Here is a 57,671-nt window from a genome sequence, read left to right on the forward strand (position 1 = left end):
TTTGCTAGTAGTGTTTCTGATTGGTCAATACCAAATATGGCATCAACAGATTTTTTTAATTCATGCAGTGATAAAGTGGGAATTAAAAATTATAATGGATATCAAAAACCTAAATCTGGTAATGCTTATGCAGGCATGTATTTTTATACAGATAAAAACTACAGAGAATATGTTCAAGGTCATTTATCAGAAACTTTAATAAAGGGCAAGAAGTACATCGTTCAGTTTTATTTGAGTCTAGCGGATAAATCCTCTTATGCCTTAAAAGATATTCAAGTTTTAATTACTGAAGAACGTTTAAAGCCGTGTTATAAATCTAATAATTGTGAGAAAGCGATAAAACCTTCTAAAACAACTAAAGAGAGGTTTGAAATGTATTCAAATTCTAATGAAATTTATTTTTCTAATAAGGAATCTTGGATGGAGTATTCTTTTGAATTTATAGCTGAAGGCTACGAAAATTATTTTTCAATTGGAAATTTTTATAGAAACCCAAAAACTAAAAAGGAAAAAACAATTTCTGATAGTCCATATTTCTTTTCATACTATTACATAGATGATGTTTCAATAGAGCCTTTAGAAAAAGAAGACGTTGAAACTATAGAAGAACTGGTTGAAAAATCAGAGATAAAAATTAATAAAGTATACACCTTTAAAAATGTATTATTCGATTTTGATAAGTCTGAATTATTAGATGTTTCAATAGAAGAATTAAATCAACTTTATAATCATCTTACTGAGAGTCTAAAGTTAAATATTGAAATCTATGGACATACAGACAATGTAGGATTAGACAAACGAAATAAAGAATTATCCAAACAACGCGCTAAAGCCGTTGCAGATTATTTAATTTCGCAAGGTCTAGATGCGTCAAGAATTCAATTTATTGGGTTTGGGAGCTCTAAGCCTCTTTCAGGTAATGATACTGAAGAAGGACGACAATTAAACAGACGTGTAGAGTTTAAATTAACAGACAGCTAATTTTGGTAAAAAACGATCCATACGCAGCACTCCGAATTAGAGAATTCAATATTTTTTTATTGTTGCGTTTTGCTTTAGTTTTAGGATGGTCCATGCAATTTGTGGTTATAGAATGGCAAGTCTATGCTTTAACTAAAGATCCGCTGTCACTAGGAATTATTGGCCTTTGTGAATTTTTACCTGCTTTTTTGCTTGCACCTTTTGCAGGACATATTGTAGATAAAAAGGAGAAACGAAATCTGTTTACAATTTGTATTGCCTTATTCTCATTAATAAGCTTTGGATTATTCTGGTTAACGTCAGATACAATAGAATCCTCATGGGAAACAAATACAATTTTATACGGAATTTATAGTTTGGTGTTTTTTGGTGGAGTTTTGAGAGCTTTTTTTGGACCAACTATTTTTTCACTTATAGCTTTACTTGTACCTAAAAAAATATATCCTAATGCAGCAACATGGAGTAGTAGTACTTGGAAAGGAGCCAATGTTTTTGGAGCGCTGTGCGGTGGTTTTCTAATCGCATGGATAGGTGTGCATTATACACTTGGCATCATATTTTTATTGGTAATGTTAGCATTAGTGTTAGTTTTTCAAATTGCTAAAAAGCCAATTTTAAATAAAAGAACTAATGAAACCGTAAAAGAAAGCCTTAAAGCTGGGCTAAGTTTTGTGTTTAATGATAAAGTTATTTTAGGTGCGCTAACCTTAGATATGATTGCTGTTTTATTTGGTGGTGCAGTTGCCATTTTTGCTGTATTTGCTAAAGATATTTTAGATGCTGGCCCTAAAGGGTTTGGCATTTTAAATGCAGCACTCTCTTCAGGAAGTATAATCACTATGTTGGCTACAACATATATTCCAATAACTAAAAATACAGGAAAGAAATTACTCATTTCAGTTTTTGGCTTTGGTTTTTGTATGATTATTTTTGGAGCTTCTAAATTATTGTGGCTAAGTGTTATCGCATTATTCTTTTCGGGTGTTTTTGATGGCATTTCAATGGTGGTACGTCAAACCATACTTCAATTAAAAACACCAGACCATATGAGAGGTCGTGTAGGTGCGGTTAACTCTATGTTTGTTGGGTCTTCTAACGAATTAGGTGCCGTAGAGAGTGGTGTGGCAGCTCGTCTTTTTGGCGCACCTTTAGCGGTTATGCTTGGCGGCACTACAACATTAATTATTGTGGCTATTATTGGCGTTAAAAATAAACCACTTCGAGAACTCGATTTACAACAAGATATTGAAGAACACGAAAAAGATGAAGAGGTTTAGTTTCTAATACTATTCAGTTCAGCTATGAGTTCGTCTTTCATTGCGATATCGGCTGCACTTAACGGCAATTGATTTGCGTTCAATAGGTTTGTGGTTTCAAGTGGATCAACACTTAAATTAAATAAACGTTCATTACCATTATCGAAATACATGTATTTGTGAGTCGCATTTCTAATGGTGTAATCCTGTGCTCCAACAGCACCTCTTTCAGCATAAACATAATTTCTTGTGTTAGCATTAGAGCTTGTAAGTAAGTCTTTAAAACTTTTACTATCATTTATTGTTGAAGTTGAATTTCCTACTAATTCAGAAATGGTAGCAAATAAATCCGTCGTATTAATTAGAGCATCTTCAATGGCATTAATTCTAGATACATTTTTGCCTGAAATAACCATTGGTACATTTACACCTCCTTGAAACAATGAACCTTTAACTCGTGTACTCAAATATTCTTGAGCCACTTGATTTGGAGTGCCATTGTCTCCAATAAAAATAATAATGGTGTTATTTCGTTCAGCGTCAGACATAGAACTAATTAATCTCCCCATTTCAGTATCCATAGCCTCGAGCATTGCTAAATAATAAGGTAATGGATTTGCATCTATACTCGCTTGGCCTGAAGGTAAGTTACCTTGAAAATGTAAGTCGTTTGGCGGTAAGTGAAAAGGTGTATGTGCAGCATTATAAGCTACCCACAAAAACCAAGGTTGCGTTTGTTCATCAATCCAATCAATGGCTAAATTAGTATATTTTGTTGTCGCATATTCTGTAGATGTATTTGTTTGTGCATTTTCAGTTAAATTCCAATTGGTATAAGATGGTATTCCACCACCTAAATTACCTGCGTAATAATCAACACCCATATTTGTAGGATGATTAGCATCATTGTTCGCCAAGTGCCACTTGCCTATAACAGCATGGTTATAACCAGAATTTGTATTATCTAAATGCGTTTGTAATGATACTTCTGAAGTTGACATGACATCACCTACCTGTGTAACATTCGTCCTAAACCCGTATTTACCAGTAATTATTGTACCTCGAGTTGGAGTGCATGTTGGATTAGACCACAAATTATTGAACTTAATACCTGAAGTCATCATGCTTTGTAATGTTGGCATATTGGGTTTTAAATTGCCAATGCTATAGCCTGGTGCTGCATCTAATCCCATATCGTCAGCGATTACAAGTAATATGTTTGGTTTGTTACTTTCAGGATTATCTTGAGGGTCGTTAGGATCATCAGTATTATTACAAGAAAAAAACAATGCAAAAGCTATTAACGCGAAGCTAAATGGGTGGAATTTCATAAAGTTGATTTTATGTAAGACTAAGAATATATGCAATGGTTTAATATTAAACCAAAGCGTTTAGTCCTTTTGAAATTTTTTCAACTCAAAACTTTCTCCATCATAAACACCGTAGGTATAATACTGAATCCAATCACCTAAATTGATGTATTTTGAAGATTCATTAAGTTGAATTTCTAAAGGTAAATGCCTGTGACCAAACACAAAATAATCACGATGTTTCTCTTCTAATTTACGCTTGCTATAAACGGCCAACCACTCGTTATCTTCTCCTAAAAACTTAGCGTCGTCGTCACCAGAAATCAATTTGTTTTTAACGGACAAGTATTGTGCAATCTTTACACCAATATCTGGATGTACCCATTTAAAAAGCCACTTAAAAAAAGGATTGGTAAATACTTTTTTCATGCGCTTGTAGCCTTTGTCTCCTGGACCTAAACCATCACCATGACCAATAAATATAGTCGTAGAGTTGAATGTAAATTCTTTAGGTTTATGATATACAGCAATACCGAGTTCTTCTTCAAAATACCCATTCATCCATAAATCGTGATTACCAACAAAATAATGAATAGGAATACCAGAATCACTTATTTCAGCCAACTTACCTAGTGTTCTAGTAAATCCTTTTGGAACCACAGTTTTATATTCAAACCAAAAATCGAACAAATCGCCAATTAGAAAAATTGCTGCAGCATCTTGTTTTATGTCATCTAACCAAGCCACAAATTTCTTTTCGCGAGGTAAAGAATCTTCACGAGTAGGTGCACCTAAGTGATTGTCCGATGCGAAGTAGATTTTTTTTCCTTCAGAAATTGTTATGTGATTAGTTTTAGTCATTATCTGAAGCGAACCACTCAGCGAAGCTTGTTGCCGTTTCTTGAAGTTTTAAGGAATGCAATTTTATGTTTTCTGGTAGGCGTCGTTTTATTTTTTCAGCAAAGTCGATGACCATCATTTCGCTTGTGGGTTGATAATTCACCAACAATACATTATGGCCTCTATCCTCCAATTCTTTAGCCAATTCTACATGAGGTGTGTTTTTATTAAATACAGTCGCATGGTCGAATACATTGACAATATCTTCTTTTACGATTTTTTTTAAATCGCTAAAATCAATCACCATCCCAAATTTTACGTTAGTATTATCAGAAATTGGTGTGCCAATGACAGTAACATCTAAACGATAACTATGTCCATGTACATTTTTACATTTGCCATCGTAGCCATATAGCGCATGACCAGTTTCAAAAGAAAATTGTTTTGTAATACGTATGTTGCTCATTAACGTCTTTTATTTCGGTTATAAAAGTACACAACGACCAGCACGATACCAAGGATGAGGAACAATCTATTACCACCTAAAAAATTAAGAAAATCCATTCTATTTGTCTTTAAATCTATTCTTATTATATCTGTAAATAGCATAGGCTATAATCACTAAGATAACAAAAGGTAAAATAGTACCAATAAAAACACCAATACTATAACTATTGTCTGGTGCTTCCTTTAGCTTTTCGTCAATATTGACTTCTTGTAACAGTGTTATGATTAGATTCATTTACAGATTGTAATCAGTTTTGAGTTAGCTTTATAATTAAATATCGATTTATTGATCAAATTTAAGGGTTTTGAGTAAGCGGTTTAAATGTTTTTCTAAATTTTATGATTAATGGCAAGCCACGAGCAATTATCCAAAGCGTAAAAGCTATAAAAACACCATAAAGTTTATAGTCTAAAGCATCAGTCCAAAAAACAACAGGAATAAATACTAAAAGTGTAGAAAACAATAACACATTCCTTAGATACTTCATTCTCCCCAGACCTTTAAAGACACCATCAAATATAAACGCCAAGGCACATAAAGGCTGCATGACTAACACAATCCAGAAGACCTTATAGAATTCTTTTAAAACGGCTTCATCATTACTAAATAGGTTACCTAATGGGTAATAAAATATAGCGCCAATTACACCTATGACTAGACCTGCGATAATGCCATACTTAATAAGTCTATCACTCAAAGCAATAAGATTTCTATAATCTTTTGCGCCTAAAAGTTTACCAGACAAAATATTACCAGCACTTGCATAACCGTCAATTAAAAAAGCGCCCAAAAACCAAAGATTAATTGCTATGGTATATGCTGCGATATAGCTTGTTCCATATTTAGTAGCAAAGCTTGTTCCGAAATATAAAGCTACATTTAAAGCTATGGTTCTAATGAATAAATTGAGGATCATTAATGCAAAGCGCTTTATTTCTGGATTAAAAGGAAATCTAACTAATAACGGAATATCTGTTTTCTTCAATAAGTAATAAGCCGAAAGACCAGCCATTATAACTTGAGCAATAACACTAGCATAAGCAGCTCCATTAATATGCATTGCGGGAATTAAACCTTCCACACCATAAACAAAAATAATATCTAGAATAATATTAGCTACGGCTCCAGCAATGGCAATTAACATTGGGTAGTACGTGTTTTGGAGTCCTCTAAACGTGCCGAAAACAGCAATTGTAAATAATGTGAAAGGAAAACCAAACACTCTGATTTGATAGTAATCTACACTATAATTTAGAATGGTATCTGAGGCATTATAAAACCTAAAAATTTGCGAAGCAAATGGATAGGTTACTGCAATAATTAAGATACTTAAAGATGTAATTAAAAAGATGGTCTGTGCAGGTAGATTTTTGATGGCGTTGAGGTTATCTGCACCTACATATTGAGACACAATAGATGAAATAGAACTGCGTGTTTGCCCTAAAACCCAAATAAGCATAGAAAGGAACGTGCCAACAATACCTACAGCAGCCAAAGACTCTGTAGCATTAAAATTCATATTACCAATGATTGCAGAATCCGTTAAGGACAAAATAGGCTCGGACACACCAGAAATTAATGCTGGTATAGCGAGTTTATTAATTTGTTTTAATGTGATTGACGTGCTCAAAGGACTAATTCATAACAATGAAAAGGGTATTCGCTTTGTTTTGGAAAATAAATATCACCTAATCTTTTATAGCCGCGAAGTTCGTAAAATTTTTGATTTCTTTTGTTCTGTGAGAAGGTGTCTAAACGAATAGAGCTATAGTTGTTTTCAATAGCAAACTGCTCAGCAAAGTTCATTAATCGTTGGGCATAGCCCTTTCCTTGTAGTTCTGGGTGAATTGCTAAACGATGAATATAAATATTGTTGCCGTTTTTAGTGAGCCATTTAATAGGCATATATTCTTCATCCATAAATGTAGAAATAACGATAGTGCCTTTTACTTGTCCATCAATTTCTAAGGCATAAAGTTCTTCGCGTTCTATATCATTTTCAAATGCAGAAGGATTTGGGTAGTGTTCATTCCATTGATAAATACCATTGGCAATCATGACTTTAGCACAATCTTTTGCCATTGTTATTATAGGTTCAATATCTACTATTTGAGCTTTACGAATCATTTATAATGTGTACTTTTGTTTCAAATTTTAATGCAATGAAAACGATACTAGTTCCTGTTGGGTCCTCAAAAAACGCGCAATCGCATTTACAATATGCTGTAGATTTTGCAAAAGCATTTGGCGCTAAATTATATGTGGTTCAAATATATAATGTTTATACCAAAGCAGGAACCATGATAAGCGTAGATCATATTATAGAGAGAGAATCTAAGGACTTTTTAGATAGTCATATAGCTTCAATAGACACAAAAGACGTTGAGGTTTATACTAGAACTTTTAAAGGAAAACTAGTAGATACTTTAGAAAAAGTTTGTGATGCTTTAGATGTAGATTTAATCATTTTAGAACCTCGTACTAATTCTATTAAGGATGAAGTATATTTAGGTAAAACTTCAGGAAAAATTGTAAAACGAACTCAGATCCCAGCTTTAATTGTACCCGAGGGCTATGTATACAGACCAATTGTTAAGATTTTATTGGCATTAAAATCTGCAATTGTAAGGAAAGAAGACGCTCTATACCCTTTGTCGGTAGTTAAGAACCAATATAAAGCCATTGTAAATATGCTTTTAGTTAAAACAGCACATCATAATGAAAAAGATTTTGAGCTTAATGATGAGTTAAAGACAATGGTAACAAATACTACGATTGCCGAGAGACCGACAACATTCCAAGCTGTATTAGAGCATTATAAATCTAATTACCCAGATTTGTTATGTGTTGTAAGGCGTAAGCGTGGATTTTTCTCTAAACTTTGGGAGGATAATGTCATTTTAAAGAAAGACTTTCACAGCAATAAACTACCTGTTTTAGTATTGAGCGGTCTTAAGTAAGCTTAAAAATAAAATTAGTTCAGTTGGCTTGAGTTTTACGCTGATAGCGTAGAAGTCATAGATTCGAATCCGTTATGCTTACTTTTTTATTTTGAAATAAAACCTTTAATAAAATTACTAGCTTTTTCTAACTCAGGAGATAAATTATCGGAATTCCATGGGTGTCTAGAATTAAACACATGGTCTGCACCTTCAATGATTTTAAGTTGACTATTTAGATTCCATTCATGTAATTCATTGGCTTCATTTATTGAAACTGACGTGTCGTTATCACCATGAATAATAAGCATAGGAATCTGTAGTCGTTTTGTAGAAGATTTAATATGGAGTCGTTCTTCATTAGCTTTAAAATCTTCATAGAACTGATAGAAATGTGGCATTTGTTGTTTTGTTCTACCGTTTAAAACATATTTTACGCCTTCTTCTTTCCATTCTTTTAAATCGCCAACGGTTGCTGTTCGTCTTCCAAAATCGCTAACGCTTGCTAAAGTGATGAGTTTTTTAACTCTATTGTCTTCTGAAGCTTTTAATATTGCTATGCCTCCTCCACGACTATGGCCAATTAAACAGATTTGATTTGTGTTTACATGTGAATTGTTCTCAAAATGTTTTTCAATCCAGTTTATAACATCATGTAAATCATCTAACTCTTTTGTGTAGTTGTTATTCCCAAAAGTTTCTAAATCTGGAAAATCAATAGGGTTTTTCATTGTGCCTCCATTATGAGAAAAATTGAATTTAATAAAGCAAATAGTTCCTTTGGCTATTGATTCTGCCATAATATTCCAAGCTCCCCAATCTTTAAAACCTTTGTAACCATGACAGAAAATAACAATAGGCTGATTGGTCTTTTCTTTAGAATAAAATGTATCTATTAGAATTGATTTTTTATCTGTTCTATTTAATATGATGTTATTTTCTATTGTCATTGGTCGAGTTCTTTTTCAATGAAATCATAATTCGGATTACAAATTTCTAATATTAGCTTTTTTAATTCAATCTCGAAATTGTTAAGTGTTTCTTGGGTAATCAGTTGATCTTTAGTTCTGCTATGTGTTGATGCTTTTTTTCCGAATTTTAAAAATCCTGAATTGAGGTTTTTAAAGGAAATTATACCAGCTTCAATGGGTAGTGCTATGAGGTTTTTTTTGTTCATCATATAAGCATAGCATAATACCTGAAATGATTTACTGTATTTGTCATAATCTGTAGTTAAATCTTCCCAATCTACAATTTCAACCTTATTTTGTTCAACCTTACCAGATTTATAATCCACAACTCGTGTTACACCATTAAACTCATCAATTCTATCCACTTTTCCACCAAGTCTAATTGTAAAATCTAAATCCTCAATCGTAATCTCTATTTTTTCATCCGCTTCAATGGCTAGAATTTTTATTTGATTACCAGCCTTTATATTTTCAATTTCAGAATTGATAAAATTTAAAATATAACGTTGTGCAATTTCAAAAATGATTAGGTTTTTACCTTTTGTAAAATCTCCATCTTTATAAAGGTCTTTGAAATGCTTTGTAACTGTTTTACTAATTAGAGTTTTAAATGTTTTGAGGTGATCTAGAGTTAAAAAATCACCTTCTAAAGGTTTGTAAAAATCCTCAAGTGTATTATGAATAACAGAACCTAAAGTGTTTGCGGCTATGTTTTCCTCAACATCTTCAAACTGCTTAATCCCAAGGATTTTTTCATAATAAAAATCCATAGGGTTTCTTATATAATTGGTTAATGATGATGGAGAAAACCCTTTAAGTGATAATGCTTTTAGTTTTTCAATAACCAAAGACGTTTTAGAAATTTGCTTTAATTGCTTTTCGATTATAGGCACTTCTGGTGAGACAATTGTGTGCTTGACCTTGTGGATTCCTTCAATTTCTAATTGTGTAATAAATCTACTTTTTTCACCGCCTTTTACTGCATCTATCTCAGTATTATATAGAATATATACGTTTTTTGCTCGTTGTAGAAGCCTGTAAAAGTGATAGGTGTAAACAGCATCTTTTTCTTTATAGGTTGGTAAATTGTTTTCGACTTTTACATCGAAAGGAATAAAGGAGTTGTTAGTCTTTCCTGAAGGAAGAATACCCTCATTAACCGAACTTATAATTACAGTTTCAAAATCTAATACACGAGACTCTAACATTCCCATAATCTGCAAACCCTCTAGAGGTTCACCTTTAAAGTCTAAGGTTTCTAAACTTAATAACTCTTTATATATAGAATGTAATGTGGTTATTGAATCAATGTGTTGGTAACTACTGTTTAGTTCCGAAAGTTGGTTAAATAAGGTGTTGAAACGATATAAATATTCTAATTCTAGGCGATTGCTTTGTTTATTATTTTCAAAATTTGTCTTCATTTTAAAGATAAGATTAGAGCAATTAATTAGGGCTGTTTCGGATTTATTTTCCCAGGGTTTAAATAATAAATCAATAAGTTCTGTATGCGAAGTTGTATGCTTTCTGAGTTCTTCAGCTGTAATATAGACCAGGTTGTTTTTTTGAATGTATTCTACTAAAGTACTAGATGTATTACTCGATTTGATTTCAAATAAAGGATATAGAGAAGGGTGAGTTAGGACACTTATAATATCCTTATAGTAAAAGCATGTCGTGTTGTTTTTGTGTATTAAAAACAGGTGTTCAAAAAATGAAGCTAATGGCACGTAACTCAGAGATAAACCCATGGTAACATTGAGTTTAGTAATGGCTCTTGGTATAGAATTAAGAACAGGCATTAATAGATTTTCTTCTCCTAAAACTACAGCAACACTTGATAAATTCTTATTGTTTTGATTGATGTCTTCAAGTAATTGACCAATATATTTGGCTTGCCCTATGAGTTTAGGAATTCCAGTAATTTGGATGCTCTTTTGCTCAGTGTAATAAGAAGTCACCCAATTAAAAGGTTGCTTTTTAAAGTAATTCCAATTTTTTTTATGTGCTCTTGTAAATAGGCCAGCATCATGGATAGTATCTTCGATAAATGTCTCATCAATATCCCAATATATGTTTGCTATATCATTTTGGAGTAAACCTTGTATAATATGTGATTCGGATTCATTAAGAGCATTGAAACCAAGAAAAACATGTTTCTTATCACTGTTGTTTTCTATATAAATCTCGAGGTTTTCTGATGCTTCTCTGTAGATTAAACCTTGATAGCCTTGTTTTGATTGAAGTAGATTCTCAGTGAACACTAAGTAGTATTCTTTAAGTCGTTTCCAAAATTTGAGGTGGTTCTTTATTAGATCAGTCTGCTCAGCTTCAAGAGACCAATGATTCAGCTCTTTTATAGCGTTTAAGTAATCAAATATCTGTTCTTGTGGTATAAGATAACGATCTATCTCATTAAAGTCTTGTAATAAGATTTGTGCCCATCTAGAAAAAGAGTCAAAAGATTCCTGGTCAGAGGATTTAGTAAGGTTCTTATATGTTTCATATAGTCTAAAAAGAAGCTCTGTATTTGGCACACTCTGTATCCCAGATAACTCTTCAACAAACTCTTCAATACTAAAAATTTGAGGTGAGAATATAGGCTGTTCTAATAAAGTAGCAAGTTGATGCTTAAGAAATACACCAGCACGCTTACTTGGAAGTATAAATAAGAGATCTTCAAGGTTTAAACCTTTTTTTTTGAGGTCGATTAATACAGTTTTTATAAAACTTACCATTTTATAAAAATAAAAAACGCTCCGAATTTCGGAGCGTTTTTTTAATATATTTTAAAACTGTGTTATTAGTTTTTCAACTTTACTTCAACACGTCTGTTTTCTTTTCTACCAGCTCTAGTTTTGTTGTTAGCAATAGGATTAGCTTCACCATAACCAGCAGCAGTTAATCTATCAGCGCTAATTCCGTTAGCGATTAAGTAATCTCTAACTGCATTAGCTCTTCTATCAGATAAAGCTTGGTTAGTAGATTTAGAACCTACACTATCAGTATGACCTTCAATTGCGAAATCTGCTTTTGGGTATTCTTTAAAGATTGCAACCATAGCTTGTAATACTTGATCAGTTTCTTTCTTGAAAGAAGCTTTACCAGTATCAAATAAGATAGATCTTGCGTAAGTATTTAAAGTATTTACAACAGCCTCTGTTGGCTTAACTTCTGGACATCCATTGTTTGCAGCTGTACCAACTTCAGTTGGACATTTATCATCTTTATCTAAGATGCCATCACCATCAGTATCTGGCCAAGGACAACCGTTATTAGCAGCAGGACCAGCTTCGTTAGGACAGTTATCAGAACCGTCAGCAACACCGTCACCATCAGCATCTGGACAACCCATTAATGCTTTTAAACCAGCAACAGTTGTACACTTATCATCTTTATCCATTACACCATCACCATCACCATCAGGACAACCATTAAATTCAGCTAAACCTGCAGTATTAGGACAATCGTCTTTAGAATCTTGGATACCATCATTATCAGAATCTGGGCAACCATTAAAAATTTCTAAGCCAGCTTCTTCTGGACAAGCATCATCTTTATCGTAGATACCATCACCATCAGTATCAGTACCACCAAATTTAAAAGTAACACCAACTGAATGTTGGAAATGCTTAGGTAAATAATCTTCAAATGAATGCTTGTATGTAGAATTAACGTTAATTCCAACTTTTTCAGACACCCAGTAATTTAATCCTAAAGTTCCGTTTAAAGTACCTGCACCGATTTGATCCACCCATGTGTAACCACCACCAACACCTAAGTAAGGGTCAATAGTTTTTGATTTTACTATATCCATAAAGCTATATGAAACTCTACCATCAATACCAAAGTACGATAAGTCATCAACTTCTGCTGTACCTGTTTGTATACCAGTAACTGGGTCAACATTTGTTCCAACTTTGCTAATTCTGTTTATAGATCCAGTAGCAGTAAAAGTAAAACCATCACTCAAATATCTTGAAACAGAAACTGTAGACAGAGATGGTAGGATATTCCAGTGATCTTCTGCGTTAAAGTATTCGTCAAAATAATCTCCTCGAGGTGCATCTTCTCCTACAGGGTAAAAGTCAACAGCATTCACGCCAAAAGCAACAGCCCATGGATTGTTTTGGTCTTGAGCATTTGAAGTGCTAAAACTTACAAGAAGCACTGCTACAAAAAATAATCTGCTAAGATTTTTCATATTCTAATTAATTTTAATTTTTTTAAGTGTTAATTTGTTGGCAAAAGTAAGTTGTTAAATGTTATTAACAAAGACAAATATATAAAAATATTGATATATCGCCCTAAAATAGCGAGTTTGTAATCATTTTAAATAATTTCAAGTCTTTTGCCAACTTTAACAAAAGCAGATATTGCCTTATATAATTGGTCTTTATCGTGTGCGGCTGATAGCTGTACTCTAATTCTAGCTTTATCTTTTGGCACTACTGGATAAAAGAAACCAATGACATAAACACCCTCTTCTAATAGCATATTTGCCATAGTTTGAGATAGCTTAGCATCGTAGAGCATAACTGGTACAATAGCCGAATCCCCATCAACAATATCAAAGCCAGCTTCTTTCATACCTTTTTTAAAATACGTTGTATTCCAATCGACTTTATCTCTTAAGGATGTATCGTTTTTGAGCATATCAAAAACTTTAATAGAAGCTCCAACGATCGCTGGTGCTAAAGAATTTGAAAATAAGTAAGGCCTAGAGCGTTGGCGTAAAATTTCTATGATTTCTTTCTTGGCTGTAGTATAACCTCCCATAGCGCCTCCCATAGCTTTACCTAATGTGCCTGTAATAATATCTATTCTTCCTAAAACACCTTTTTCTTCGAGTGTACCAATACCAGTTTCTCCTATAAATCCAGTAGCATGGCATTCGTCTATCATAACCATGGCATCGTATTTATCTGCTAAATCACAGATTTTATCTAATGGAGCAACTAAACCATCCATTGAAAACACACCATCAGTCACAATAATTTTAAATCGCGCACCATTTTCATTAGCAGCAATTAGCTGTTTTTCTAAGTCTGTCATATCATTGTTTTGGTAGCGATATCTGGCAGCTTTACATAGTCGCACACCATCTATAATAGAAGCATGATTTAAAGAATCTGATATAATTGCGTCATCTTTAGTTAATAAGGGTTCAAAGACACCTCCATTAGCATCAAATGCTGCTGCATATAATATGGTGTCTTCAGTTCCATAGAAATCCGCTATCTTTTGCTCGAGTTCTTTATGTATATCTTGCGTGCCACAGATAAATCTTACTGAGGACATTCCAAAACCATGTGTGTCCATTGTATCTTTAGCAGCTTGTATAACATCTGGATGAGATGATAAGCCTAAATAATTGTTAGCACAAAAGTTCAAAACTCTTTGCCCAGTGTTAAGTGTTATTTCTGCACCTTGAGGTGAAGTGATAATGCGCTCTTCTTTAAAAAGACCAGCATCTTTAATAGATTCAATTTCGTTTTGTAAGTGCGACTTTATATCTCCGTACATAGATTATGATGTTAATTTTCAACAAAGATACTATCAATACATCAGACTTCAATGACATCAATAGTGTCATTTATATAAACAAGTATTTTGTGAGTAACTTTTAACTTCATTCGATTTAAAACAGACTCATAATCATTAAGTTGCGAATTGTGATACGTTTTTTTGTCTCCTGTTTTATAATCTATAATAGTGACTTCGTTTTTAAAGTTTATATTTAAACGATCTGGCCTTAAAAGCTGACCGGATTTTGTGATAATATCTCGCTCATTATAAATTTTGAAATCATCTTGAAAATAGAGTTTCAGTTTTGAGTGTTCAATTACACTTAAAACTAACGATTTTAAAGCTTCATAATTTTCTTTTGTAATGTCACCCGAAACCAGCAAATCACTAAAAGAAAAGTCAATATCTTGTTTAGTTTTAATCTTAGACAACACTAAGTGAACTAAATTACCGCGCTCAATGGCTTGCTCTTGTGTTGTATCCCATAACAATCCCGCTTTTGTGATGATGCTTAAGTTGTGATCTTCCTTTGGCGTAGAAATAAATTTGAGAGGATTAGGAGTTTCCTCTTTTTTGTCAGCTTTTTTATTTTGAGTTAGCTCACCAAAATTATAACTCAATTGATTATCGGACCATTTACTGATATTCTGCAAATAAGAAATAAGCATACCAGCATAAGTATTTTTATTGACAATGCCTTTAGAGCTAAGGTCTTTCTTGGAAATAACAAATAATTGGTCAACAGCTCTAGTTAATGCCACATATAATAGATTAATATTATCGAGTTCTAATTGTGATTGATGTGTATTATAAATTGAGTTTCCTATATCACCAAAGTATTCGACATCTTTATTATAATTAAGAAGTAAGGTTTCAAAACTTGAATACTCACTGTCATTAACAGGAAACCAAACTTTTGGCTCTAATTCTCTATAAATATTTAGATCTGCAAACGGAAATATAACTATTGGAAATTCTAAGCCTTTAGATTTATGAATAGTCATAATTTTAACGGCATTCATGTTTTCAGGTGTGACAACGCTTAAGTTATCTTGTTTCTTTTCAAAATAACTGATAAAAGTTGTTAGATCTGAATTTTGTTTTTGAGTGAATTCTAATACAATATCTAAATAAAATTGAAGGTAGGCATCTGAGTTTTCATTAAGCTTAAATACTCTAACGATATGCTCAACAAGTTCATAAAGTGGTAGTTGTAGAAGTTCGTTTTTATTAATGTAAATTTCTAATTCCTTTAAACTATCAAACATATCATCAAGACTAGCCTTAAGATATGTTACAAAAAATAGATGCTTATCATCAATATGATGTTGTTTTGCTAAATAAGATAACATGTCAACCTTAAGACTATCATTATTAGGTTGCAATAGCAACTTTAAAAATGTATTAATTAAACTAACTTTATTCGAGTTCTTTAAAAGAAGGGTTTCTGAAGATGTGATTTTAATCCCATTTTTGCTAAGGCAATTTGCAATGGTAACACCATCTTTTCGTTTTCGTACTAAAATACAGATATCGTTTAAAGAAAAACCATTAGCTTGAGATTGATTTATAGTTTCTAAAACCTGTGAAGCGTATAATTCATTAGCATCATCCTCTTTTTTAATATCCAAAAAATTGAGATTTACATAACCATCTTCTTCATTAAAGGCATTCTGCTTTGCATTTTTAAATAAGTCTGCATAATCACTATTGCTAAAATTGTTGTCTCCTAAATATTCGAAAAAAGAATTATTAAAATTGACAATTTCTTTAGCACTTCTGTAATTGGTGTCTAATGTTAAAATCTCTGCTTCAACCTGAAATGGATTTTCTACTTTATTATAAAGGTTAATAAACTGTTCCGCTTCACCACCACGCCATCTATATATTGCTTGTTTAGCGTCACCAACCAACATCGCAGAACCGTTGGAGGCAGAAAGTGCGTTTTCTAATAAAGGAATTAAGTTCTCCCATTGCATCTTAGAAGTATCTTGAAACTCATCAATGAAGTAATGCTTAAACTTTTCACCTAAACGTTCATAAATAAAAGGAGTAGGTTGGTCTTTAATGTCTTTACTTATAATTTTATTGAATTCTGAAATAAGCATTTTATTCTGCTCATCTTTTAAAGTGTAGAGTTCCTTTTGTATGGCATTTAAAACTGAAAGCGGTGTGATGTTTTTGTAAACCCCTTTTTTTAGTTTCAATTCAAAAATGAAAGTTTTTGTTTTAATAAAAGCTTCAGATAAATTAGATTGAATACTTTCAATGGTTGAAGCAATGGTTTCACTAACACGTTTTGGATATAAGTTGTTGCCTTCAACCAAGTCATTTTGCCAAGCAGCATCAAATTTTATATCGATTTTTTTAATCTTTAAATTTTCAAAATGTTTTGGAAGCGAACTTCTATTAAAATCATCATATTGTAATCCGCTTTCCTCTATTAAAGTTAGAATTGTTTCAGCTGTTATTACAATCTCATTTTCGAGTTGTAAAATTTGCTTTGCTAAATGCTCTTTTAATGTTTTAAAATCATTAAACGTTTTATCTTGTAAGGTTGTGATTGCAATGAAATCATTTTCATTCACTAATAGTTTCGAAATTTTATTAAAGTCATAACTTATATCCCAACTTTTATCGTCATCCGCTTTTTCTATAGCAAAGTCTATTAATACGTTAGTGAGTGCTTTATCATTTCCTGCTTTGGCAATGAGACTATCTACAGCTTCATTTAGAAGGCGTTCTTGGTCTAATTCTACTTCAAAATTTACAGGTAAGTTTAAGTCGTGTGCAAAAGTTCTAATAACGCGATGTGTAAATCCGTCTATAGTAGAAATATCAAAGGCTCCATAATTATGAATAATGTGTTTTAAAACCTGTTTAGACTTATTATGAAGATCGTTTGGTAAGATTGATAGCTCTTCACAAATAGCTATGAACATAGGATGTGGATTCGTCTTCGCTTCTTCAGAAGAAAAAACTTTAAGCATATCGATAATACGCTCCTTCATTTCGCCAACCGCTTTATTAGTGAAAGTGATGGCCAAAATAGATTTAAACTGATCATAGCTTTTAGATTGTATCAAGATTTTTAGATACGATTTTGCTAACGTAAATGTTTTTCCGCTACCAGCAGATGCATTGTAGATTTTAAAAGCTGAATTTTGCAAAAGAAAAATTTTATACCAAAATAGGGAATCTTAATAATTAATTTAGACTTTCTTGTTTTCAATATTGTAAATTTGTTAAAATCGAAACATTAACATAAAAACTTTAGACTATGGCTTTTGAATTACCAAAATTAAAATACGCTTATGATGCTTTAGAACCAAATATAGATACTCGCACAATGGAGATTCATCATTCTAAACACCATAATGGATATACAACAAAACTTAATGCAGCAATAGAAGGCACAGATTTAGAAGGTAAGTCTATTGAAGATATCCTTACAAATTTAGATATGAGTAATGGTGGAGTAAGAAATAATGGAGGAGGGTTTTACAATCACTCTTTATTTTGGGAGGTAATGAATCCTGAAGACAGAGGTTACCTATCTGGAGACTTAAAAGATGCTATTGAAGTAGAATTCGGTTCTAAAGATGCATTTATTGAAGCATTTAGTAAAGCAGCAGCAACACAATTTGGTTCTGGTTGGGCATGGTTATGTGTGCATAAAGGAGGAAAAGTTGAAGTTTGCTCTACACCAAACCAAGACAATCCATTAATGCCAGGAGTTACTTGTGGAGGAACACCTATATTAGGATTAGATGTTTGGGAACATGCTTACTATTTAAATTACCAAAACAGAAGACCAGATTATATTAGCGCATTTTTTAATGTAATTAACTGGAATGAAGTTGAACGTCGTTATGCTGAAGCAAAATAGATATTCACAAAACACACTATAAAGAAAAATCCAAGTCTTTAATGACTTGGATTTTTTATGTTTAACATTCTGATTTTATTAATAAAAACTCTCAATTATTTGAGAATTGAAAATGAAAAAGCATGAACAGATGTTCATGCTTTTTGCCCCAAATCTACCATAAACTTAACCTACTTATGTTATGGTGAGTCAAATATAGGTGTACATTATTTTAACCATTCAATTTTTTGGACAAACGACCTATAAATTAGTCTAAGCGTGGAAAGTGTTATGTTTCTGACGTAATAAGTTTAAATGTAAGGTTCGAATTGAAGTTATGACTTAAAGTGTTACTTTAATAAAGGGTATAAAAAAAGGTGAACATTGTTCACCTTTTTTTGCCCCAAATCTACCATGAACTTAACCTACTTATGTTATGGTGATACCAATGTAGATGTAATTTGTTAAAGCAAATGCATATATTGGATGAAATGCAATATTCTTCGATAAAATACATATTTTATCGGATTAAATGCTATTTTGTAATGTTGTTTAGTAGGCGCGCTTCTTATTTCCTTCGTAAAAATTAATGAAAGCTCTGTTGACAACTCTATTACCTCCAGCTGTTGGGTAGTTACCAGTAAAGTACCAATCACCTAAATTTTTAGGACATGCTTTGTGTAAATTCTCAACCGGTTGAAATATTATTTTCACTTCTGCATTAACATCTTCATCACTTAATAATTCTGAAATCTTATCCGAAATCTGTTCATCTGTAAAGTTCTCATAGATGTCTTTTACATAGTTAACAACCTTTTTATCCTTAAGGTTAATCTGAGTTAAACATTTATTATAGACATCTTCAACTATATGATATAAATTATTATCTTTTAATAAAGCTAATGCAGCTCTAAAAGCCACCAAACTTTCTAAGTTCGCCATATCAATACCATAACAATCGGGATAACGAATCTGTGGAGCAGAAGACACCACAACTATTTTCTTTGGATCTAATCTGTCCATCATTTTAATGATACTCTTCTTAAGCGTTGTGCCTCTTACAATACTATCATCAATAATAACTAAGTTGTCCGTTGGTTTAATAACACCATAAGTGACATCGTAAACATGAGCTACTAAATCATCTCTACTACTGTCTTCTGTGATAAAGGTCCTTAGCTTTACATCTTTAATAGCTATTTTTTCAATACGTGGACGTTCAGATAAAATTTCTGTCACTTTTGCTGCAGAAAGTTTGCCATTACCATCTAAAATTGATTTTGTTTTCTTTTTATTGAGGTGTTCTTCAACAGTATCAATCATACCAAAAAATGAAGTTTCAGCTGTATTGGGTATAAATGAAAATACGGTATTTTCTGTGTCATTATCAATAGCTTCAAGTACTCTAGGCATTAATAAACGACCTAATTCTTTTCGTTCTTCATAGATTTCGGCATCACTACCACGAGAAAAGTAAATACGCTCAAAAGAACACGCCTTTCTTTCTAAAGGTTGAAGTATTTTCTTGATTTTTGTTTCACCAGATTTTTTTGTGATAATAGCATGACCAGGATCTAGTTCCTTAACAGCATCAAAAGGCACGTTAAAAACTGTTTGTATTACTGGACGCTCGGAAGCAACAACAACAACTTCATCATCTTTATAGTAATATGTAGGCCTAATACCTGCAGGATCTCTTAAAACAAAAGAATCTCCATGTCCTAATAAGCCAGCCATTGCATAACCACCATCCCAGTTTTTGGCAGCTCTCTTTAAAATCTTAGCAACGTTTAAACGGTCAGCGATAAGAGGAGAGCATTCACTCTTATTATAACCTTCTTTTTTAAGATCTTTATATATTTTAGCAACAGCATCATCTAAAAAATGACCAATCTTTTCCATTACAGTAATGGTATCTGCTTTTTCTTTTGGATGTTGGCCAATTTCAATAAGGTTATCGAAGAGTTCATTAACATTAGTCATGTTAAAGTTACCTGCAACAATAAGATTTCTATGTTGCCAGTTATTCTGTCTTAAAAAAGGGTGAACACTTTCTACACTATTTTTTCCAAATGTACCATAACGTACATGACCTAAAAACAACTCACCTATATAAGGAATGTTTTTTTTCTGTAGGTCAACGTCTTCTTGATATTGAGGATTTTTAGTTAGCTCGTCATTAATACGTTCATTAATTTGAGCAAAAATATCCTGAATAGGTTGTTGAGCAATAGAACGCACACGGCTTATATAACGTTCTCCAGGTTGGGTATTTAATTTAATACTTGCAAAACCAGCTCCGTCTTGTCCACGGTTGTGCTGTTTTTCCATCATTAAATACATTTTGTTGACACCATAAAATGCACTGCCGTATTTTTCTTTGTAGTACTCTAATGGTTTTAAAAGTCTAATAAGTGCAATACCGCACTCATGTTTTAAAGCATCACTCATGTTGTGTTATCAGCTATTAATTGTGTAATAAAAAACGCGCTCAATTTTGAGCGCGTCGGTTTAAGTTAATTCTATGTCAAATTGCGTTAGACTCTTAAATTGGTCTAGGCGTTTATAAATTTCTTTATCTGTTAGGCTTTGCATGCGTTCTGTGCCAAATTTTTCCACGCAGAAGGACGCAAGTGTTGAACCATAAATAACAGCTTTTTTCATATTCTCAAAAGAGAAATCACCTGTCTTTGCTAAATAACCTGCAAAGCCACCAGCGAAAGTGTCTCCTGCACCAGTTGGATCAAATACTTCTTCTAATGGTAAAGCAGGAGCGTAGAATACATTATCATCATGAAACAATAAAGCTCCATGTTCTCCTTTTTTAATTACTACGTATTTAGGTCCCATTTCATGAATCTTCCTTGCAGCAACTACTAATGAATATTCACTAGTTAATTGTCTAGCCTCTTCATCATTAATGGTAATAACGTCTACGTTTTTAATTACAGAAAGTAAATCGTCTAGAGCGATATCCATCCAAAAATTCATAGTGTCTAAAATGGCTAATTTAGGTTTTTTAGTCATTTGGTTTAACACACCTTGTTGTACTAGTGGATGCAAATTACCTAGCATTACAACTTCTGCATCTTTATAGCTTTCTGGAACAATTGGATTAAAATACTCTAATACATTTAGCTCTGTAACTAAAGTATCACGAGAATTCATGTCGTTATGATATTTTCCACTCCAAAAGAAGGTTTTACCATCCTCTACAATTTCTATACCTTCAATATTAATGTTTTTATTTTTTAAAAGATCTAAATATTCTTGCGGAAAGTCACCACCAACAACAGAAACTGCAGCAGCGTCTACATTAAAGTTTGAAGCTGACAAACCTATATATGTTGCTGCTCCACCAAGAATTTTGTCGGTTTTACCAAAAGGGGTTTCAATAGCATCAAAAGCTACAGTTCCGACAATTACTAATTTACTCATTACCTAAGTTTGAATTAAGGTGCAAAAGTACATGAATTTTTTGATTTGAAATTTTCAAAAAACCAAATTAAATTTTTTATTTACTAACATAGTGGCTCCAGAAGTAAAACAAAATTTCATACCTTTTCTGAAGCGAAACTTGTTCTTATTGAAGAAATTTATATAAAATGTATTCCTTATGAAATAGGCTTATTATCCTTTGAGTAGATATTATTTTCTGCCAAAATCTGCTGGAATTTCTCCCCAAGCTTTTGTTTCCCATTTTACAATAGTTGTAGAATATTCATTTGTTTTTAACCATTGTACAGCACGATCTACCAAATCATACACTGGTTTATTTTTCTTGTTACGCTCTAACTTAGAATTACAAATCTTTTTTCTAACCCAACTCATTGCGGTTCTAGAGTCTGTGTACATTATACGTTCACTTTTATGTTGTTTTAAAAACGCTAAGCCATGTACTAAAGCTAAAAATTCACCAATATTGTTGGTGCCTTGTTCAAAAGGTCCTTGGATAAATAATTGCTTTTTTGTTTTTGTGTCAACTCCTCTATATTCCATTATACCAGGATTTCCACTTGAAGCAGCATCAACAGAAATGGAGTTGTAATTTGGTTGACCTATTTTTTTGAGTTGAGCTGTCGAAAGTTCACTTTTAAAGGATTTAGATTTACCAATGTAGTCTTTGTAATTACCTTTTAATGCTTTTTTAGCAGCCTCAAATGTTAAAAATGATTTGTATTGCGCTCCTTGAAAATCTTTTATTTGCGCCTTGCAATCGTCCCATTTTTCAAAAACACCAGTTTTGTGACCTTTCCAAACGGTGTAATATTTTTTTCTCTTTTTACTCATTTATTAATTGATCAACAATCTTTGGGAAATGCTCCATCTCTAACAAATGAATTTTCTCAGCGATATCCTCAGCGGAATTCGTAGGTAAAACATTACATTTTGCTTGAAAAATTATTGCACCTTCGTCATAATTTTCATTCACATAATGAATAGTGATACCAGTTTCAGTTTCTTTATTCTCTACTACAGCTCTATGAACATTCATGCCATACATCCCTTTTCCACCATAGTTTGGTAATAATGCAGGATGAATATTAACTACTTTATTAGGAAAATGTTTTAAGATGAATTCTGGAAACTTCCAAAGAAAACCAGCCAATACAATAATATCTGGCTGTGTCGCTTTCAATATATTAAGGACATCTTTAGATTTAGAAAATGCCATTCTATTGAATGATAAGGCGCTAACATTCAATTTTTTACAACGATCCAAAACTTTGGCATGAGGATTGTTAGTTAGTACCTGAATAACAGACGCATTTTCTCTGTTGTGAAAAAACTTAATTAGATTTTCAGCATTACTTCCAGATCCGGACGCAAAAATTACAATACGTTTCATTTACAGACAATCAATGTTATATTATTTAAACAAAAAAAAGAATAATAATTAACAATTAGGGCAAAACGGAAATACTTCTATCGATTTTATTAAATTAAAAGCACATTTTATCGGTAAAGGTGATTATTAAAATAAAGTTTTTTATTTTTGCCATCTAATTAAAACTTAAAATTAAAAGATTATGTCAGACATTGCATCAAGAGTAAAAGCGATTATCGTAGATAAATTAGGCGTTGATGAAAACGAAGTTGTAACTGAAGCTAGCTTCACTAACGATTTAGGAGCGGATTCATTAGATACTGTTGAATTAATAATGGAATTCGAAAAAGAATTTGATATTCAAATACCAGACGATCAAGCTGAGAACATTGCAACAGTTGGTCAAGCTATTTCTTATATAGAAGAAGCAAAATAAGAACTCTATTTTTATGGAATTAAAGCGAGTCGTAGTTACCGGTTTAGGTGCACTTACACCAATAGGCAATACCAAAGATGAATATTGGGATGCACTAATTAGTGGAAAAAGTGGTGCAGCACCTGTGACGCATTTTGATGCTGAAAAGTTCAAAACGCAATTCGCTTGTGAAGTAAAAAACTTTGAAGTTACTGACTTTATTGATAGAAAGTTAGCACGTCAGATGGACAAGTTTTCGCAGTATGCAATGGTGGCTTCGGATGAAGCAATTGCTGACTCAAAACTAGATCTAGATGCAATAAACAAATTAAGAGTCGGAGTTATTTGGGGAGCTGGTATTGGAGGTTTAGAAACATTTCAAGAAGAAGTGTTAAACTTTGCCAAAGGTGACGGAACTCCTAGATTTAACCCGCGTTTCATTCCAAAAATGATTGCTGATATAGCACCAGGAAACATATCTATAAAATATGGTTTCATGGGACCCAACTACACAACAGTTTCTGCTTGTGCATCCTCTGCAAATTCAATGATTGATGCCTTAAACACAATTCGTTTAGGACATTGTGATGTGATAATTACTGGAGGAAGTGAAGCTGCAGTTACTATTGCTGGTATGGGAGGTTTTAATGCTATGCATGCGATGAGTACTCGTAACGATGATCCAAAAACAGCATCGAGACCTTTTGATGCAAACCGAGATGGTTTTGTATTAGGTGAAGGAGCAGGATCTATTGTTTTAGAAGAGTATGAACACGCTAAAGCAAGAGGAGCTAAAATCTACGCGGAAGTTGTAGGTGGAGGTTTATCTTCTGATGCGTATCATATGACAGCGCCACATCCTGAAGGAATTGGTGTTATCGCGGTAATGAGAAATTGTTTAGAAAACGCTGGTTTAAAGCCGGAAGATGTAGATCATATTAATACACACGGAACATCAACACCATTAGGTGATGTTGCCGAATTAAAAGCTATATCTGAAGTCTTTGGAAGTCATGCTAAAAACATAAATATTAATTCTACAAAATCTATGACAGGTCACTTGTTGGGTGCTGCTGGAGCCGTTGAAGCAATTGCTTCTATTATGGCGATGGAGCATGGTATTGTACCACCAACAATTAACCACGAAACGGTTGACGAAAACATAGATCCAGAGTTAAATTTAACACTCAATAAACCTCAGAAACGAGATATTAAAGTAGCAATGAGTAATACCTTTGGATTTGGCGGTCATAACGCTTGTGTATTATTCAAAAAATTAGATTAAATCCCGAATGAGCTTCATTCGTAACATACTAAATTCCCGTTCTGAAGAAGACGGGAATTTTTTTTTACAACTTAAAGACATCTTAGGCTTTAAGCCAAAATCAAAATCACTTTATGTAAAAGCATTTACTCATCGCTCCATGAATATTAAGGACAAGAAAGGTAATGCGATGAATTACGAACGCTTAGAATTTGTTGGAGATGCTATGCTCAGTTCTGTTATTGCCGCTTATTTGTTTGAACAAGTACCACATGGTGATGAAGGATATCTAACCAAAATGCGTTCTAAAGTAGTTAGTAGAGAACACCTTAATGAACTTGGTAAGGATTTGGGACTTATTGAATTAGTACAAAGTAGAATCCCAAAATCTAACTTCGGTAACAACATTCATGGTAACCTTTTTGAAGCTTTAGTTGGAGCTATTTATCTCGATAGAGGTTATAAGTTTTGCGAACAGTTTATTTATAAACGTGTTATTAACCCATACGTAGATATCGAAACTTTAGAAGGTAAGGTCATTAGTTATAAAAGCTTACTCATAGAATGGTGTCAGAAAGAGAAAAACACTTTCGATTATAATGTATATGAAGATACAGGTAATGATGAATTAAAACACTTCTCGGTAAAGCTTAGTATTAATGATAAAGTAGTGTCTAAAGCAAGAGCTACTTCTAAGAAAAAGGCAGAAGAAAAAGCATCTAAACGCGCTTTTTTTGCTTTTCAAAAACAAATTACCAAGCTTATTTAGTTAAGTTTCTTCAATTCTATTCTACTATAACGTTTTCGTAAGATTTATGGGTTAAGATTAACCAAAAGTTGATAAATTAAACTTATTATTATTCTATATTTACCAATCAAAGTTATGACTGTATGGCTTTACATAAACTTCTGGTAGATGATTTCTATGATGACACCTACAAACTCATTGCTATTCATTGTAGGCTAGAAGATTATCGTTTGGCTTATTTACTCAATCAGAATTTAGACTTAAACTTAGAACGCAAGTCAGATGATTTAGACTTTAAATATCTAGAATCATCGTACAGTATTTTTGAATGGAATAATGAAGCGCAATATGTAACTTGGAATTTAGTTTCAAACGTGTGTAAAAAGGAAGAAGATAGTTTGTACAGTTCAGGTACGTTATTTGAAGCCAATGATAAAGTACTGAAAACGTTTAATTTAATTTCTGAGCTTAGCAAAGTGGATTACTTTATTAAGATTTCTGACGAAATACAGAATGTAAATGAAAAAATAATATTAAGTAGATTACAAGCCATTCCACAAATCATAACAAGTTATACGGTAAATCCGTTAAAAATAAAGTCGAAAGATCATTTAATTTTTTGAATTGATGTCAAATAAGAAAACAAAAATAGTAGCCACATTAGGACCAGCAACGAGCAACAAGGAAGTTTTAAAAGCCATGTTAGATGAAGGTGCAAATGTATTTAGAATCAACTTTTCGCATGCTGATTATAAAGACGTTGAAGAACGTATAAAAATGATTAGAGAACTCAACGATGAGTTTGGTTATAACGCTTCTATTTTAGGAGATTTACAAGGTCCTAAACTGCGTGTTGGGATGATGAAAGGTGAAGTCATTGTTAACGAGGGTGACGAAATTATTTTTGCTACTGGAGAACGTTTTGAAGGCACAAAAGAGCGCGTCTATATGACGTATGATAAGTTTCCACAAGATGCACAACCAGGTGAGCGTATCTTATTAGATGATGGGAAATTAATTTTCGAAGTCGTTTCTACAGATAAGAAAACTGAAGTAAAAGCGAAAGTGATACAAGGTGGACCATTAAAATCTAAGAAAGGGGTTAACCTACCAAACACAAACATTTCTCAACCAGCATTAACTGAAAAAGATATAGAAGATGCGATTTTTGCTATTGGACAGAAAGTAGATTGGATGGCATTGTCTTTTGTAAGACATGCAGAAGACTTAATGCAACTAGAGAAATTAATCAATGATCATAGCGACCATAAAATTCCAATTATTGCTAAGATAGAAAAACCTGAAGCTGTTGAGAATATAGACAAAATTGTTGCGTATTGTGATGGTTTAATGGTGGCTCGTGGTGATTTAGGAGTAGAAATTCCTGCCGAGGAAGTGCCTTTGATTCAAAAGCAGTTGGTGCTTAGAGCTAAGCGTGCTAGAATTCCTGTAATTATTGCAACGCAGATGATGGAAACTATGATTACAAGTTTAACTCCAACAAGAGCAGAAGTAAATGACGTAGCAAACTCTGTTATGGATGGTGCTGATGCTGTAATGTTGTCTGGCGAAACTTCTGTTGGTCAGTATCCTGTACAAGTAATTCGTCAAATGGCTAACATTATACGCAGTGTAGAGGATTCTCCATTAATTGAAGTGCCACAATCTCCACCACATATTCGTACTAAAAGATATATTACAAAAGCAATTTGTTATCATGCAGCTAATATGGCAAATGAAATTAATGCCACAGCGATTTCTACATTAACTAATAGTGGTTATACAGCATTTCAGATTTCTGCATGGAGACCATCTGCTCATATATTAGTATTTACGTCTAACAAACGTATATTAACACAACTAAGTTTACTTTGGGGAGTTAAAGCGTTTTACTACGATAGATTTGTTAGTACCGACGAAACTATAGAAGATGTAAACGCAATCGCTTGCAAAAAAGGCTATTTAGACGTTGGAGACATGCTTATTAGTTTGGCCGCAATGCCAATACAAGCTAAAGGTATGGTGAATACGTTGCGAGTTACTGAGATTGAGAGTTGTAGTTTCTAGGAGTATTTTTTAAAATTCAAGAAAATCTATCTGATAAATCCGACTAGATCCATTATCATACTTATTAATTTCAGTGAATAATTCATCAGCAGAACTAAAACCATTTTCTTTTTGTTCTACATTACTTCTTCGACTTGTAAAATAAAGCGTCCCATTATTTACAAAAGGACAAAACTCCATGTGTTTAGAATTGATGTTCTTACCTAGGTTTTCAGCTTTAGTCCATTCACCATTTACATTTTTACTTATATACATATCACCAGAACCAAGCCCATCTGCTCGTCTCCAACCACCAAAAATTATATACGATTCGTCTGGCGCAATAAAGGCATTATATTCTGGACCTTTGCTATTAATACCTTCTCCTAAAATTATTGGCTTAGAGTAAGTGTTGTTTTCCCATTTACTAACAAAGATATCGTCAGCAGATTCTAGTTCTTTTTTAATAGTGGTAAAATAGAGATTGTTATTGCTAGCAACTGCTGGATAAAATTCATCACCATCAGTATTAATTGGCGCTCCAATGTTTTTAGGTTGCGACCACATTGAAGTTTTAGTTTCTCGCTCTACATACCAAATATCCATATCTTTAATGTTAGTATTATCTTTAGAAACTGGTCTGTTGGAAGCAAAATATAGTTTTAAATTATCAGGTGAAAGAAAAGGTTCTAAGTCTGTGTATTGTCCTGAGAAATTACTTATTTGTGGTTCTTGCCATTCACCATTTTTGTTTTCAATTTTCATAATTACAGAAAGTTCTCTAGCAGGACTTTGTAAAGAAAAATAAGCTTCATTCTCTTCTGAGTTCATTGTAAAATCCCTAACGTTTATAAACTGTGAGAAGATGTGCTCTGCAAAAGGTTGGACACTTTCTTTTGGTGCTTCGATTTTTTCAGTTTTTGCTGCATCTGTATTAATTGCTTCTTTTTCTTTGCAAGAGGTCATCACAAATATTAAAAGAATGACGAGTACAAAATTTAAGGATTTCATTTTTGGTTGTTTTTGTTAGCCTTATAAACTTAAGGCAATCAAATGACTAAAATTCAAATTTTAACTGTACGCTAACAGATTTTTTCTTGGCTTCGGAAGCTTTAGATCTATTTGGTTGAGTATTTAAGTTAGACATAGAAATTCCTAATAACCGCACAGAATTATTCAATTTATCTTGATACAATAAATCTTTAGAAGTTTCAAGAATAATGGCTTTTTCACTTACAAAATAAGGCAATGTTTTGCTCCGCGTTTGTAACGTGAAGTCACTATACTTAATTTTTAAAGTAACCGTTTTTCCCGCTACTTTACTTTTATCTAATCGCTTCGATACTTCTTCAGCAATGTGTTCTAGTTTTTCGAGCATAAAAACTTCAGAGGATAGGTTTTTACTAAACGTACGCTCTGCGGCCAATGACTTTCGAATACGATTTGGTTTCACTTCACTATTATGGATACCACGTACTACATGATAATAATAACGACCCGATTTCCCGAAGTTTTCATCTAAATATTCGAGACTTTTTGCTTTTAAATCTTTTCCTGTAAAAATTCCTTTTTGATACATTTTTTCTGCCGTTACCTTGCCAACACCATAAAACTTTCTTATATCTAAATCTTCTAAAAACTGAAGCACATCTTCTGGGTTTACCGTTTTCTGTCCATTGGGTTTATTATAATCACTAGCAACTTTAGCAATAAACTTATTTATAGAGATGCCTGCGGAAGCTGTTAAGCCAACTTCATTAAAAATCCGTGTTCTTATCTCTTCGGCTAATAAAGTTGCGCTAGGAAGTCCTTTTTTGTTCTCTGTGACATCTAAATAGGCTTCGTCTAATGATAATGGTTCCACTAAATCTGTATAATCGTAGAATATAGACTTTACTTGCTTGGAAATTTCAGAATAACGAGCAAAATCTGTTTTAACAAATATTAGTTCTGGGCAAAGTTTTATGGCCAGACGACCAGACATGGCGCTTTTTACGCCAAATTTACGTGCTTCGTAGCTTGCTGCACTAATAACACCTCTTGCACCTCCACCACCAACAGCAATTGGTTTTCCTTTTAGATCGGGATTATCCATTTGCGCTACAGATGCATAAAATGCATCCATATCTACATGAATTATCTTTCTTATTGGTAAGGCTTCTGACACACCACAAATTTATAATATCTTTGGTTGCAACGATTAACCAAACTATGAAACTTATTTATTCGCTTCTTGTTTTAATAATACTGCTTCTTATTTGGTCTGCTGTTAACCCTTTTGAATATTTCACATGGATTTTAGAAGTTTCTCCGGCAGTTATAGGAATTATAGTTCTTGTGCTTACTTTTAAACGTTTTCGGTTTACAAATTTGGTATATGTTCTAATCTTTTTTCATTGCGCTATTCTAATAATTGGAGGCCATTACACGTACGCAGAAGTTCCATTATTTGATTGGATACAAGAAGTCTTCAACCAAACTCGAAATAATTACGATAAAGTTGGGCATTTTGCACAAGGATTTGTGCCTGCTATGATTGCAAGAGAATTAGTAATTAGAAAACAGGTGGTTAATTCTAATAGCTGGCTTAATTTTATAATAGTTTGCATGGCTATGGCAATTAGTGTTACTTATGAATTTATTGAATGGGCAGTTTCTTTAGGAACAGGCGAGGGAGGAGATTCTTTTTTAGGAACACAAGGTTACATTTGGGATACGCAATCTGATATGTTATTTGCAACTATTGGTGCAATTATCGCTTTGATATTATTTGGAAAATACCACACAAGACAAATAAAAGAATTGAATATTTAACTTTATAAATGTGATTCCTGTTTTCATGGGAACTATAGATGATAGAAATAGAACGTAAATTTTTAGTCACCTCAGATGCTTTTAAAAATGAAGCATTTAATAGCTATACCATAAAACAAGGTTTTTTAAATAGTCATAAAGAGCGAACGGTTAGAGTACGTTTAAAAAAAGACAAAGGCTACTTAACTGTAAAAGGTAAATCATCTGAAGATGGTTTATCTCGATTTGAATGGGAAAAAGAAATTTCAAAAACTGAAGCAGAAGCACTTTTAAAACTTTGCGAAAAAGGTGTTATTGATAAAGTTCGTTACGAAGTAAAATTGGGAAATCACACTTTTGAAGTTGATGAGTTTTTTGGAGAAAATGAAGGCTTAATAATGGCTGAAGTGGAATTAAATTCTGAAAAAGAAACTTACGAAAAACCAAATTGGCTAGGAAAAGAGGTGACAGGAGATATAAAATATTACAATTCTCTATTGAGTAAATCACCATTTAAAAGTTGGTAAATTAATGCTTAATTTCTGCGTCTTTAAAAGTTAATTAAGCTATTGAATTCAATAGATTAAAGCGTTTTTTAAATTTATGTATTTTGCGCATTTACTTGGACCTTTTAAAATTTAGATTCTTTATAAATAGACCTTTAAATTCAAATTTTATTTGGAAATAATAAAAGTCTAAGTTTATATTTGCAACCAATTAAAACAAACAATTAGAACTAATGCAAGTAAAAAATTCGACATATCATCTATTTATTATTGGACGTGAGCCAATATTAGATTCGGGTTTTGCAACGTGTATATCCAAGATATAAGAGTTACCAAAAAAATATATTCAAAACCCGAGTTGTAAAAATCTCGGGTTTTTTTATTGCTAAAATTTAAAAAATGAGAACAGAAATAAACCATAATGCAGTAGTCGCAAATCAACTTTTAGTAAAGTTAATCTGCAGACATACATTTGAACCGAAAATCCTTTAGTAAAACAAAGCGATTATGATGCTAATAAAGCTCGGTTCTGTAAAAAGAATCGAGCTTTTTATTTTTTAAAAAATTAAAGCCAAAAACAAATAAATGACAATTATTAAACCACGTTTACATATCGTAATTACAAGTTTAAGTGGCTTTACATAGCTAATAAGATGTAAATAAAATTAAAATGAAGCCTATATGCAAAAATCAAAATATAAATAAAAAACCTAGTGCTTATATAGCCTTGGTTAATAAAATCTATAGCGAGTCTAATAAGCCACAGCGCTATAAAGGAACTATGGAATCTATGTTGAGAGAGTTCTTCTCTAAGACAAGTAAATATAGATATACATGGAAAAGAGACACCTTCAAAGCCTTGCTTGTCCATTTGTATAACCAAAAGTGTTATGCTCTTTTACGCAGTTATGCTGAGGTAGAAGTATTACATAATATTAGTGCTTTTGGTAATAGAATATATAATGACATTGAGGGTTGGGAAGCTAGTAACGTAACAAAAGAGGAACAAATAAGTAGTTTGATAAAGTATTGTTTTGCTAAATACGAGACTCCTAAATTTCTAGAATACTGTTTTTATGGTAGCCAAAAATTGTACATGCTTTGGTATATACAATTAGGTAAAGGTGTTAGTGTTAAAGACTTGTCTCAAATGCCAATAAAGCTCACTAGTAAAATGGCGCACGAGTTTAGAAATGCTCCAGATTATTATAGTGTTTTTAAGGCTTTGCGTTATGCTCAAGCCATAGGTTGTGGAGCAACAAAAGAAGCTGCCAAGCTTATAGCGTTTTCTAGTTTGTCTAGAACTCGAGATAATGAAGAAGTCTTTTGGACTACAGTGGTTCAGTTTTTTTCTCAAATTGAACGTTTGGAAACTAACGAATTGGACCAAATTGTAGATTACTTGGCTTATAAGTATCGTGAGAACAATTCATTTTCTATGAAGGGTAGAACATTCAATGCCTTACTCAATCAAACGAATGATTGGCATCGTACAATGTATATTAATCGTGAAATTGAAAATGTTTTATCCTGGAAATCATCTGGTATAAAACCATTGTATAAAGCTGAAATTATTGGAGGACAAACCATAGTTTTTAAAACTATAGAACTTTGTAACTCAATAGAGCTTTATGACGAAGGTAAAGCAATGCAACACTGTGTTGCCGAATATGATGAAGATTGTGAAATAGGGGATAGTCGTATTTTCTCTTTGCAAAGTCAAGCAGAGAATGAAGCACCAACGCGATTGGCAACAATCGAAATTGCGTTGCCTTCATTTGAAATTGTACAAGCAAAAGCAAAATACAATCAAGAGCCTAATAAAAAGACAATGATGTTAATAGAGGATTGGATTAAGAGTTCTAATATAAAGAAAGTAAAAAAGGTAATACCTAACTACGAACCTATTGCTCATGCAAGAGCAGTAGAGCGTACTGAAATGAATAATTTTGATTTTGGTGCTACTTTGATATTTAGAATAATCCTTCTTATTCTTTATTTATTTTTAATGTTTGGTAGATTGTTGACTTCACAACCAACAATTAAACCAGATATAGAAAACTATCCCTTTTCTATAGATATGAAACATCAGTTAGATTCAATATTTAAAGAAAAGTATGGTGTTAAACCGTTTAAGGTTGAATAAAAAAACGCTCAGAATTTTCAGAGCGTTTTTATTTCGACAAACTAAATACTATATCTGAAGAATATTTTTAGAAAGCCTCTTTATATTTTTTAATCATTTGTTGATCCAATAATTCCCAAACCAGCACCACTAATACTTTGAGCATACCAAGTGTTGGTTTCTTTGTTCCAAGAGTAAGCACTGTTTTGGGAGACAACACCAATATTACCATTAGATTCTATAATAGAAATAGCAGTTCCGCTTACACTTTGAGCGTACCAAGTATTGGTTTCTTTATTCCAAGCATAAGCAGAGTTTTGAGAAATAGCACCAACATTACCATCAGAAGTGACAATAATCTTAATACCTGTTCCACTCATGCTTCGTGCGTACCAAGTATTGGTTTCTTTATTCCAAGCATAAGCAGAGTTTTGAGACATAGCGCCAATATTACCATTGCCTGCTTTTAAATCGATATAAGAACCACTCATGCTACGAGCATACCAAGTATTGTTTTCATCATTCCAAGCGTAAGCAGAATTTTGAGAAGCGGCACCAATGTTTCCTTTAGATTCAATAATAGATTGACCAGCACCACTAAAGGATCTCGAATACCAAGTGTTGGTTTCTGCATCCCATGCATAGGCACTATTTTGTGAGTAAGCTCCAATATTTCCACTTTGAGGAGTGTTAGGAGAATTATTATTAGAGTCACCAGAATTTTTAGCATATAAAGCATAAGGCACACTTAACAATTGACTAGTACCAGCGATCGTATAATTAGTTCCGCCAGCTGGATCAGTTTCAGATTTTATATAATAAGTACCATTTCCCCAATCAATAGACGAGAAATCATCTGTTGTTGTACCAGAACCTATAGATAAGGTAACTAATCCGTTTTCGTTGGTTGTAACAGTGTGAGTTTCTGTATAAACAGCAGTTCCAGTATCTGAGTTTTGTAATATACTTATTCTAATGCCTACAGAAGTAGTTTGTATAAGATCACCATCTGCATTTCTTACTAAAGCTTGATAGCTCATTAGCTCTGGTGCTTGGGCAAAAGAGATAAAAGAAAATGAAAATATAAACAGTAGTGCGTATAGATTTTTCATGATTTATTTTTTTGAAATTTTATAAGATTGAATAATAGTGTTGTCTTTGATTATATTTAAAATATATATTGATGTTTCTAAAGAGGTCAGTTCAATTTTAGATTGAAGTGTGTTTAATTCACCTAAAGTTATTGTTCTACCTGATAAATCAATAAGTTGATATTTTAGATTTTCAATAGTGTTCAGGTGTATGTTTAAATAGTTTTCCGTTGGATTCGGAAAGACTTTAGAAATAGAGTTACTGAAATCATCGATATTTAAAACCTGAGAGACCTCATAAGGTATTTGAGCACCTGCAGAAGAACTTCCACCAAGACCATTAGCTTCTTTATAATGTATAAGACCAACAGAATAGGTTACTTTCCCTGAAGAAGACATGCTTTCTGACCCAGAAGACAGAATACTTTCTTGTGCAGACAAACCAAATGTGAAGCAGAATACTATAAAAACTAAAATTATTTTTTTCATCGATTTTTGAATTTAATAGAACCTCTAATGTAAGTTAAATCCTAAAAAAAGCCTATCATTTTAACAAAGGATAGGCTTTACTACGACTATTATTTTATAATCTATTTTGTGTCCGGACCACCACTTACAATAATAAACTCTGAACGTCTGTTTAATTGACGTTCTTCATCTGTACACTTTGTACCACAATCTATTTTTGGTTCAGTTTCACCTTTACCCATTCCTGAGATACGAGCTTCGTCAATACCTTTAGAGATAACATACTGAACTGTAGTTTTTGCTCTACGATCAGAAAGTCTCATGTTATATGGGCTAGAACCTATATAATCCGTATGTGATGTAGCATTAATTACAAGGTCTGGAAATTTGTTCATTATCTGTATAAGTTTGTCTAATTCAAAAGCAGCTTGAGCAGTAACATTAGATTTATCATATTCAAAATAGATAGGTGCTAATTCAATTTTATCAGCAACTATTAATTTTTCAATTGGATCTAATGAAATTTGAACATTATTTTCTTCTTCGCTAGAACCTTTAACAGCTATTTTTTTACTATCGAATCCATCCATTAGGACTTCTAATTCTGAATCTTCTTCACATTCAACAATAAATTCAGCAACACCATCTGCATTAGTAGTTTTAGTAACAACTTTATTCCCTTCAGTATCATATAAAGAAACAGAAGCTCCACTTAATGGCTCACGAGTTTTATCATCTAAAACAGTAGCTGCAATTAACACATCACAAAGCGGTTGTAACTTTTTAAAGGCATAAACATCATCACTACCTTTACCACCATCTCTGTTAGATGATACAAAACCTTCTTCAGAATCTTCATCAATAGTAAATGCAAAATCATCACCGTTACTGTTAATAGGAATACCAACATTTCTAATTGGTGCTATTTTACCATCAATTTCTTTAGTGTAAAACACATCCATTCCACCAAGGCCTAAATGGCCATTAGAAGAAAAATAAAGTGTATTTGTATTACTAATATAAGGGAACATTTCTTGTCCTTCAGTATTTACTTTTTGACCCATATTTTGTGGTTCACCTAGTGTTCCATCAGAGTTTATTGCAGCTTTATATATATCAAAATCACCAAAACCACCTGGCATATTAGAAGCGAAGTATAATGTATTACCATCAGAACTTACAGATGGGTTCTTTACTGAATAATTTTCACTGTTAATAGCTAAGTTTTCTACAGTATCCCAATCACCACCTAGTTTGGTCGCCTTAAAAAGATATAATTGGCTAAATCGCGTTTTATTTAAAGAGTCTTTCTGAAAAACTTTTTCAAAATAACTCTCTCTAGAAAAATACATGGTTTTTCCATCTGGAGTAAATGACACTAATCCTTCATGAAATTTAGTATTAATCTTATCGTTTGCCATAGTGGCTGCTTGATATGTACCGTCTGAGTTTTTAGACATTGTATAGATGTCTAAGAACGGCTGATCATTCCAACCATAAGTTTTACGATTATCATTACGACCAGATGTAATATATAATTTTCCATCGTGAACTGTACCGCCAAAATCCGATTGCTCAGAGTTGAATTCTGCGTTCTGAACATTGAATTTCTTTCCTTGTTCTAATATTTTAGGAAGGTAATTAGGGTTGTTTTTATATGCTGAAGCTCTATGATCCGATGGACGCATAGATGCAAAACGATCCATTTGTTGGTTCGATAATTCATATTTACCGTTTGCTTTAAGCATTTGAGAGTACTTATAAACCATTTCTGGGTTATCTGAAGACTCAAGAGCTTTTGCATACCAACGTTCGGCTTCTACAGTATTAAAAATATTGTAATAGCTTTCTGCTAGTTGACTGTAAACGTAAGTGTCACCTTTTCCGTTTTCTATAAGTTTATTATAGCTTTCAGCAGCTTTAACAAATTCATATCTTGAAAATTGTTTATCCGCTTTTTTAGTAGCTGTGTTCTGAGCAGTTAAGCATAAGCTACTCATCAACGTAATAAATAATAATGTTTTTAAGTTTTTCATAATGGGTTTAGCTTAGCTGATTAAAAGTATCTTGGTGAACGAGAAACACGTTTTGGAAAATTAAGGTCAAATAATAACATGACCTCATGTGATGCAGGCGCATATGCCTTTATATCTGATGATACAGCGTCATAAGCATATCCAATTCTTACCGCTGGCGATAGATTGAAATTGATTAACCCAGAAAATGAATCATCTAACCTATATGAAGCGCCTATTTCAAATTTCTTGAAAAATCGAGCATTTACGTTAACATCGAAAGACGTTGGTGCATCAAATGCAGATTTAACCATAAATGAAGGCTTCAATTCTGTGTTTGGTGATAGATCAAAAACATAACCACCTGTAAAGAAGTAATGTTGCGTTTCTGACCCTATTTTAAAACCATTAGCATCTAAATGTACTGATGATAAAAGGTTTGGGACAGATAAGGCGACATAATACTTATTGGTGTAATAAAAGAAGCCAGCACCTATATTTGGTGTTGTCTCATTTATATTATTTTGAAAGAAAGGATCATCTTCATCAATAATATCTATATCTGTTAAACCAATATCGTGAAAAGTTGCACCGGCTTTAACTCCAAATGCCAAACGATGTTCACCACCTAATCTCAAAGTGTAAGAAATATCGGCATAGAGATTAGTTTCCCTAACAGGACCAATTTGATCTGCAATAACCGACATACCTAAGCCAAGATTATTACCAATAGGCGAATGTCCAAAAAACGTTCCTGTTATTGGTCCGCCATCAATATTAGTCCACTGATTTCTGTACAATAATCCAAAAGAAAGATTTTCTCTTGAACCTGCATAGGCAGGATTAATGATATTCATATTATACATGTACTGTGTGTACTGAGGGTCTTGTTGTGCATGCGTTTGGAATGCCAAAAGTAATAAAACCGCTATAATAGAGAGTTTTTTCATTATAATAAGTTGATTCAGTTAGTTGATTATTTGTTAATGTATATCCAAGCGCTACGTGTCTTCGTACCACCTTCATATTCCATAGTATAGAAATAGGTTCCTACAGGAAGCTCTTTACCATCGTTGGTTTGTCCCTCCCATTCATTAGTGTAATTTGTTTTTGAATACACAAGAGTTCCATTTCTATTAAATATTTCGAGTTTAGTAACACCGTAACTACTTAAGTCGAAAGTTTGGTTATACATATCACCATTTGGCGATATACCTTGCGGAATTACGCAAGTAGGTAATTCAATTACAGTTGTATTAATAGGTGCATTACACGTAATAGTAGAATCGTTAAATTCTATAAGTGCACTATATTCACCAGCCTCAAGTACAGAAGACAATAATAAACCAGATTCACCTGGAATAAGAACATTATCTAAGAACCACTGGATGCTTACTTGGTCTACTGTAAAGTTTGAAGGAATTATTCCTATTTCTACAGGGACTGTTGCATTAGGGCATACTTCATAATCATATTGAGGATCAAAAGTAGCTAGTGGCAAAATGTTAACCTCTAAGTTAAAAGATGTTGTTTCGTAACAACCAGTAACAGTATCTTCTACCCTTATAAAGATAGCTTCACCACTACTTGAATATGTAGTTGTTAAAGCACCTGCGTCATTATTAGCATCATCTTGCGAAGTATGATAAGTTATTTCTATATCTGCTACTGTTGAAACTTCATCATTAATTGATGCTAAATCAAATTCTGTTGTACCATCAACATTACCATCTGTATCATCACAAACAATAAAGTTTGCGGGTTGGTTGGCTAAAGGTCGAGGGTTTACAACAAGTTCTACATCAACTAATTGACGACAGCCTAAGTAGTTATCATTAGCAGCGTCTGTATCTTCAACTCGCATTATTAGTGTTTCACCTGCAGAGTTATAGAGTGATGCTACAGCATTCTGAGCTTGATTTGCGTCAGTAATGTTTGTGTAGTATGTGATAGTGAAATCAGTACCTAAACCTAATGAGGTTGACAAAGCATCTAAATCAAAGTCTTCAACACCATCACTTCCAGGACCGTCACATAATGTAATATTTTGAGGGTCGATAGAATCTGTGTCGTCATAGAAATTGATTTCTACCAATGCAGAAAAATACAGTTCAGTCTGGTCACAAATTCCACCTAGTACTTGCGCTTGGTACGTGCCAGATTCTGTTACAGTTAAAGTTGGCATGTCATAATCTGGGATTGCAAAACCATCCATATACCAAACAACTTCATCAACATCGTAGAATGTACTTGCTTCTAAAAGCACGCTATCAAAACCACAATAATTAAAAATTTCATCTGGTGTTGCTAGGTCTTCTACATCATCATCAACTACTCCTCCTTCAAGTTCTAGGACCACGTCACAAACTACGCTACAATTAGTTCCGTCTGGCGGGCCAGAGTCTTGTGTAAATGTGTAAGTTCCAGCTACTTGTGAGAAATTGGTTATTAGGATAATATATGTTGAATTTGCAGGAACGCCAGTAAGTGTAATTGTTTCTGAAAATGTAGGCGAAAAACTACAGTCTACAATATTTTCAGTAAGCAATTGTGCACAAGAAGATTCTTGATCTACAAATGGACCCCAAACCATAAAATCTATATCTAACGGAGCTCCACCAGCATCTGTTTGCTCTAAAGTAAATACATAATCACCTGCATCATCAAATACAATCGTATTCCACTGTGGATCTGGTTGAGATCCTAGACAGTCGTAATCTAAAAACGGAGGTGCTACATCCTCACTAACAATACTAGTGTATTGTATGTCTGGATCGGCACAAATAGGTAAAGCGTCATAACAAAATGTTGGATTGAATGTACTTATACAAAGATCAAAAGTACTGGTCTCAGCATTTACACCAGCAGAAAAGACTCTAACATAATAGGTGTTACCCACAATTAAAGCAGGTGTAAGACTAGCATCGTCATCAGAGCAATATACTTCAGTAAGACTACCACAAGTACCTTCATAAAGCGCGTGATCTAAATTAAAGGTTCCACCAGCTATGTTTTGTATAGCAATAATTTGTTGTTCTCCAATAGCCGTAAATTCAAACCAGACATCATCGTCAGGTGATCCGCCACAGCTACCAGTCGGTACACTAGAACTAGTTGCTGCTAATATTGTTCCAGGATTTACAGTATCACATTCCTGATCAGGATTTACAAAAGCTACAATTGCATCAATACACTCGTCGTTTGCTGGAGGACAAGCTAAAACTTCAAAGGTATCACTACTAATAACACAATTATTGTCTTGTTCATTTGTAACAAATACTTTTACAGTAGTAGGAAATGGAAATGGGCCTACTTGATACGTTCCTGTTGCCATGGCTTGTACAGTGTTAGTATCTACATTATTAGAAAGTTCTAAAGAATTAGCATCACCTAAACTGATTACATTAACGTCGATAAAAAATTGATCGCTACCACAATCTGGAACAACTGTAAAGTCTGCTTCAGGTATTGTACATGTTAATGCTTGAATATTAACGGTAAAATCTAATGTTACTCCAAATGTTCCATTATAACAAGGATCTGGTACAACTTGATTAAAGTCAGCACCACTAATTCTCATTCTGTGTTCACCAATAGGTGCAGTTATAGGTAGTGTAAATGCTCCTGCTAATAAATGAGGGTTATTACCTCCTGGGGAATTTCCTTGGTAAATTACTTCGGTATCATCAAAGATTAAATCATCGTTAAAATCTATCCATATATTAGTATCATATGTAAATTGATGCCCGTAAAGGACTTCGAAGTCTGTTTGAATTTCCTGAAACACATTAACTATAGTACTAGTATGATTCTCATAAGTAACATCTCCTAGAGTTGGAAAATCAGTAATACCAATAGTTGTATTTAAAACGCCATTACCATCAATTGTTGGCATTGATTCGCAATAGCCAGTAAAAAAGCTACCAGGACCAGCAAAAGAACTTAAGTTAGTTGGGTCGCAAATAGCCTGAACATAAAATTCATAATCAGTATCTGGATTTAAACCTGTTAACACGAAAGGGTTTGTTGTTACATCTGCTTCAACAGTACCTGTACCTAAAGCAAAACCGGTTGGACCGTATTCTATATTCCATGAAGTTGCAGTTCCAGCTTCTGTCCAACTTACTTCAGTAGAAGTTAAAGATAAATTCGTAGCCGCTAAATCTGCTGGCTCTGCACAAGTTGGGATACCTCTAACACGGAAATTATCTACAAAAACTTCATTATCAGCTGCATCATCAACAGCACCTTCCGAACCTAAAATTCCAAATTGAACTGTCATCCCTCCATAAGCAGTTAAATCTACAACAGGATGCTCTCCTGCTGCGTCTACTACTGATGTACTATCATAAGTTAATAGAGGAGTCCATGTTGCACCATTATCTGTAGTGATTAATAATTGAACGATATCATCTGACCCTAAAGTACCAGCAGTTGTGCTGCTACCAAATTGCATAATACCAAAATCAAACTCAACTTGAAAAGGACCACCTGTTAAATCGAATTGTGGGGAAAGAAGCCAATCACTTTTTGCAGCTAGCCATAGATTAATACTATAAGCACCATCTCCAGCTCCAATATTTAAAAATTCATCTGCATTCCAAGAACCTGCTCCCAAATCGCCTGGGCCAGTTGTAGCATCTCCACTATCAGCTTCATTCCAACAATTAGGAATTATCGTTGTAAAATTTTCTATATAATCTGGGACGAATACATCACATAGCGTTGTAAATGTAAATGGACCTGAAAAATCACTTGTATCTCCGCCACCACAATCTGCCTGAACATAAAAGTCGTAGCTAGTACTAGCCATAAGACCAGTCACTGTATATGGATTAGAAACACCAGTTGTAGTTGGTGTGCCAGTTGGTACATCACCATTTGGTACAACTTCTACATTCCATGTTGTAGCTGTTCCATTTTCTGTCCACCCTAAATCAGCTCCATCTAATGTTACAACTGTTGCCGTTAAATCTATTGGAAATGTACATGATGGTCCTTCTTCTATACACACATCAGCTGTTCCGTTTTGAACATCACTCCATATTACGGCTACATAAGTGTTACCTGGAGTAAGACCTCCAATTATATCAGAACTTTCACCAGCATCAAAAGTATTATTTTCACAAGTTCCTATTGTTGCACCACCACAAGCATCTAAAACCTCTAAACCAATACCATTAGCTGCACCACCAAAATTAAAAGTTACAGAACCTACTGCAGGAGCTGTAAAACTTACCCAATAACCAAAATCACCAAACCCATCACAAGAAGCAGTCTCGCCATTCGCTTGAAGATCTTCCGCTATACTAAAATCAAATGTTGTAGGTGTTGCCGTATCACAATCAGCTTCAACAGTCATAGCAAAAGCAGCAGCACAAGTGCCACCTGGTGTTGCAGTAACAAAATTAAAAGGACCAATAAGGTTTGATGTACCCGAACCACCACAATCTGATAGAACATAGAAATCATATGATGTACCAGCTGTTAAACCTGTTAAGCTATAAGTTGTAGTTGTAAGACCAGAAATTGTAGTTCCAGTACCAAGAGTAAAACCAGCAGTTCCCCATTCAATATCCCAAAGTGTAGCAGAACCTGTTTCTGTCCATTGTAAATCAGCACTAATCTCCATAACATTTGCAACAGTCAGCATATCTGGATCTGGACACGTAGGAGGAGTTTGTGATGTTATTGTTGGTGCATCAAAACAGAAACCCCATTCGTAAGCCGCACCACCTGCACCACCATCATCTAAAAATGATATTCTATATTGAAAACCAGATAATTGTGTAGCGGTAAAACCAGCAATATTTAATTGATTACTTGTAAAAGCATCCCTTCCTCCATTACAAAAATTGTCAAAAGGTTGATCGGCAGAAGCGACAAATTGCTGCCAAGTAACCCAAGTACTAGAATCTGCATCCCAATATTCTAAATTTAGAGTATCATCTAAATCATTATAGGTGTAATCTACATCTAAAAATAGCCATGTTTCTCCAGCTGTAAATGCAGCAGAAAGATCAATTATAGGAGATTCTGCAGCGATATCATCATCACTTCCAGCACCAGCATCATCATCATCGAAAGCAAAATTAGTTGTTAATGTTGGGTCTGCTTCAAAAGCACCAGGATCAACGTTGTATGTTCCTGTAACTGTCCAATTGGTATTAGGCCATGCAGCAGGCTGATTTAAGACTTGAGCACTTAAAGAAAACGAAAAGCACAAAAGCAATAAAAATAGAGTAACTTTTTTCATTATTAATCGGTTTGTTAGAAATTATTTAGTCCCTTATAATACACTGATTATAAGAGAATTGATTTATTAATTGTAATATGAGGCTTGGTTGGGCATTAGTTACGTTGGTTAGTCGTTTTTTTTACGCCCATTCGAATATATAAAAAATGCCTATTAACAAGATGTTAACAATGCTATAATAGATTAACTACCGTAATAATCGATAAAAGGTTTTTAATTTTCACACCTTATTGGAAGGTTTAAATTGAATGTAAACAGGAAAATGGTCACTGTAGCCTCCTTTATATTTTTTACCAACATAGGTTCTAAAAGGTTGTCCTTTATATTTACCATGATATTGGGTTAAAAATTTAGTATTAAAGACATCAGCATTATGAAAAGCTAAGGCAGAATTTTTAGCATCGAAAAAGTTAGTAGAAAATAGAATTTGATCAAATAAGTTCCACTGAAAATCATAGTTTTGACTTCCCTTATCGCGAGACCAAACAGTTTTAAAAGGATTATAAAGCTCGCTTTCTTTTTCCATCAAAGTGATGCTAGTATTGTTAGGATTGTCATTAAAGTCACCCATAACCACAATTTTAGTATTAGGGTTTTCCTTTTTCAAGGTTTTAATTATAGAATTCACCTTGTTTGATGCAGTCAAACGTTTAAACTCAGTTTCCTTTTCTCCCTCCCTTCGAGACGACCAATGATTTACAATAATATTCAAAGATTCATTATGCAGAGTTCCTTGTACCAAAAGAATGTCTCTGGTATAATCTTGTTTTCCAGATTCATCTTGCATATATACAGAGAAAGCTTCAGAATTTTCAATTTTAAAAATATCGCTTTTATAAAGGAGTGCAACATCAATTCCTCTTTCATCTGAAGAATCATAATGTATATAACTATACTCCTCTTTAATTAGGTTTTTACTTCTTACCAAATCCGATAATACCTTTTTGTTTTCAACTTCAGCTAAACCTATTAGTACAGGAGCAATTTCAGTGTATTCTTCTCCAATTTTAGAAATTACAGACCCTAATTTTCTTAATTTATTTTGATAACGTTTTGATGTCCATCTTTTGGCTGATGTTGGTAGAAAATCGTCGTCATTGGTCTGAGGGTCATTTTCTATATCGAATAAATTTTCGATGTTATAAAATGCAATTGTATAAGGAGTGTAGTTATTATTAGTCATGGCAATAAATATATGATTTTAAAACCTTATTCTAAATAATGCATTTGTTTAACTTTGTACTTTAATTACTTTATGATAGAAAAAAAAGATATAGCATTAGAGAAAGTTGTTTTAATAGGTGTTATTACACAAAGCCAAGACGAAGAAACATCTAAGGAATACTTAGATGAATTGGAGTTTTTGACCTTTACTGCAGGTGGTGAAGTTATAAAACGCTATACTCAGAAAATGGCAATGCCAAATCCCAAAACTTTTATAGGTACAGGAAAGATGGATGATGTAATGCATTATGTTAAAGACAATGACATTGGTACTGTAATTTTTGATGATGAATTAACTCCTGCACAAGAACGTAATATTAGTAAAATACTTAATTGTAAGATATTAGATAGAACCAATCTAATCTTAGATATTTTTGCGCAACGTGCGCAAACCAGTTATGCAAGGACTCAGGTAGAATTAGCACAATGTGAATATTTGTTGCCACGACTAAAAGGAATGTGGACACACCTCGAAAGACAAAAAGGTGGTATTGGTATGCGTGGACCTGGAGAAACAGAAATAGAAACTGATAGACGAATTGTCCGCGATAAAATTTCATTATTAAAAACTAAGATTAAAACCATTGATAAACAAATGGCTGTGCAACGTGGTAATCGTGGTAAAATGGTACGTGTTGCATTAGTAGGTTATACCAATGTTGGGAAATCGACTTTAATGAATGTGATTAGCAAGAGCAAAGTTTTTGCAGAGAATAAACTTTTCGCCACATTAGATACTACAGTTAGAAAAGTAGTTATTGGGAATTTGCCATTTTTAGTGAGTGATACTGTAGGGTTTATTAGAAAATTGCCTACACAATTGGTTGAATCTTTTAAAAGTACGCTTGATGAAGTTAGAGAAGCGGATCTTTTACTTCATGTGGTTGATATATCTCATTCTAATTTTGAAGAACATATAGATTCTGTAAATCAGATTTTAGATGAAATAGAAAGTAGGGATAAGCCAACCATTATGGTGTTTAATAAAATTGATGCTTATGAAGCAGAACCGTTTGACGAAGAAGATCTAATAGTTGAAAAAACTGAAGCTAACTACAGTATTGAAGAATGGAAAAAAACATGGATGGCTAGAGTAGGTAATAATGCGTTGTTTATATCTGCATTAAACAAAGAAAACCTAGATGAATTTAGAAAACGAGTTTATAAGGAGGTAAGAGAAATACACGTGACACGTTTTCCATATAACCACTTTCTCTATCCAGACGTTGAGGATATTGAATAAAAAAAGAGGTCTAAATTTTAGACCTCTTTTTTTTTAAAATACTTTTTTTTATTAGAAAGCGTAGCTTAAACCAATAGTATAATACGACTGCACTTTATTATCAGCATCTTTTAAGTCTACACCCTGAAAATTAGCAGCTTCTTGTTGGTTGCTTCTTAAAGCAAAATCGAAACCAACACCAATCATTTTCCATAATTTATAGCTAAAAGAGTTTGTCCATGTCCAGTTAGATAAGTCACTAGACTTATAGCTTTGAAATGTAGAGAAGTTAGTCTTAAAATTAATCGCACCTATAGACCTAGTATAATCAGCAACAATTTTTGCACCAGTAGAAGATTCGAAAGCAGCATCATTTTTAGCAAATACAAAGTTGTAGTTTAATGGATGAATAACAACAATCATATTTTCGATTGGAGTCCAAGTAGCACCAACACCAACATCTAAAAACCCTGGATTATTAAAGTTATCCAATAAAGTAGTTCTGTATTCCATTAAACCAGAAACTGCCCACTTCTCACTTAGTTTACGTCCATAAAGAGAAGAAATGTTAAAAACATCTGTTACTGGGTTAAATTCATCGCTATCTAAATCGGTGTCTTTATTATCTAATTTCACCCAGTTCAAATTAGCTGTAAGTGCGTTTCTCCAGAAATATTTGTCCTCAAGTTTGTTTGCAAATGCATTAACAGTTAAACCAATGTTTCCTGAAACATTATTTGGTGCACCTTGAGCAAACCAATTGTTAAAGTTAGATAAACTTCCTCCAATAGTACCAAAAGCTCCAGTTCTCCAACCAGGTAAAGCATCTATCTGTGCTTGTAAAGCATTAGCCTCTCCTTGAAACTTATCTGCTTCAGCTTGTTTTTCAGCCTTTTGGGTTTCTAATTCTTCTTTAGTTTGAGAAAAACCAAACGTAATGGCAAATATTAAGAATGCCGATAAAAGTAATTTTTTGTTCATAATGAATTAAAATTTAATAAATAATAGTTGTTATTAAGTTGCAAATATAAGTGTTTATTGATTTCTGTTAAAAAAATAAAACGAAGAAATCGTTGCCTTTAAGACCTTAAAATTCAAGAAAAGTCACATTTTTAAAACACTATTTTCTTTTAAAAAGTGGAACGGAAGAACAGGCTTCACCAAACATAATAGATTTTGCAATTGGTTTTAATCGTTGTGAAAGCAACACCAAAGCATTTGCAGGAACAGGTTTGTGAGAGCAACCTTTAATAATTACTGGTAAATCCGTATAAGTTGAAAGATCTAATTCTGAAATAATTGATGTGTAAATAATAGATTCAAGATGTTTAAGAGAACCAATAACGGTTAGTTTAGAATACTCTTGAAGCTGAATAGAAATTAACATATATGCCCAATCTGGCACAATGGCATCAGTAGAACAGTGCAGCGCGACATAACAATCTTGGTATTGCGACCAATCTTGTTTGGCAACATAAACTCTAAAGTCTTTTTCTCTTAGCACTAAACCTTCAAGCAACCAATCTTTAATATTAAACTGAACACGCTTACCTTCAGGATAATAATCTTCTAGATCAATAACTCTTAGTTTGCTGTTGGCAACTCTATTTATAATTTCGTCTGCCATGTTAAAGCATACCCAATTCTAGTTTCGCTTCTTCGCTCATTAAGTCTTGTGTCCAAGGCGGATCGAAAGTAATTTCCACTTCTGCATCTTTAACCTCATTAATAGATTTCACTTTTTCTTCGACTTCTAGAGGTAAAGTCTCTGCAACAGGACAATTAGGTGTTGTTAAGGTCATTAAAATTTTTACATCTAAATCTTCATTAACAAATACATCATAAATTAGACCTAGCTCGTAAATATCTACTGGAATTTCTGGATCGAAAATAGTTTTTAAAACCCTTACTATTTTATCTCCTAATACGTTTGTGTCAATCGTTGTATCACTCATCATAAATCTTATTTATTGTTATATTCACATTGCACTTCGACTACGCTCAGTGTGATAGTTGTTTTTAATTCAATTGTGTTTGGTATGCAATAGCATATAATTTTATTTGTTTTATCATACTTACCAAACCGTTGGCTCTGGTAGGAGATAAGTGTTCTTTTAAACCAATTTTATCAATAAAATCAGTATTGGCTTCAATGATATCTTTAGGGTGTTGATTAGAAAATGTTCTTATTAGTATAGCAATAATTCCTTTGGTAATAATAGCATCACTATCTGCTGTAAAGTTCACTTTATCATCTTGCATATTTGCATGTACCCAAACTTTACTTTGACAACCTTTAATAACATTATCTTCAGTTTTGTATTGGTCTTCAATTAAAGGCAAATCTTTTCCTAAATCTATCATGTATTGGTAGCGTTCTTCCCAATCTTCGAACATAGAAAACTCATCAATAATTTCATTTTGTACTTCTTCTATTGTCATAGTCAAAATCTTTGCAACAAAATTACAAAATCACTATTGCTTAATAGCATTTTCTTTAATGGATAACACTTTATTAACTAGATCTTCTATGTCTTTAGGAGGATGACCTTCATCGAAAGAAGGTGTTGTAAAATAAAGATCTCCTCTTATTATCGACAATGTGGTATGAGCTGCTCCATCATATAAGCGTTTATCCGTTGGTGCTTTCAATTTTTGAAATGCTTCTATGTCTATTGCTTTAAGAAGCTTACTAATTTCGTTCCAGTCTTCTTTTCCACATTTATAAGTGTCCATTTCTTTAAGATTTCTATCAGAAGACACCAAAACTTCAGATTCTGAAACTTGAATATATTCAAAGGATCCTCTAGATAAAGCTTTGTATATAACTGTTGGTTTATTATAATTGTCTTTAACAACATCACTTTTTGTAAAAGGCATTTCTTTGGCAGGTTTTGATGCGACAACAGGTTCTTGTTCTTTAGAATTTGAAACAGTTTCTTTTGTTGAATTACATGATCCAGTAATCATTACAAGGGCAAAAAGGCTAAATAAAATTTTCATGTTTTTATCTGTATTGTCTTTTAATGGTCACATGCTGTTCACTATTAATCATTTCCTTGGGAGATTAAATTTTGAACATGCTCGTTTCATATTTAAAGTGTTTAAAACTGTAAGTTACACTTTTGATGCCAAACTTTAAGACAGCATCATTACTGCTTTTTTTAGGGCAGTAATAAAAGTATCTATTTCTTCTTTGGTATTGTAGAACATAAAAGATGCTCTTATGGTACCAGGAATTTTAAAATAATCCATAATAGGCTGTGCACAATGATGACCTGTACGAACCGCAATTCCCATTTTATCTAAAATAGTTCCTATATCATAAGGGTGAATGTTTCCTACATTAAAAGAAATAACAGACGTTTTCTCTTTTGCAGTACCATAAATTTTTAGGCCTTCAATTTGTTGAAGTTGCTCAGTTGCATATTTTAAAAGTTCGTTTTCGTAAGCAGAAATATTAGCAAACCCAATACGATTCATGTAGTCTAAAGCTGCACCAAAAGCAATACCGCCACAAATGTTTGGAGTACCAGCTTCAAATTTATGCGGTAAATCTGCATAGGTTGTTTTTTCGAATGATACTTCAGCAATCATTTCTCCTCCACCTTGATAAGGCGGTAATTTTTTTAACCACTCTTCTTTTCCGTAAAGCATGCCAACTCCAGTTGGTCCACAAATTTTATGTGCTGAACAGACATAAAAATCTACATCTAATGCTTGAACATCTGGTTTTATATGCGGACAAGATTGAGCACCATCGACCAAAACAACTGCTCCAAATTTATGAGCTTCAGTAATGATGTATTTTATTGGATTTATTGTTCCAAGTGCATTAGAAATATGGTTAACGAAAACCAGTTTTGTGTTGTCGTTTAAAATTGAATCAAATTCTGAAAGCACCAACTCTCCGTTTTGATTCATAGGAATCACTTTCAATATTGCTCCTGTACGTTCACATAACATTTGCCATGGTACAATATTACTGTGATGCTCTAAAGCCGAAACGATGATTTCATCTCCTTTTTGTAATAGTGAAGAAAAGCCATTAGCAATTAAATTAATGCCATGTGTTGTCCCAGAAGTATAAATAATTTCATGAGAATGCTTAGCATTAAAATGGTTCTGAATTTTTAGGCGGGCTTGCTCATAAGCATCAGTTGCTTCTTGGCTCAGACTATGAACTCCTCTATGGATATTAGCGTTGTAATTACTATAATAATCTACTATTACATCAATGACTTGCTGAGGTGTTTGCGATGTTGCCGCATTATCAAAATATATTAAAGGTTTCCCATTAACTTGACGATGAAGTATTGGAAAATCTTTTCTTATGTTATTTACGTCTAGCATATGTTAATATCTGAATGCAAAAATACGAAGCATTAGCGGTAAACTAAAACATATAACAAGGCTTTAAGAATAAGAAATTAAAATAATTTTCACATTTTATATAAATACATTTAAATAAAATGTATATTTGTATTATGTATAGTAAAGAATTAACTAAAGGAACGTTGCAACCTATCATTTTAACACTTATAAATGATAAGGGTAGAATGTATGGTTACGAGATTACACAAGAAGTAAGAAAGATGACTTCAGGAAAAATTGATATTTCGGAAGGTGCATTATATCCCATTTTGCATAAGCTTGAAGCAAAAAAGGTTTTAGAAACTGAAAAAGTTTTTATTGGTAAACGCGTTAGAAAGTATTATAAAGTGACTGAAGAAGGGAAGAAAATGGTTGAAACTGTTACAGAAGAAATTAATGATTTTATTGAAACATTAAGTTTAATTTTTAACCCTAAACCAATATAAATATGGAATTACTAGAAAAACATATTACTTTTATTGAAAACAGTTTAACATTATACGGTGTTGAAAACAAAGATTTAAGAGAAGATTTGGTGGACCATATCTGTACTTATATTGAAAATGAAGAATTGAATGATTTTAATTTATTATACCAGCAAGCATTGCAGAAATTTGGTGGCTATGCAAGTTTTCAAAATCTTCAGCTCGAAACCAATTTTCAAAAACATGCAAGACAAATAATTACAATCAATAAGTTGAAATTCTCGGCTGGCTTTGTTGTGATTCTGTTGTTGGTCATGAGTTTGGTGTTTCAAATGATGCAATGGCCTTATGCCAATGCTTGGTTGCTTGGAGCTCTATTAGTTTCGGTTTTGGTCATTCTTCCGATTCATTTTTATGCTCGATATAAAAAATCTATCCACAAATATTCTTAATTAAACTTATCATGAAAAAATCATTTTACATCCTCGGATTTATTACTTTTTTTATTCTCGGAATTGGTGCCATGTTCGAGTTTCTAACTTGGCCATACAGAGGAGTTATAGTTTTTATTGGTTTTCTGTCTCTTAACTTTGGACTTATTCCAACGTATTTCTATCAAAAATATAAGCAATGCTGATCTTAAAGCGTTACAATTTATTGGTATGGATGTTTGTTTTCTTCAGTGTAAATTCACAAATAGATCTTTCCCAAAAGATTGATAAATTTTTAGAGGTTTATAATTCTAATGATGCTCCAGGATTGAGTATTAAAGTGATTAATCAAGGCAAACCCATTTATTCTAAAGGTTTTGGTCTGTCAAATTTAAACTACCACATCAAAAATTCAGATTCTACGGTTTTTAGTTTGGCATCCATTGCGAAACAATTTACAGCATCTGCTATTTGGTCGTTAATTAATGACCAAAAAATCAATTTAGAAGATGATATTAGAATCTATTTACCTGAATTTCCAGAGTATGACCAAATTATTCAGATTAAACATTTATTAAATCACACAAGTGGAATTCGAAATTATCATACTCTAATGCATTTAGCTGGTTTTGACTATGACGCTTCTTATTACAACAATAACACAGTGTTGGATTTGGCTTGTAAACAAAAAGGCTTAAATAATTTACCTGGAGAAATAGTAAGCTATTCTAATACTAATTATAATCTACTGGCAATTATTATTGAACGTATTTCAGGACAAAACTTAAACGACTATTTGAAGCTCAAAATATTAATTCCTTTAAAAATGAATTCCACTTTTGTTAGAGTTGAACATGGAAAGCCAACTATAAATAAAGCTATTGGTTACCAAAAGCAACAGGATGGTTATAAGTTTTCCACAAGTAATCAATTGAGTTATGGTGCAGGAAGCATGGGTTCTTCTATTAATGATATGACAATTTGGATGCAAATGTTGAATGAGCAGATTTTAGATTTTAAACCGTTGGCTCAATTCTTAAAAACGACTGAGGTATTAACCTCTGGCGAAAAAGCAAAGTATGCTCGTGGACTAATGATAGACGATTATAAAGGTTATGAAACTTTAAATCATAGTGGATTTGGTTTTGGTGGACGTTCACAATTAATTACAATTGCAGAAAAGCAATTAGGAATAATAGTTTTAACAAATTCACAAGCAATTAATGCGCCAAGAATTGCCTATCAAATTCTAGATATTCTTTTAGTTGGTGAAGAAAATATTCAGGATAAAAACGAAGATAAAGTTTTATTTAAAAAACAAGATTTTCACGAATTTATTGGTGAATACAAAGAAACCAATAGTGATATGACCATGAAAATATTTGTAGAAAATGACTCTTTAAAATCTATAGGTTCTATGGGAAGAACATCTGCTGCTCTAGTGCAATATGAAAACAATAAGTTTCATAGAATACAAAGTCAGAATGTTAAATACGATTTTACTCCTTCAACAACTCACGATATGGTTATTTCATTTGGTGGAACACCATTTTATTTTAAACATGCTAAATTTATAAATGCAGATTCAGTTGATGTTACGGGTTTTGCAGGGAATTTTTATTCTGAAGAATTAGATGTTACTTATCGTTTTTTTGAAGAAGACAATACGCTTAAATTATCTTATAAAGGAAAAGATGGAGTCAATTTAAAGCCTGTACAGTTAAACCAATTTGGAAATAATGACAGAACACTTTATCATTTTACTAAAGATAAAAAAAATACTATTACAGGAATGCTTTTGTCTTGTGACGGTACAGTTAAAGATATTATTTTTAAAAAAGAAAAGGATCGCTAAATAGCAATCCTTTCTAATTTATATTATTGGTAATAACTATAGGTCAAACCCAATATTCACACCCAATTTGTTGGCAATAATCTTAGTGATTCTGTTTTTAATTTCAGGAATTTTAACTGAATCTAAAACGTTATTACTAAAAGCAAACATTAATAAGGCTCTAGCTTCCTTTTCAGGAATTCCACGAGAACGCAAATAAAACATAGCGCTTTCATCTAATTGTCCAATAGTACAACCATGAGAGCATTTTACATCATCTGCAAAAATCTCAAGCTGAGGTTTAGTATTGATACTTGCTTTGTCGCTAATTAGAATGTTGTTGTTAGCTTGAAACGCATTAGTTTTTTGAGCTTCTTTTTCAACAACAACTTTACCATTAAAAACACCAGTTGAACTATCATCAAAAATGCCTTTGTAGTCTTGATGACTCTCGCAATTAGGCTCTATGTGATGCACTAATGTATTATGATCTACGTGTTGTTTGTTTCCAATGATAGTAATCCCTTTCATTGTAGAATCAATACGCTCACCATTTTGATAAAAGTTGAGGTTGTTTCTAATCAATTTTCCACCAAAAGAGAACGTATGCACTTTTGCATGACTTTCTTGTTTTTGATTTACAAAGGTATTGTCAATTAATGATGCATTTTCATTATCGTTTTGAATCTTATAATAATCTACAATAGCACGCTTGTTTGCGAAAATCTCTGTAACACTATTGGTAAGTACTGGATTATCAGTTAAACTCTGATGACGTTCTATAATTTGTACATGAGAATTCTCATCTACAACAACAAGATTACGTGGCTGTAACATTAAAGCAGCTTCATTTCCTGTAGAGAAATGTATAATTTGAATAGGCTTTGCAACCAGTTTATTCTTTGGAATGTGTATGTAAGCTCCTTCAGCAGAGAATGCCGTGTTTAATGACGACAACCCATTTTTTGGTGCAATTTTATTGAAATAGTTTTCAATAATTAATCTGTATTTAGGCTTATTTAAAGCAGCAGACATTAAACAAACATCTAGCCCATCATGAGTGGTTTGAGATAAATGCGAAGAATATTTTCCATCGATAAAAATGATTTTATAAGAATCAATTTCATGAATAAAATACTTCTTTACATCCTTAAACTCTAAAGCATTTTCGTGCTTAGGAAAAACACTGTAATCATGTTTTAAAACTGAATTTAACGATGTGTATTTCCAATCTTCTTCACGTTTTGTAGGAAACCCTTCAGTTTCAAAAGTCTTGATAGCTTCAGTTCTAATATCATGTATTGGCGAATCTACATCTAACGTATTTTCGAAAGCCATAAATGAGGACACTAATTTTTCTTTTAAACTCATATGTCTGTCATTCCTGCTAAGGCAAGAATCTTTTTAATATTATAATCTACAAATGAAAGCACTTATGCTCCTACTTCTTCTTTAATCCAATCGTAACCTTTAGCTTCTAACTCGTGCGCTAATTCTTTAGTTCCTGATTTTACAATTTTGCCATTATGCAAAACATGTACATAATCTGGCACGATATAATCTAACAAGCGTTGGTAATGTGTAATAACAATTACAGCATTGTCTTTAGATTTTAATTTATTAACACCATTTGCTACAATACGAAGTGCATCAATATCTAATCCTGAATCTGTTTCATCTAAAATGGCCAATTTAGGCTCTAACATTGCCATTTGGAAAATCTCATTTCGTTTCTTTTCTCCACCAGAAAACCCTTCGTTTAATGAACGTGATAAGAATTTCCGGTCAATCTCCAGCATTTCAGACTTCTCACGAATCAATTTCAGCATATCTTTTGCTGGCATATCTTCCAAACCTTTAGCTTTGCGAGTTTCATTGATTGCAGTTTTCATAAAGTTAGTCACACTAACTCCAGGAATTTCAACAGGATACTGAAATGATAAAAATACACCTTTGTGTGCGCGTTCTTCTGCTGCTAATTCTTCAATGTCTTCACCTTCTAACAAAATGTTACCTTCAGTAACTTCGTACTCTTCTTTACCAGCAATTACAGAAGCCAATGTGCTTTTACCTGAACCATTTGGTCCCATAATGGCATGTACTTCTCCAGCTTTCACCTCTAGGTTAATCCCTTTTAAAATACCTTTATCTTCTACACTTGCGTGCAAGTTATTTATCTTTAACATAGTCTTAATTTCCTAGTTTTATAACGTCTTCTTTATTTGGGTCAGGTGCTTCCACCTTTAATATTTCTTTTATTTCTACTCTATTTGGCCAACCTTCTTCGTCTTCAGCTTTTTTAAATTTTCTAACTCTTACAGTTACAGGAACCATGTCAGTTGCTTCTTTTTTAAAGGCTTTAACTTGCGTTTCTAGCTGATGCATATTTTCATCAATAACCACACCATAAATTTCATTTGCAGTTTGAAAAACGGCTGCATCTGCATAATATACAAACTCGCCTTTCATGGTTACAAAACCGTCATTTGCATCATATGATTTTTCACGATTTTCTTCTAAATTCACTTCTGTTTTTGCCTCATTTTTACATGCGACAAAAGTCAATACTAAGATGATAATAAGGCTAATTTTTTTCATTGTTTATGTATTTACCCGACTGAACCTTCAAGGCTAATTTCTAATAATTTTTGAGCTTCAACAGCAAATTCCATTGGTAATTTATTTAGTACTTCTTTACTAAAGCCATTTACAATTAATGCTATTGCCTTTTCTGTATCAATACCTCTTTGATTACAATAGAAAATCTGGTCTTCACCAATTTTACTTGTTGTTGCTTCGTGTTCTATTTGTGCTGTTTTGTTCTTTGCTTCAATGTATGGAAATGTGTGTGCGCCACATTCATTTCCCATTAATAGACTGTCACATTGTGAAAAGTTACGAGCATTATCTGCGCGAGAACTAATCTGTACTAAACCACGATAAGAGTTTTGAGATTTACCGGCAGAAATTCCTTTAGAAATAATAGTTGACTTTGTATTCTTGCCTAAGTGAATCATTTTGGTGCCAGTATCGGCTTGCTGATAATTGTTGGTTACAGCAATAGAGTAAAATTCACCTACAGAATTGTCTCCTTTTAAAATACAAGAAGGATATTTCCATGTTACCGCAGATCCTGTTTCAACCTGTGTCCAAGAGATTTTTGCATTTTTCTCGCAAAGTCCTCTTTTAGTTACAAAGTTGTAAACACCACCTTTACCTTCAGCATTTCCTGGATACCAGTTTTGTACTGTTGAATATTTTATTTCGGCATCATCCATAGCAATTAACTCAACAACTGCTGCATGCAATTGATTTTCGTCTCTACTTGGCGCTGTACAACCTTCTAAATAACTTACGTAACTGCCTTCATCTGCAATAAGAAGTGTGCGTTCAAATTGTCCTGTTCCACCTTGATTAATTCTGAAGTAGGTTGATAATTCCATTGGACAACGTACTCCTTTTGGAATGTAACAGAAAGATCCATCACTAAATACAGCCGAATTTAAAGCCGCATAAAAATTGTCTTTTGTTGGTACGATCGTACCAATATATTTTCTTACAAGTTCTGGATGCTCTTTAATAGCTTCCGAGATACTCATAAAAATAATACCCTTTTCGGATAATGTCTTCTTAAACGTTGTTGCAACAGAAACTGAATCTACTACAATATCCATAGCAACATTATTCATTTTCTTTTGCTCATCTACTGAAATACCTAACTTTTTGTACATAGCTAAAAGATCAGGATCTACATCGTCTAATGTTTTATTAGGATCAACAGCTACAGGAGCAGAGTAATAGGCAATAGATTGAAAATCTGGTTTTTTATAATTAACATTTGCCCATTCTGGCTCAGTCATATCTTTCCAGACCTTAAAGGCATCTAGTCTCCATTCTGTCATCCATTCTGGCTCTTCTTTTTTCTTAGAAATAGCGCGAACGATATCTTCATTTAATCCAATAGGAAATGTTTCAGATTCTATATCTGTAAAAAAACCATATTCGTATTCTTTGGTTTTTAATTCTTCCCTAAGGTCATCCTCTGTGTACTTACTCATATTCCGAGTTTAAAATTTAAAATTCAAAGTTGAGCTAATCCGTTTTGTACTTGCTTCCCTTTAAATCACTTTTTTTGAGATAATTTATAAAACCACCAATCATTCTGCTCAAAACTATCGCTTATTCTTTAAGCTTATTGAATTCCTCATTATTAATATAATTTCTATCTAAAACTCGATACAATTGTGACCTTGTCTCTCCGCATGATGCTTTAGCAATAGATAAAAATTGAATAAATTCTCTATTTCCATTTCTTTCAAATCCTTCAGCTATGTTATCCATAACTGAACCTGAAGAACCATCTATTTGTCCATATAATTTATAACCTGTTCTTAACTTGGTATTATTAGCAATCTTATTAATGTCATTACAAAGAATTCTAGATAGTTTCCAAATTTCTAAATCTTCAAATTGTTTTACTGTCGCCATAACTTTGAATTAAGAATTTTAAATCTTGAACTTCATCATAGTGAAAAACTCTCACCACAGCCACAAGTGCGGTTGGCATTTGGATTATTAAAAACGAAACCCGTTCCGTTTAATCCACCAGAATATTCTAATGTAGTGCCAATGAGGTATAGGAAACTTTTTTTGTCAACGATAATTTTTACATCATTGTCTTCAAAAACCTTGTCTTCATCGTCCTTAGTGTTATCAAATTTTAAATCATAAGATAGACCAGAGCAGCCACCACTTTTTACTCCCACTCTAACATAATCAGATGTTGGGTTAAAGCCATCACCAGTCATTAATTCAACGACTTTCTTTTTAGCTGTATCAGAAACTTTTATCATATTCTTATATAGATTTACTCTAAATAGAGTGCGAAGATACAATATATGTCTCTTTTTTCCATAGAACCTAACATTATATTAAGATATGATTTAATAGAGTTTAGCTATTAAAATATAGTTTTATAGATAAGTAAACAAAAACATATGGTTATGAGCTAAATGACGGCTTAGAAAGGCTAATGTTTAAATGAAATAATTGCCTTAAAGTTGATTGAATTTGCTTGTTTGAAATACTAGATTCCTCAAAATCTCCCTTAGTATCTGTATGCACAATAGTATTGCAATGTGAACAAGTAAGTTCTGTAGTATGGTCAGCGTTGGTTTTTGACTTCATATAATTATGGCCAAAAATAGAGCACGGCAGTGCATTGTGAGTTGTAGGTTTCATTTAATAAGTAGGTTTGGGACTTACAATCTACTCAAAATTGAAATAAAATAAGTTGAAATACGTTATTTTTCGATGAAATACGCATATAAACAGGATTAATACTACGAATATTTAGTCTTGAAACTCCGGATTATTAATAAATGAAGGGTCAGAAAGCGATAAT

Annotated in this window: 52 protein-coding genes and 1 pseudogene (1 of these 53 running past the window's edge); 16 read left to right on the forward strand and 37 right to left on the reverse strand. The window is 32.9% G+C overall.

The window, feature by feature from the left end; translation table 11 throughout:
* Both QZZ53_RS04195 and QZZ53_RS04200 read left to right on the forward strand, forming a co-directional pair.
* On the forward strand, nt 1–981 hold a 981-nt coding region (locus QZZ53_RS04195; RefSeq protein WP_296381816.1), incomplete at its 5' end, for an OmpA family protein.
* 2 nt (nt 982–983) lie between these two features.
* Nucleotides 984–2,258 carry an MFS transporter gene (locus QZZ53_RS04200; protein ID WP_296381818.1) on the forward strand — a complete coding sequence of 425 codons (1,275 nt, stop codon included), beginning with the start codon at nt 984–986 and terminating at the stop codon, nt 2,256–2,258.
* On the opposite strand, the gene QZZ53_RS04205 is transcribed toward QZZ53_RS04200, so the two are convergent.
* The 6 genes from QZZ53_RS04205 to QZZ53_RS04230 all read right to left on the reverse strand — a co-directional run bounded on the left by QZZ53_RS04205 (nt 2,255) and on the right by QZZ53_RS04230 (nt 7,022).
* Nucleotides 2,255–3,568, reverse strand: coding sequence for a sulfatase-like hydrolase/transferase (locus tag QZZ53_RS04205; RefSeq protein WP_296381820.1), 1,314 nt, complete (start codon nt 3,566–3,568; stop codon nt 2,255–2,257). The genes QZZ53_RS04200 and QZZ53_RS04205 overlap by 4 nt on opposite strands.
* Before the next feature lie 60 nt (nt 3,569–3,628).
* Nucleotides 3,629–4,390, reverse strand: coding sequence for a UDP-2,3-diacylglucosamine diphosphatase (locus QZZ53_RS04210; protein ID WP_296381931.1), 762 nt, complete (start codon nt 4,388–4,390; stop codon nt 3,629–3,631).
* Nucleotides 4,391–4,400: 10 nt separating this feature from the next.
* Complete coding sequence (locus tag QZZ53_RS04215; RefSeq protein WP_296381822.1) at nt 4,401–4,853, reverse strand: 6-carboxytetrahydropterin synthase; 453 nt, start codon at nt 4,851–4,853, stop codon at nt 4,401–4,403.
* A 99-nt stretch (nt 4,854–4,952) separates the two neighbouring features.
* Nucleotides 4,953–5,129, reverse strand: coding sequence for a hypothetical protein (locus QZZ53_RS04220; protein ID WP_296381824.1), 177 nt, complete (start codon nt 5,127–5,129; stop codon nt 4,953–4,955).
* 61 nt (nt 5,130–5,190) lie between these two features.
* On the reverse strand, nt 5,191–6,525 hold the full coding sequence (locus QZZ53_RS04225) for an MATE family efflux transporter (protein WP_296381826.1): 1,335 nt from the start codon (nt 6,523–6,525) through the stop codon (nt 5,191–5,193).
* A complete protein-coding gene (locus QZZ53_RS04230) occupies nt 6,522–7,022 on the reverse strand; it encodes a GNAT family N-acetyltransferase (RefSeq protein ID WP_296381828.1) in 501 nt (166 codons plus the stop codon). Before QZZ53_RS04230 ends, QZZ53_RS04225 begins: the two co-directional genes overlap by 4 nt.
* A 35-nt stretch (nt 7,023–7,057) precedes the next feature.
* Between QZZ53_RS04230 and QZZ53_RS04235 the strand changes: the two genes are divergently transcribed.
* The gene (locus QZZ53_RS04235) at nt 7,058–7,855 is read left to right on the forward strand and encodes a universal stress protein (RefSeq protein WP_296381830.1); all 798 of its coding nucleotides are present in this window, start codon (nt 7,058–7,060) and stop codon (nt 7,853–7,855) included.
* 86 nt (nt 7,856–7,941) lie between these two features.
* Here QZZ53_RS04235 and QZZ53_RS04240 read toward each other — a convergent pair whose 3' ends face one another.
* The 5 genes from QZZ53_RS04240 to QZZ53_RS04260 all read right to left on the reverse strand — a co-directional run bounded on the left by QZZ53_RS04240 (nt 7,942) and on the right by QZZ53_RS04260 (nt 17,504).
* Complete coding sequence (locus QZZ53_RS04240; protein ID WP_296381832.1) at nt 7,942–8,784, reverse strand: alpha/beta fold hydrolase; 843 nt, start codon at nt 8,782–8,784, stop codon at nt 7,942–7,944.
* Nucleotides 8,781–11,543 carry a PD-(D/E)XK nuclease family protein gene (locus tag QZZ53_RS04245; protein WP_296381833.1) on the reverse strand — a complete coding sequence of 921 codons (2,763 nt, stop codon included), beginning with the start codon at nt 11,541–11,543 and terminating at the stop codon, nt 8,781–8,783. The genes QZZ53_RS04240 and QZZ53_RS04245 overlap by 4 nt, the downstream gene beginning before the upstream one ends.
* A 65-nt stretch (nt 11,544–11,608) precedes the next feature.
* Nucleotides 11,609–13,009, reverse strand: a complete 1,401-nt coding sequence (locus QZZ53_RS04250; protein WP_296381836.1) for an OmpA family protein — start codon at nt 13,007–13,009, stop codon at nt 11,609–11,611.
* A gap of 128 nt (nt 13,010–13,137) precedes the next feature.
* A complete protein-coding gene (gene kbl / locus QZZ53_RS04255; RefSeq protein WP_296381838.1) occupies nt 13,138–14,331 on the reverse strand; it encodes a glycine C-acetyltransferase in 1,194 nt (397 codons plus the stop codon).
* A gap of 41 nt (nt 14,332–14,372) precedes the next feature.
* Nucleotides 14,373–17,504, reverse strand: a complete 3,132-nt coding sequence (locus QZZ53_RS04260) for a UvrD-helicase domain-containing protein (protein WP_296381840.1) — start codon at nt 17,502–17,504, stop codon at nt 14,373–14,375.
* Nucleotides 17,505–17,614: 110 nt separating this feature from the next.
* Between QZZ53_RS04260 and QZZ53_RS04265 the strand changes: the two genes are divergently transcribed.
* Nucleotides 17,615–18,223: a superoxide dismutase gene (locus QZZ53_RS04265; protein ID WP_296381842.1), complete on the forward strand. Its 609-nt coding sequence runs from the start codon at nt 17,615–17,617 to the stop codon at nt 18,221–18,223.
* Nucleotides 18,224–18,754: 531 nt separating this feature from the next.
* Here QZZ53_RS04265 and QZZ53_RS04270 read toward each other — a convergent pair.
* The 4 genes from QZZ53_RS04270 to QZZ53_RS04285 all read right to left on the reverse strand — a co-directional run bounded on the left by QZZ53_RS04270 (nt 18,755) and on the right by QZZ53_RS04285 (nt 23,051).
* Complete coding sequence (locus QZZ53_RS04270) at nt 18,755–20,653, reverse strand: amidophosphoribosyltransferase (protein WP_296381844.1); 1,899 nt, start codon at nt 20,651–20,653, stop codon at nt 18,755–18,757.
* Nucleotides 20,654–20,713: 60 nt separating this feature from the next.
* The gene (locus QZZ53_RS04275) at nt 20,714–21,640 is read right to left on the reverse strand and encodes a PfkB family carbohydrate kinase (protein ID WP_296381846.1); all 927 of its coding nucleotides are present in this window, start codon (nt 21,638–21,640) and stop codon (nt 20,714–20,716) included.
* A 210-nt stretch (nt 21,641–21,850) separates the two neighbouring features.
* Nucleotides 21,851–22,492: a ribonuclease H family protein gene (locus QZZ53_RS04280; protein WP_296381848.1), complete on the reverse strand. Its 642-nt coding sequence runs from the start codon at nt 22,490–22,492 to the stop codon at nt 21,851–21,853.
* Complete coding sequence (locus tag QZZ53_RS04285; protein WP_296381850.1) at nt 22,485–23,051, reverse strand: phosphoribosylglycinamide formyltransferase; 567 nt, start codon at nt 23,049–23,051, stop codon at nt 22,485–22,487. The genes QZZ53_RS04280 and QZZ53_RS04285 overlap by 8 nt, the downstream gene beginning before the upstream one ends.
* 181 nt (nt 23,052–23,232) lie before the next feature.
* Between QZZ53_RS04285 and QZZ53_RS04290 the strand changes: the two genes are divergently transcribed.
* The 5 genes from QZZ53_RS04290 to pyk all read left to right on the forward strand — a co-directional run bounded on the left by QZZ53_RS04290 (nt 23,233) and on the right by pyk (nt 27,524).
* Nucleotides 23,233–23,466, forward strand: a complete 234-nt coding sequence (locus tag QZZ53_RS04290; protein WP_008269813.1) for an acyl carrier protein — start codon at nt 23,233–23,235, stop codon at nt 23,464–23,466.
* A gap of 13 nt (nt 23,467–23,479) precedes the next feature.
* The gene (fabF, locus tag QZZ53_RS04295; RefSeq protein WP_296381852.1) at nt 23,480–24,730 is read left to right on the forward strand and encodes a beta-ketoacyl-ACP synthase II; all 1,251 of its coding nucleotides are present in this window, start codon (nt 23,480–23,482) and stop codon (nt 24,728–24,730) included.
* A 7-nt stretch (nt 24,731–24,737) separates the two neighbouring features.
* Complete coding sequence (gene rnc / locus QZZ53_RS04300; RefSeq protein WP_296381855.1) at nt 24,738–25,478, forward strand: ribonuclease III; 741 nt, start codon at nt 24,738–24,740, stop codon at nt 25,476–25,478.
* A 122-nt stretch (nt 25,479–25,600) separates the two neighbouring features.
* The gene (locus QZZ53_RS04305; RefSeq protein WP_296381857.1) at nt 25,601–26,080 is read left to right on the forward strand and encodes an IPExxxVDY family protein; all 480 of its coding nucleotides are present in this window, start codon (nt 25,601–25,603) and stop codon (nt 26,078–26,080) included.
* A gap of 1 nt (nt 26,081) precedes the next feature.
* Nucleotides 26,082–27,524, forward strand: a complete 1,443-nt coding sequence (gene pyk, locus QZZ53_RS04310) for a pyruvate kinase (RefSeq protein WP_296381858.1) — start codon at nt 26,082–26,084, stop codon at nt 27,522–27,524.
* A gap of 9 nt (nt 27,525–27,533) precedes the next feature.
* On the opposite strand, the gene QZZ53_RS04315 is transcribed toward pyk, so the two are convergent.
* Entirely contained in the window at nt 27,534–28,514 is a 981-nt protein-coding gene (locus tag QZZ53_RS04315; protein WP_296381861.1) for a hypothetical protein, read from the reverse strand.
* A gap of 46 nt (nt 28,515–28,560) precedes the next feature.
* A complete protein-coding gene (gene dinB / locus QZZ53_RS04320) occupies nt 28,561–29,670 on the reverse strand; it encodes a DNA polymerase IV (protein ID WP_296381863.1) in 1,110 nt (369 codons plus the stop codon).
* A gap of 44 nt (nt 29,671–29,714) precedes the next feature.
* Here dinB and QZZ53_RS04325 point away from each other — a divergent pair, with 44 nt between their 5' ends.
* The 3 genes from QZZ53_RS04325 to QZZ53_RS04335 all read left to right on the forward strand — a co-directional run bounded on the left by QZZ53_RS04325 (nt 29,715) and on the right by QZZ53_RS04335 (nt 32,948).
* Nucleotides 29,715–30,317 carry a DUF2238 domain-containing protein gene (locus QZZ53_RS04325; protein WP_296381865.1) on the forward strand — a complete coding sequence of 201 codons (603 nt, stop codon included), beginning with the start codon at nt 29,715–29,717 and terminating at the stop codon, nt 30,315–30,317.
* A gap of 38 nt (nt 30,318–30,355) precedes the next feature.
* Nucleotides 30,356–30,823 carry a CYTH domain-containing protein gene (locus tag QZZ53_RS04330; RefSeq protein WP_296381867.1) on the forward strand — a complete coding sequence of 156 codons (468 nt, stop codon included), beginning with the start codon at nt 30,356–30,358 and terminating at the stop codon, nt 30,821–30,823.
* A 649-nt stretch (nt 30,824–31,472) separates the two neighbouring features.
* Entirely contained in the window at nt 31,473–32,948 is a 1,476-nt protein-coding gene (locus QZZ53_RS04335; RefSeq protein WP_296381869.1) for a PcfJ domain-containing protein, read from the forward strand.
* 89 nt (nt 32,949–33,037) lie between these two features.
* Here the strand turns inward: QZZ53_RS04335 and QZZ53_RS04340 are convergent, their stop codons facing one another.
* From QZZ53_RS04340 to QZZ53_RS04365, 6 genes are all read right to left on the reverse strand, one after another.
* The gene (locus QZZ53_RS04340; protein ID WP_296381871.1) at nt 33,038–34,039 is read right to left on the reverse strand and encodes a hypothetical protein; all 1,002 of its coding nucleotides are present in this window, start codon (nt 34,037–34,039) and stop codon (nt 33,038–33,040) included.
* 3 nt (nt 34,040–34,042) lie between these two features.
* Nucleotides 34,043–34,507: a T9SS type A sorting domain-containing protein gene (locus QZZ53_RS04345; RefSeq protein WP_296381873.1), complete on the reverse strand. Its 465-nt coding sequence runs from the start codon at nt 34,505–34,507 to the stop codon at nt 34,043–34,045.
* A 101-nt stretch (nt 34,508–34,608) separates the two neighbouring features.
* Nucleotides 34,609–36,522 carry an OmpA family protein gene (locus tag QZZ53_RS04350; RefSeq protein ID WP_296381875.1) on the reverse strand — a complete coding sequence of 638 codons (1,914 nt, stop codon included), beginning with the start codon at nt 36,520–36,522 and terminating at the stop codon, nt 34,609–34,611.
* A gap of 20 nt (nt 36,523–36,542) precedes the next feature.
* Nucleotides 36,543–37,451, reverse strand: coding sequence for a type IX secretion system membrane protein PorP/SprF (locus QZZ53_RS04355; RefSeq protein WP_296381877.1), 909 nt, complete (start codon nt 37,449–37,451; stop codon nt 36,543–36,545).
* Between the two features lie 26 nt (nt 37,452–37,477).
* The gene (locus tag QZZ53_RS04360; RefSeq protein WP_296381878.1) at nt 37,478–42,757 is read right to left on the reverse strand and encodes a fibronectin type III domain-containing protein; all 5,280 of its coding nucleotides are present in this window, start codon (nt 42,755–42,757) and stop codon (nt 37,478–37,480) included.
* Between the two features lie 220 nt (nt 42,758–42,977).
* On the reverse strand, nt 42,978–43,940 hold the full coding sequence (locus tag QZZ53_RS04365; protein ID WP_296381880.1) for an endonuclease: 963 nt from the start codon (nt 43,938–43,940) through the stop codon (nt 42,978–42,980).
* Between the two features lie 72 nt (nt 43,941–44,012).
* Here QZZ53_RS04365 and hflX point away from each other — a divergent pair, with 72 nt between their 5' ends.
* Nucleotides 44,013–45,224, forward strand: coding sequence for a GTPase HflX (gene hflX / locus QZZ53_RS04370; protein ID WP_296381883.1), 1,212 nt, complete (start codon nt 44,013–44,015; stop codon nt 45,222–45,224).
* A 51-nt stretch (nt 45,225–45,275) separates the two neighbouring features.
* Here hflX and QZZ53_RS04375 read toward each other — a convergent pair whose 3' ends face one another.
* From QZZ53_RS04375 to QZZ53_RS04400, 6 genes are all read right to left on the reverse strand, one after another.
* On the reverse strand, nt 45,276–46,184 hold the full coding sequence (locus tag QZZ53_RS04375; protein ID WP_296381885.1) for a DUF3078 domain-containing protein: 909 nt from the start codon (nt 46,182–46,184) through the stop codon (nt 45,276–45,278).
* A gap of 139 nt (nt 46,185–46,323) precedes the next feature.
* Nucleotides 46,324–46,830, reverse strand: coding sequence for a DUF2480 family protein (locus tag QZZ53_RS04380; RefSeq protein ID WP_296381886.1), 507 nt, complete (start codon nt 46,828–46,830; stop codon nt 46,324–46,326).
* A 1-nt stretch (nt 46,831) separates the two neighbouring features.
* Nucleotides 46,832–47,158 (reverse strand): DUF59 domain-containing protein, encoded by a 327-nt coding sequence (locus tag QZZ53_RS04385; RefSeq protein ID WP_296381932.1) that lies wholly within the window; start codon nt 47,156–47,158, stop codon nt 46,832–46,834.
* A 64-nt stretch (nt 47,159–47,222) separates the two neighbouring features.
* A complete protein-coding gene (locus QZZ53_RS04390) occupies nt 47,223–47,645 on the reverse strand; it encodes a SufE family protein (RefSeq protein WP_296381888.1) in 423 nt (140 codons plus the stop codon).
* 33 nt (nt 47,646–47,678) lie between these two features.
* Complete coding sequence (locus tag QZZ53_RS04395) at nt 47,679–48,206, reverse strand: hypothetical protein (protein WP_296381890.1); 528 nt, start codon at nt 48,204–48,206, stop codon at nt 47,679–47,681.
* A 135-nt stretch (nt 48,207–48,341) separates the two neighbouring features.
* Nucleotides 48,342–49,556 carry a cysteine desulfurase gene (locus tag QZZ53_RS04400; RefSeq protein WP_296381893.1) on the reverse strand — a complete coding sequence of 405 codons (1,215 nt, stop codon included), beginning with the start codon at nt 49,554–49,556 and terminating at the stop codon, nt 48,342–48,344.
* A 134-nt stretch (nt 49,557–49,690) separates the two neighbouring features.
* On the opposite strand from QZZ53_RS04400, the gene QZZ53_RS04405 reads away from it, so the two are divergent.
* The 3 genes from QZZ53_RS04405 to QZZ53_RS04415 all read left to right on the forward strand — a co-directional run bounded on the left by QZZ53_RS04405 (nt 49,691) and on the right by QZZ53_RS04415 (nt 52,288).
* Complete coding sequence (locus tag QZZ53_RS04405) at nt 49,691–50,023, forward strand: PadR family transcriptional regulator (protein ID WP_296381895.1); 333 nt, start codon at nt 49,691–49,693, stop codon at nt 50,021–50,023.
* Between the two features lie 2 nt (nt 50,024–50,025).
* Nucleotides 50,026–50,454 (forward strand): hypothetical protein, encoded by a 429-nt coding sequence (locus tag QZZ53_RS04410; protein WP_296381897.1) that lies wholly within the window; start codon nt 50,026–50,028, stop codon nt 50,452–50,454.
* A gap of 178 nt (nt 50,455–50,632) precedes the next feature.
* Nucleotides 50,633–52,288, forward strand: coding sequence for a serine hydrolase domain-containing protein (locus tag QZZ53_RS04415; RefSeq protein WP_296381899.1), 1,656 nt, complete (start codon nt 50,633–50,635; stop codon nt 52,286–52,288).
* Between the two features lie 36 nt (nt 52,289–52,324).
* Here QZZ53_RS04415 and sufD read toward each other — a convergent pair whose 3' ends face one another.
* From sufD to QZZ53_RS04455, 8 genes and pseudogenes are all read right to left on the reverse strand, one after another.
* Entirely contained in the window at nt 52,325–53,638 is a 1,314-nt protein-coding gene (gene sufD / locus QZZ53_RS04420) for a Fe-S cluster assembly protein SufD (RefSeq protein ID WP_296381903.1), read from the reverse strand.
* A 62-nt stretch (nt 53,639–53,700) separates the two neighbouring features.
* Entirely contained in the window at nt 53,701–54,453 is a 753-nt protein-coding gene (sufC, locus tag QZZ53_RS04425) for a Fe-S cluster assembly ATPase SufC (RefSeq protein ID WP_296381907.1), read from the reverse strand.
* Between the two features lie 4 nt (nt 54,454–54,457).
* Nucleotides 54,458–54,865, reverse strand: a complete 408-nt coding sequence (locus QZZ53_RS04430; protein ID WP_296381909.1) for a hypothetical protein — start codon at nt 54,863–54,865, stop codon at nt 54,458–54,460.
* An 11-nt stretch (nt 54,866–54,876) separates the two neighbouring features.
* Nucleotides 54,877–56,325: a Fe-S cluster assembly protein SufB gene (gene sufB / locus QZZ53_RS04435; protein WP_296381911.1), complete on the reverse strand. Its 1,449-nt coding sequence runs from the start codon at nt 56,323–56,325 to the stop codon at nt 54,877–54,879.
* Nucleotides 56,326–56,359: 34 nt separating this feature from the next.
* Nucleotides 56,360–56,755: pseudogene (locus tag QZZ53_RS04440) on the reverse strand (four helix bundle protein).
* Nucleotides 56,756–56,790: 35 nt separating this feature from the next.
* Nucleotides 56,791–57,120: an iron-sulfur cluster assembly accessory protein gene (locus QZZ53_RS04445; protein WP_296381913.1), complete on the reverse strand. Its 330-nt coding sequence runs from the start codon at nt 57,118–57,120 to the stop codon at nt 56,791–56,793.
* Between the two features lie 148 nt (nt 57,121–57,268).
* Nucleotides 57,269–57,508, reverse strand: a complete 240-nt coding sequence (locus QZZ53_RS04450; protein ID WP_296381916.1) for a hypothetical protein — start codon at nt 57,506–57,508, stop codon at nt 57,269–57,271.
* Between the two features lie 111 nt (nt 57,509–57,619).
* On the reverse strand, nt 57,620–57,671 hold the end of the coding sequence (locus QZZ53_RS04455) for a cytochrome c peroxidase (protein WP_296381918.1). Its footprint extends 962 nt past the window's final position; the window shows 52 of its 1,014 coding nt (coding positions 963–1,014); its start codon lies off the right edge, out of view; its stop codon occupies nt 57,620–57,622.

Origin of the sequence: Winogradskyella sp., assembly GCF_016744625.1 — a bacterium.
Taxonomy (GTDB): domain Bacteria; phylum Bacteroidota; class Bacteroidia; order Flavobacteriales; family Flavobacteriaceae; genus Winogradskyella.

Bases quoted from the DNA above. Each gene is read 5' to 3' on its own strand.
- QZZ53_RS04205 (WP_296381820.1), bottom strand. From the start codon at position 3,568: ATGAAATTCCACCCATTTAGCTTCGCGTTAATAGCTTTTGCATTGTTT.
- QZZ53_RS04215 (WP_296381822.1), bottom strand. From the start codon at position 4,853: ATGAGCAACATACGTATTACAAAACAATTTTCTTTTGAAACTGGTCAT.
- QZZ53_RS04220 (WP_296381824.1), bottom strand. From the start codon at position 5,129: ATGAATCTAATCATAACACTGTTACAAGAAGTCAATATTGACGAAAAG.
- QZZ53_RS04230 (WP_296381828.1), bottom strand. From the start codon at position 7,022: ATGATTCGTAAAGCTCAAATAGTAGATATTGAACCTATAATAACAATG.
- QZZ53_RS04235 (WP_296381830.1), top strand. From the start codon at position 7,058: ATGAAAACGATACTAGTTCCTGTTGGGTCCTCAAAAAACGCGCAATCG.
- QZZ53_RS04240 (WP_296381832.1), bottom strand. From the start codon at position 8,784: ATGACAATAGAAAATAACATCATATTAAATAGAACAGATAAAAAATCA.
- QZZ53_RS04245 (WP_296381833.1), bottom strand. From the start codon at position 11,543: ATGGTAAGTTTTATAAAAACTGTATTAATCGACCTCAAAAAAAAAGGT.
- QZZ53_RS04250 (WP_296381836.1), bottom strand. From the start codon at position 13,009: ATGAAAAATCTTAGCAGATTATTTTTTGTAGCAGTGCTTCTTGTAAGT.
- kbl (WP_296381838.1), bottom strand. From the start codon at position 14,331: ATGTACGGAGATATAAAGTCGCACTTACAAAACGAAATTGAATCTATT.
- QZZ53_RS04265 (WP_296381842.1), top strand. From the start codon at position 17,615: ATGGCTTTTGAATTACCAAAATTAAAATACGCTTATGATGCTTTAGAA.
- QZZ53_RS04270 (WP_296381844.1), bottom strand. From the start codon at position 20,653: ATGAGTGATGCTTTAAAACATGAGTGCGGTATTGCACTTATTAGACTT.
- QZZ53_RS04275 (WP_296381846.1), bottom strand. From the start codon at position 21,640: ATGAGTAAATTAGTAATTGTCGGAACTGTAGCTTTTGATGCTATTGAA.
- QZZ53_RS04280 (WP_296381848.1), bottom strand. From the start codon at position 22,492: ATGAGTAAAAAGAGAAAAAAATATTACACCGTTTGGAAAGGTCACAAA.
- QZZ53_RS04285 (WP_296381850.1), bottom strand. From the start codon at position 23,051: ATGAAACGTATTGTAATTTTTGCGTCCGGATCTGGAAGTAATGCTGAA.
- QZZ53_RS04290 (WP_008269813.1), top strand. From the start codon at position 23,233: ATGTCAGACATTGCATCAAGAGTAAAAGCGATTATCGTAGATAAATTA.
- fabF (WP_296381852.1), top strand. From the start codon at position 23,480: ATGGAATTAAAGCGAGTCGTAGTTACCGGTTTAGGTGCACTTACACCA.
- rnc (WP_296381855.1), top strand. From the start codon at position 24,738: ATGAGCTTCATTCGTAACATACTAAATTCCCGTTCTGAAGAAGACGGG.
- QZZ53_RS04305 (WP_296381857.1), top strand. From the start codon at position 25,601: ATGGCTTTACATAAACTTCTGGTAGATGATTTCTATGATGACACCTAC.
- QZZ53_RS04315 (WP_296381861.1), bottom strand. From the start codon at position 28,514: ATGAAATCCTTAAATTTTGTACTCGTCATTCTTTTAATATTTGTGATG.
- QZZ53_RS04325 (WP_296381865.1), top strand. From the start codon at position 29,715: ATGAAACTTATTTATTCGCTTCTTGTTTTAATAATACTGCTTCTTATT.
- QZZ53_RS04330 (WP_296381867.1), top strand. From the start codon at position 30,356: ATGATAGAAATAGAACGTAAATTTTTAGTCACCTCAGATGCTTTTAAA.
- QZZ53_RS04335 (WP_296381869.1), top strand. From the start codon at position 31,473: ATGAAGCCTATATGCAAAAATCAAAATATAAATAAAAAACCTAGTGCT.
- QZZ53_RS04340 (WP_296381871.1), bottom strand. From the start codon at position 34,039: ATGAAAAATCTATACGCACTACTGTTTATATTTTCATTTTCTTTTATC.
- QZZ53_RS04345 (WP_296381873.1), bottom strand. From the start codon at position 34,507: ATGAAAAAAATAATTTTAGTTTTTATAGTATTCTGCTTCACATTTGGT.
- QZZ53_RS04350 (WP_296381875.1), bottom strand. From the start codon at position 36,522: ATGAAAAACTTAAAAACATTATTATTTATTACGTTGATGAGTAGCTTA.
- QZZ53_RS04355 (WP_296381877.1), bottom strand. From the start codon at position 37,451: ATGAAAAAACTCTCTATTATAGCGGTTTTATTACTTTTGGCATTCCAA.
- QZZ53_RS04360 (WP_296381878.1), bottom strand. From the start codon at position 42,757: ATGAAAAAAGTTACTCTATTTTTATTGCTTTTGTGCTTTTCGTTTTCT.
- QZZ53_RS04365 (WP_296381880.1), bottom strand. From the start codon at position 43,940: ATGACTAATAATAACTACACTCCTTATACAATTGCATTTTATAACATC.
- hflX (WP_296381883.1), top strand. From the start codon at position 44,013: ATGATAGAAAAAAAAGATATAGCATTAGAGAAAGTTGTTTTAATAGGT.
- QZZ53_RS04375 (WP_296381885.1), bottom strand. From the start codon at position 46,184: ATGAACAAAAAATTACTTTTATCGGCATTCTTAATATTTGCCATTACG.
- QZZ53_RS04380 (WP_296381886.1), bottom strand. From the start codon at position 46,830: ATGGCAGACGAAATTATAAATAGAGTTGCCAACAGCAAACTAAGAGTT.
- QZZ53_RS04385 (WP_296381932.1), bottom strand. From the start codon at position 47,158: ATGAGTGATACAACGATTGACACAAACGTATTAGGAGATAAAATAGTA.
- QZZ53_RS04390 (WP_296381888.1), bottom strand. From the start codon at position 47,645: ATGACAATAGAAGAAGTACAAAATGAAATTATTGATGAGTTTTCTATG.
- QZZ53_RS04395 (WP_296381890.1), bottom strand. From the start codon at position 48,206: ATGAAAATTTTATTTAGCCTTTTTGCCCTTGTAATGATTACTGGATCA.
- QZZ53_RS04400 (WP_296381893.1), bottom strand. From the start codon at position 49,556: ATGCTAGACGTAAATAACATAAGAAAAGATTTTCCAATACTTCATCGT.
- QZZ53_RS04405 (WP_296381895.1), top strand. From the start codon at position 49,691: ATGTATAGTAAAGAATTAACTAAAGGAACGTTGCAACCTATCATTTTA.
- QZZ53_RS04410 (WP_296381897.1), top strand. From the start codon at position 50,026: ATGGAATTACTAGAAAAACATATTACTTTTATTGAAAACAGTTTAACA.
- QZZ53_RS04415 (WP_296381899.1), top strand. From the start codon at position 50,633: ATGCTGATCTTAAAGCGTTACAATTTATTGGTATGGATGTTTGTTTTC.
- sufD (WP_296381903.1), bottom strand. From the start codon at position 53,638: ATGAGTTTAAAAGAAAAATTAGTGTCCTCATTTATGGCTTTCGAAAAT.
- sufC (WP_296381907.1), bottom strand. From the start codon at position 54,453: ATGTTAAAGATAAATAACTTGCACGCAAGTGTAGAAGATAAAGGTATT.
- QZZ53_RS04430 (WP_296381909.1), bottom strand. From the start codon at position 54,865: ATGAAAAAAATTAGCCTTATTATCATCTTAGTATTGACTTTTGTCGCA.
- sufB (WP_296381911.1), bottom strand. From the start codon at position 56,325: ATGAGTAAGTACACAGAGGATGACCTTAGGGAAGAATTAAAAACCAAA.
- QZZ53_RS04445 (WP_296381913.1), bottom strand. From the start codon at position 57,120: ATGATAAAAGTTTCTGATACAGCTAAAAAGAAAGTCGTTGAATTAATG.
- QZZ53_RS04450 (WP_296381916.1), bottom strand. From the start codon at position 57,508: ATGAAACCTACAACTCACAATGCACTGCCGTGCTCTATTTTTGGCCAT.